Below are 57671 nucleotides of genomic sequence, written 5' to 3'. Positions count from 1 at the left end.
ATCCGGTGACTGGTTGAAAATTGGCGGGGTAGTTTTAGCGGGAGGTTTGATTACTTTGGCTATTGTGAAAACCCGTAGAAAAAGAAAAGATAAAAAAACAGAAGAGGCATTAGTTGTTCTTGAAAGAGAAGGATTGCTCACGGCAGAGATTGAGAGGAAGCTCAAAGATGATTCGAAGTCATCATTTTGGCCAAGTATCAGCCAACGTCTTCTTATTTTAGGGCTTGCTTTTGCCAAAGAAAAATTCCTTCCCAACCTATTTGCTGCTCAGCCAGATGATGCCGAAATCGAAGAAGAGAGTAAGTAAGATTTTAAATGAATTCCATTCCACTGGGAGAAAAGGTTTAGCTTGGCTGATTGATCCAGATAAATTTAAAAACGCCCATACGTTCGAAGAAAAGAATGCCTGGGTTAAGAATTCCGGTCTTGATTTAATTTTTGTAGGAGGAAGCCAACTCAGTAGGGATAACTTTAAGGAAGTTGTCATTTCTGTCAAAAAAATTGCCGGAAATATCCCCGTAGTGATTTTCCCAGGCTCTCAAATGCAGCTTGCTGAGCAAGCAGATGCCATTTTATTTTTATCACTCATTTCTGGAAGAAATCCCGAATACCTCATCGGTCAGCAGGTACTGGCTGCACCCATTGTCAAAAAAATGAAATTGGAGGCTCTGCCAACTGCTTACATGTTGGTAAATGAAGGAGAAATCACTAGTGTTCAGTATGTCAGCCAAACGCTTCCCTTACCAAATTCTAAGCCTAACCTAGCTAAGGCAACAGCACTTGCTGGAATGTATCTGGGCATGAAATTCTTCTATCTCGACGCTGGAAGTGGAGCCAAGTCTCCGGTCTCAGGTGAGGTGATCAAATCCGTAAAGTCTGTCACGAACAATCCGATCATAGTCGGGGGAGGGCTTGATTCCTTGCAAAAAGTAAAAAATGCTTTTGAAAGTGGAGCAGATTTGCTTGTGATTGGCAATGCCATAGAAAAAGACCCCAGCTTTTTGCCTGAGGTCTTGGATTATAAAGTGTTATTGAATCTTTCTTTAAACGTTAATTAGAGATTCTCGTCTTCTCATTTTTCCGGCAGGAACTCCATACATCATTTTAAATCTACGGCAGAAATAGGCGGTGTCTTTGTATCCGACTTCTTTTCCAATATCCCGAATCGACTTTTTAGTAGTTCTTAATAATTCTACTGCAGCTTCCATACGCTGATATTCTATGTAATCTTGAGGATTGATGCCAGTAAGCATTTTGAAATACTGTCCCACATAATCTTCCGATACGTTAGCAACTTTAGCCAAGATCTTATTAGATAAGTCGCCGCCAAGGTTTGTTTTAATATAATTAAACAAATCTATAAGACGGGGATCTTTGAAATAAGTAGCATTGGTAGAAAGCTCTTCTAAAAACAATCTATTTTTAAGTATGTGACGGAGAAGCTCAATCACGAGCAGTTCGGTGTGCGACTTTAAGGCTCTTTCTTTTCCCACATTACTCACTTCCACTTCCTTCATCAGGTCCTCAATGATCGTGGCAAGACGGTCATTGAAACGGATGATGAAAGGAGGGATATCAAGTGAATTAAAAAAGTTAACTACATCAAATACTTTGGATTCAAAGCCTAAAATAGAAATGCAATCATCCTCTGTACTCTTAATATCTCTGAAACTAATACTCTGAAGGTACTTTTTCTTATTTTCTTGGAACTGTTCTTTGGATAACTCACCTTTTTTAGCGCTACTTCCTATCGTGAGTTTAGTTTTCTGATCTGCAGGCAAAAAGAGTACTTCTCCTTCATTTAAAAGCTCTTGATCTTCTCCAAACTTAAGGGTTCCATGGTGAAGTAAAATCAGTGTATTATCTGATTCAGTATAATCGTTTACCGACAACGGCTTTTCTACTCGGAAATTATTTCCACGAATAAACCTAACATTGACTGATTCTATAACCTTGTTGTAATATTCCATGAATAAGTATTAAAAAAGCTGAATTACAAAAATATAATTTTTCTATCGAATATTCATAGAAATTGTATAAATGGTAGTAAAAAAGAAAAAAGGTATAGTTAAATAAAACTATACCTTTTAAGGACAAAATAGTTGTTAATTCAGGATGCCTCTAGATATTACTATTTTTTGAATCTCAGATGTTCCTTCATAAATCTGAGTGATTTTAGCGTCTCGCATCAAGCGTTCTACGTGATATTCTCTTACATATCCATAGCCACCATGTATCTGAACAGCTTCAATACTTACATCCATAGCCACTTGGGAAGCGTAAAGTTTTGCCATTGCAGAAGCATGAGAGTAATCTTCTCCTTGATCTTTAAGCCAAGCTGCTTTATATACTAAAAGGCGAGCTGCCTCAATGGTGGTAGCCATATCAGCAAGCTTAAATTGTATAGCCTGATGCTGACTGATTGGTTTGCCAAATGTCTTGCGTTCTTTGGAATAAGCTAATGCAAACTCATACGCACCAGCAGCAATTCCAAGTGCCTGAGCGGCGATTCCGATTCTGCCGCCATTTAGCGTTTCCATGGCGTATTTGAAACCAAATCCTTCCTCGCCAATTCTGTTCTCTACGGGTACCTTCACATCCGTAAACATGAGTGAAGTAGTGTCGGAAGCTCTGATTCCAAGTTTGTCCTCTTTATGGCCTGGGGTGAATCCTTTCCAACCTTTTTCTACAATGAATACCGAAATCCCTTTGTGGCCTTTACTCTGATCAGTTTGCGCAAAAACTAGATAGGTATCAGCTTTTGATCCGTTTGTAATCCAGTTTTTAGTGCCGTTTAAAATGTAATGATCTCCTTCTAGGTAGGCTTCGGTTTTTTGCGAAGTAGCATCTGACCCAGCTTCTGGTTCGGATAAAGCAAAAGCGCCTAGTTTTTGTCCTGAAGCAAGGGGCTTAAGATATTTTTCCTTCTGTGCTTCAGACGCATATTTTTCAATGCCCCAGCAAACCAGTGAATTATTCACCGACATGGCTACGGATGCAGAGGCGTCGATTTTAGACAATTCTTCCATCGCAATCACGTAGGAAACTGTGTCCATTCCTCCCCCATTATACTTAGGATTGATCATCATTCCCATGAACCCAAGTTCTCCCATCTTTTTGATTTCTTCAACTGGAAATCTTGATTCTATGTCTCGTTGGATTACCCCAGGGAGCAGCTCATTTTTTGCAAAATCTCTGGCCGCTTCCTGCACTGCCTGATGCTCTTCTGTTAATTCAAAATGCATAATTATCTCTTTGGGTTTAGCTATCTGCATTGAATATATGGCAAAAAAAAAAGAGGGACAATCTTTGCCCCTCTTCCAAAATTTTATTTGATCTGTATCAATCCCGACCGCCAAAGAACATCATGATGTAATAAGCAAGCGTAGTCAATGCTGCCATAGCGGCAACTACATAAGTCATTGCAGCCCATTTTAGTGCATCTTTTGACATCGCATATTCATCCGGCGTTACAATATTCCGTGTTTTTATCCAAGCCAAAGCCCTGTTGCTTGCATCAAACTCTACGGGTAGGGTGACAACAGAAAATAGGGTGATAATACTATAAGCTCCGACTACAATATAACCAATGATTAAATATGGCATTTGAATTAGAAAGCTTCCCAAAATTGATGCGATTAAGACGATATTGAGAATTTTTCCAGCACTGTTTTGAAGAGGAACCAGGGTAGATCTTAAATTCAACCAAGTGTAAGAAGTAGCATGCTGAACGGCGTGGCCACATTCGTGGGAAGCTACAGCTGCTGCTGCTGCATTTCGTCCATAATATACATCTGGACTTAAGTTAACAGTTTTATTAGCAGGATTATAATGATCGGAAAGCTGTCCTTCCACTGATAATACCTGCACATCTGTGATGTTATTGTCGGCCAACATGAGCTTGGCGATCTCTGCTCCCGAAAGATTTGCCTGAAGAGGCGTTTGAGAATATTTCTTGAATTTGCTTTTCAGTTTACTACTGACCACAAATCCTGCAATTGCGAATACTATAAGAATAATGAAGAACATAATTTATTTGGTTTGCAGGGATGAATACGTTTTAAGCTTCTTTGGGTTCGGTATGAGATGGTAATTTCATCATTATTAACCAGCTTACAATGCCAGCAACTAATATGAGAATCACCTGAGTTCCATGAATAATTGCTGCGAAGATTTTCCCATCTACTTCCGATATTCCCAATTGTAACAAAATGAAGGCCACTAGTGCATGAAAGGTTCCTATGCCACCTTGAACTGGGGCAACCATGCCAATACTGCCCATTACCATGACTAAAAGCACTTCTCCAGAAGACAGATTGGCAGTACTGGTGATGCCCAAGGAGATGGTATACATAGTCATAAAGTAAATAACCCACAGTAAAACGGAACTAAGCCAGAATGCAGTTGGGGTTGATAATTTGCCAATTCTCTTCAGTCCAGAAATGATTTCTCTGAAGAAATGTTGGAGTTTATTTATGATTCCATGATCTCGAAATCGTCTGAAGAGAAATAATACCAGAAGTATAAAAGTGGCAATTGCTCCGAGCACAAGAGGAAGGTTGGAGATTAGTATTTTGCCAAGCGACTCGAGGTCAACTAATTGGTTTGAAAGACTTACGAAAAGGTCTTTTTCTACGATAAATGCTAAGAAAATAGTAGCTATAAGGCATAGTAAATCTATACTTCGCTCTACAATTACCGTCCCAAAAAGATAGCCTACTGAAATGCCATTTGTGCGTGTAAGTACTCCGCAACGTGCCACTTCACCGGCTCGGGGTATCAGCATATTCACCAAGTTGCCGATCATCACAGCATGATAAGAGCGGGTTACTGTAACTTCCTCGCCTTCTCCGGATTCTATTAGTAACGTCCAACGCCAGCTTCTCACTAGGTACCCGAGCATTGAAATGGATAAGGATACGAGAATCCAAGCCCAGCTACTTGACTTGATTTGGTCAATAAGGGATTCTAGTGCAATGTCTTTGTACAAAAACCAAAAAATCCAGATCGCAATTCCTAATGAAACTGCGACCTGGATAAATTGCTTAATGTTTTTATTAACCATTAGATGAGTTTGTTTTGCTCATCAGGGAATATCAAAACAGGCTTGAATTTTTTTGCTTCTTCTACTTCCATTCCAGCATAAGAAATGATGATTACAATGTCTCCTACTTGAGCTTTTCTAGCAGCAGGACCATTGAGGCAAACTTGTCCAGAGCCTCGCTCACCTGTGATTACGTATGTTTCCAAACGCTCGCCATTGTTGACATTGACGATTTGGACTTTCTCATTTTCTATAAGGTTTGCTGCATCCATTAGATCTTCATCGATGGTGATTGAGCCTACATAGTGCAGTTCCGCTTGGGTTATCTTTACCCGGTGGATCTTTGATTTCAGTACCTGAATTTGCATTGGTTTAATTTTGCCGCAAAATTAAGGAATTATTGGAAGGTTGTCTATTAATCTAATTTTTCCGAGATAGGCTGCCACGCAAATAGATGATTTTTGACTAGCGTCAAAATCTTTATAGGTAGTAAATCGTTCAGGGTGAATTAGTTCGAAGTATTCTAAACTTGCCAAGGTCATTTCCTCAAAATCACTTTTGATTTGATTCTGCACCTCAAACCAAGGCATACCATCTAAAAGTTCCTGCTTTGCTTTGGCCAAACTGTTAATTAAAATCAATGCCTGACTCCTTTCGGCAGGAGAAAGGCGTACATTCCTTGAAGACATCGCGAGTCCATCGTCCTCCCGACGTGTAGGTACTATTACAAGTTGAAGATCAATCGATAGGTCTTTGACAAGTCTTTTGATCACACTACTTTGTTGTAGGTCTTTTTGTCCAAAAAAGGCCATGTGCGGTTTGATGATATTAAAAAGTTTCGAAACTATGATTCCTACTCCGTTGAAATGGCCAGGGCGAAAAGCACCTTCTAATACCGTTTCTAGCGCGCCGAAATTAATGCTTAATTCAGGTTTTTCAGGATAAATAGTTTCTGTATTTGGCATGAAAACAAAGTCTACATATTCATTCCTAAGTTTATCCAAATCTTCGTTTATCGTAGTTGGATAATTGTCAAAGTCTTCCTGATTATTGAATTGTGTAGGGTTGACAAAGATAGAAACTACCACAATATCAGATTTAGACTTAGCTTTTCTTACCAAGTCTAAATGGCCTTCATGAAGTGCTCCCATCGTCGGGACCAAACCTATAGATTTATCGCTTTTAAGGGATTCAAGCCAGTATTTTTTCCAATCGGCTCCAGTATAGACTACTTGCACTGGGGAAGGGTTTAGGATGGGTAAATAGGGGCAAATGTATATTATTATTCAACAAAACAAGGCTATTAAGGCTTTTTTTATTACCTTTGTGCAGTTGTTTTTTCACCTTCAACTTAAAATCCAATAAGCATGTCCAAATTACGTATCCTCTACGTTGCCAGTGAAATCAACCCTTTTCTCCAAACATCAGAAGTCGCCAATTTCTTAAGATCCTTACCGCAAGCTATGCAAGAGCGTGGTATGGAGATTAGAATTTTGGTACCAAGATTCGGTCTGATCAACGAGAGAAAAAATAGACTTCACGAGGTAGTGAGATTGTCAGGAATTAATATCGCGGTAGGAGAAGAGGAGAAACCTTTGGTAATTAAAGTTGCTTCGATCCCGAATGCAAAGCTTCAGGTATACTTCATTGATAATGAAGATTATTTCCAGAGAAAACATGTATTCCATGACAAGCAGCAAAAGTTCTATGAAGACAATGACGAGCGTGCGATTTTCTTCTGTAAAGGAGTGATCGAAACTGTCAAGAAGCTAGGTTGGGCTCCAGACATCGTGCATTGCAACGACTGGATGACGAGCTTAATCCCGATGTATTTGAAGACTACTTACAAGAGTGAGCCTTTATTTAAAGACACGAAGTCTGTATTTGCGATCTACAACAACGGATTTTCCCATACCTTTGGCGATGATTTGTTAAACAAGGTTAAGATGGTGGATATAGATGACGCTATTTTAGCACCTTTGAAGAGCAAAGACTTTACAGGATTTATCAAAATGGGCATGGAGTACGCCGATTTGGTAGTCAAAGGCGGTGAAGTTTCCGCAGAATTAAACCAACTAATCGAGGATTTCTCAAAAGACAAGAAGTTTGACATCAGCATTGAAGCAGAATCAGAAGCACAAGCTCACGAAGAGCTGTTCGATATTTACACGAATCTGGCCGGTTAATCTGGCCTTTGGCGCTATTGCGTCCCTATTTCTAATTAGTTCATGTAGTGACCCTGCCACAGTAGGCATTGAGCTTGCTCCCGGAAACAACCAAATCGGTGTTTTTTTCGAGGAGTTCGTGCTTCCTGCGGAAGTAGTGTTGTTAGACTCCTTTAATACCACCAATCAAACTATAATGATTGTAGGTGAAGAGGAAGATGATTTCTTTGGAAAAACATCTGGAACTGGATACTCTAGGCTTTCATTTGACCCAGATGTGGCGCTTCCTGAGCCCGACGCACTATTGGACTCGATCTTCTTCAACTTGAATGTCAGGACCATTAGTGGAACTGATCTGGATGAACCTAAGTACTATTCTATCCATAGGCTAGAAGAGCAAATTCTTGATACGCTTTATTATAACTTCGATGAGCTATCGTATGATCAAACTCCTTTGGCTTCTGGCGAAGTAGTTTTTGGGGAAAAAGCTGATACGCTATTGAAACTTCAGGTTACTCCTGAGTTTGCGCAAGAGTTGTTTACTAATTTGAAGGAAGGTCTATATTTTAAGGACATATTCCAGTTTAGAGATTACTTTCCAGGTATTGTCATCAAAGCTAGAGAAGGAGATAATACTTCAATAGGTGTAGGATTGGGAACCAACACTGGCTTTACTACCTATTTCCATTCAGAAGGAGACACTGTCTCAAAAGCCTACACTATCTCAGCTAGTGCGAAGCTTTCAGGAAGTCAAAACGTTGCAGCTGCCAGAAGTTTTAGTGGGATTAAGAGTGATAGAAGCGGTACCCCGACTAGTCAAATCACCGAAACTAAGAAGGCATATGATGTCGGTCCTCTTGTTGGAATGAAGGCAGGGTTAGGGATGACTATAAGGTTGGATACTAGTCCATTTGATGCCTTTCTGGATACGCTATCTGGGATTACATTTAACCAGGTAGTTTTGGAAATGGGCGCAGTGGAACCACAGGATTCTACCCAAAAAGTCCCAAGTAGCATTATAGCTTATTTCACCAATCTCTCCAATGATATATTGACCACTTCAACAGGAATTAAATTAAGTGTTCAGTCTGATGGGTTTCCTCAGGTATATACGGATGAAAATGGAGACGAAGTTCCAAGTACAACTGCTCCTGCTGTATTTGGCTATGATCCAGATGCTAGAATTTATTCTCAGCTAATCACCTCTCATATCAATGCATTGTTTAGAGATAAATTGACAAGAAAAGATTGGTTACTATATGTTGATTCTCCTACTACAGCAGGAGATGATTTTGCAAGATCCTTACGTCAGTTTGCCGTGGATAAAAACAAAATCAAGGTGAAAGTCATCTACTCGAAATCCAGGTAATACAATCAGTTTGATATAAGTGCCACTAATCCACTTCCTAAATTTCAGGAAGTGGATTATTTTTTTTGGCATGAATACTGTTCCTTTGCAGAAGTTCAAATTAACAGCAAGAATTTTTCAATATGTGTGGAATTGTAGCATATGTGGGTCAGCAAGAAGCTTTACCCATTATCATCAAAGGCCTTAGAAGATTAGAATACCGTGGATACGATAGTGCTGGTGTTGCCTTATTAGACAACTCTGGCTTATCTATCTACAAAAAGAAGGGCAAAGTATCAGAATTAGAGAAGCATCTTGAATCCTCGGCAGACTTAAATGCTCACATTGGAATTGGTCATACACGCTGGGCTACTCATGGAGAGCCAAATGATGTGAATGCCCATCCTCACTACTCATCATCTGAGAAATTAGCAATGATTCACAATGGGATTATTGAAAATTACGAGGTTCTGAAGATGGATCTTCAAAAGAAAGGATACACGTTTCAATCAGACACCGATACTGAGGTTTTCATCAAGTTCATTGAAGATATCCAACTGAATAACCACTGCAGTTTAGAAGAAGCCCTAAGACTTGCACTTCATAAAGTTGTCGGTGCTTACGCAATTGTATTGATCAATAAGGAAGAGCCGGATACCCTAATCGCTGCAAGAAAGGGTTCTCCACTGGTGATAGGTGTAGGTGAGGATGAATATTTCTTGGCATCAGATGCTACTCCTATTATCGAATACACTAATAAAGTGGTCTATTTGGATGATTTTGAAATAGCAGTTATCCGTAATAATCGCCTTCAGATTAAAACAATTGAGAATGTAGAGACCAATCCATATATCAATCAATTGGAGATGGAACTGGAAGCAATTGAAAAAGGTGGCTACGAGCATTTCATGCTAAAAGAAATCTATGAGCAACCAAAATCAATTGCTGATTGCTTAAGAGGACGTTTGGATGCAAAGTCTGGGCGGTTAGTTCTCGGTGGATTGAGGGATTACATGAATAAATTCCAAAATGCTGAGCGAATCATTATCACAGCTTGTGGTACTTCTTGGCATGCTGGATTAGTCGCAGAATATCTTTTTGAAGAATTTGCCCGAGTACCCGTGGAAGTAGAATACGCTTCTGAATTTAGGTACAGGAATCCCGTGGTTGGTGAAAAGGACTTTATAATAGCTATTTCTCAATCTGGAGAGACCGCAGACACCTTGGCAGCGATCGAGCTAGCCAAATCAAAAGGAGCTACCATTTTTGGTGTATGTAACGTGGTTGGATCATCCATTCCACGAGCTACCCACGCAGGATCGTATACCCACGCAGGACCAGAAATTGGTGTTGCTTCTACCAAGGCATTTACAGCTCAGATCTCCGTATTAGCGATGATGGCGCTGAAACTTGGTTACCAGCGTGGCACTTTACCAGAAGGTAAATACGTGCAGCTTCTACATGAATTGGAAGCAATTCCTAGCAAGGTAGAAAAAGCCTTGAAGTCCAACGATGCAATTAAGTATATCGCTGAAGAATATAAAGATGTAAGAAATGCACTCTATTTAGGACGTGGATACAATTTCCCGGTTGCACTAGAAGGAGCTTTAAAACTTAAAGAAATTTCTTATATCCATGCAGAAGGATATCCAGCTGCAGAAATGAAACACGGCCCTATCGCCTTGATAGATGAGGAAATGCCTGTTTTCTTTATAGCTACCAAAGATAGTTCTTACGAGAAAGTGGTAAGTAATATTCAGGAGGTAAAAGCTAGAAAAGGCAAAGTGATCGCGGTAGTTACAGAAGGAGACACCCAAGTAAAAGCGATTGCAGATCATGTGATCGAAATTCCTGAAACTCATGAAGCATTTGCTCCACTGGTAGCTGTAGTTCCATTGCAATTACTTTCCTATCATATAGCTGTCTTGCGAGGCTGCAATGTAGATCAGCCAAGGAATTTGGCAAAATCAGTTACTGTAGAATAATCAGTTTGAGACCGTCAATTTTGACGGTCTTTTTTATTTATATGCTTCTTCAGGGCAGGAAGTAGGCACTTCCATATCGGCAGCACAGGCATTCCCATACGTTTTGCCATCGCAATCACAAACTGGAGCATAATCCATTGTACAAGCCCACTCTCTGATCCTTTCTTTGTCAATACATTCTTCTAAAGGCTCTTCCTTTTCACAAGCTGCTGTGAAAGGGAAATCAAACAAATGAGTAAAAGTATAGCCTGCTTTATGTCTAAAGGATGAAATAAACATCAAAATGCTACCTCCCAAGCGAATTTTTAAGTTAGGCTGTATATTCTGCCTCCCGATAAATTTGCCTACTTTTGCGCAGCGATTAAAACACTATGCTGGATAAATTACAATCAATAAAAGAACGTTTTGAAGAAGTAGGTCAATTGATCATTATGCCGGAATCTATGGCAGATATGAGTAAATACGCCAAGCTGACAAAGGAATATAAAGACCTAGAGAAAATTGTAACTGTTTACGATGAGTACAGCTTAGTCTTGCAAAATATTGTCAGTTCAAAAGAGGTCCTTGATAAGGAAAAAGATGCGGATTTCAGGGAGATGGCGAAAGCAGAGCTGGAAGAGCTAAGACCTCGAAAGGAAGAGCTTGAAAATGAACTGAAGCAGCTTCTGATACCAAAAGATCCCAATGATGCTAAAGATTGTATTCTGGAAATCAGGGGGGGCGCAGGAGGCGATGAAGCATCTATTTTTGCGGGGGATTTATTCAGAATGTATCAACGATTCTGTGAGCGTGAGAATTTGAAGCTTACTGTATTGGATTTGACTTTTGGATCTGCTGGCGGATATAAAGAGATTATTTCTACGATTTCAGGTGGCGATGATGTATACGGTAGGATGAAATACGAGTCAGGGGTTCACCGTGTACAGCGAGTACCTGCTACAGAATCCCAAGGGCGAGTTCATACCTCCGCGGCCTCAGTGGCAGTTTTGCCAGAGATGGATGAGGTGGAGGTTAACATCGATATGAATGACGTACGAAAAGACACTTATTGCTCTTCTGGTCCAGGAGGTCAATCTGTAAACACAACTTATTCAGCAGTTCGATTGACTCATGAGCCTTCAGGATTGATTGTAACTTGTCAGGATGAAAAATCGCAGATCAAAAACTTTGAGAAGGCACTGAAAGTATTGCGATCCAGGCTTTATGAAATTGAGCTTGCAAAGCACAATGATGCAGTAGGAGCTCAGCGTAAATCAATGGTGGGATCAGGGGATCGATCGGACAAAATCCGTACATATAATTATCCGCAGTCTCGTGTGACCGATCATAGAATCAATAAAACTGTGTATAACCTCCCCGAGGTAATGGATGGGCATATTGAGGATTTTATATCCGCTTTGAGATTTGCTGAAAATCTTGATAGGATGAATAACAGTGGATTAGAGGATTAGGCTGATCATTTGCATAAAATCCATCAGAATTTTATTGATTCTGCGATTAGCCTATTATCTTGAAGAATTAACCATCAGACTTTTATGATTATTACAGGAGAAAGAGAAATACGTCTAGTGACTTGGAATGAGGCTCATTTCCATCAACTGTATCCTCTTGCTAATAATCCGAAAATTGCGATGAATCTGAAGGATAGTTATCCTCAGCCGTATACCATCCACGATGCCCGTCATTGGATAGAGCATAATCAGAAATATAATCCGCCTCAAAACTTCGCTATAGAGTTTGAAGGAAGATTGGCTGGTTCGGTGGGTTCTGACAGAGGGAAGGATGAGCTCAGGACGAATATGGAGCTAGGTTTTTGGATAGGAGAGCCTTTTTGGGGAAAAGGAATAGCAACTGAAGCAGTTAAGCTTTACACCAAATATATTTTTGAGAAATTTGACATCGAACGAATTTTTGCCCAAGTCTATGATTTCAACGGGCACTCCATGAATGTCTTGGAAAAAGCAGGGTATTTTCCTGAAGCTATTTTGAAGAAAGCATTTGTGAAAAATGCCACTGTGGGCGATATTTTCCAGTACGTCAATATTCGTGGAGAGCAACAATAGTCTGTAGCTTTGTCTATTACTTTACTATTACCTTTCTGATCAACAGGTTCGATTCAGTTTGAAGTTGGATTAAATTCATGCCTTTAGGAAGATGTTCCAGCGTGATTTCTTTGGTTTCATTTGATAAGTCTAGTGATTGGACGACTTGCCCAAAAGCATTGATTACGTGAAGTTTTTTATAATTCCCAGAGCCTAAATGTATGGTCACAGTTCCAGAGGACGGATTTGGGAAAAGACGAATGTTTAAGTCTTCCTGCTCAGGTAAAGCTGTAATTACATCCACATTTACATTCAATATTCTGGCTTCTCCCTCATTGCATTCATTTTCCGGAGTGACACTAAGCTGATAATCACCTTCTTTTTCCCAAAACACTGTTACTTTTTCAGTTCCTTGCCCCTGAATTATGGTACCACCTTGATTTGAGATTTGCCAATTGAAATTCACGTTTTCTTGGACTGATACCTCATATTCTGCTTCCCATAAACCTACTTGAGTATCTCCAGTTATTTCTCCTGGTTGATCTGGAGGCATATTCACTACTATTGGCTTGACTACAGGCGCTGCTTTTCCGCAGTAATTTTCCTGCATTACGCGTAATTCTTGAGTTCCAGCGACATTCCATTTTACTTGTATTTCTGATGTTCCTTGCCCAGCTAGTACCTCACCGCTAGAAGTTTCCCATGTATAGGTCACTCCTTCTAGATTCGGAAGCGAGTAGGTAGCTTCTTCATTCATGCAGACAGAACCATTCCCTGTTATTGTCATTTCTGCAGGAGGAAGGCCCGAAACAAGCACTTCCATTGACGAGGTTTTTCCATTCCCACAGAAGTTTTCCATGCTAACGAATATGCCATTTCTGCCTGGTGTTTTCCATAAGACTTCTACCTGATTTGTTCCTTGTCCTGAGATCACTTCCCCACCATCTACTCTCCAAACTAATTGTGCCCCCGGAATACCTGCATCCATTATTGAATAGTTTACCGAGCTTAAGCATACTTGATTCTCTCCTGAGATTTCGCTGAGTCCAGTGGGTTGAATGCATTCATATCTTAGGATGGTGCCATCTTCGCCTACGGCAAAGGCTATCGTGGGGGTTCCTACACTTATACCTGTAAGATTTCGTATCGTACCACTTGGAATCTTGATCCAAGATTCTCCTCCATCTTTTGTCTGAAGTACCAGTCCGTTGTCACCAGAAATAAATCCTAGGTATTCATCCCAAAAGTCTACTGAGTTAAAATTCTCCACGAAAGGAACCTCAATTTTCCTCCAAGACTTTGCCATGTCTTCAGACTTTAGAATTACCCCTTTATCACCTACAATCACAGCAGTACTAGAGTCTAACTTTGACAAGGAGTTTAGATTTTCCGAAGTTAATTTTGGGAGGTTTTCCCAGGTATTTCCTCCGTTCGACCAGCTGATTTGACCATTGTCGCCCATTGCAAATCCCACTTGGTAATCAAAAAAGGTGATATCTCTTAGGTTTTCACTGGTATTCGTTTGAATTCCAGTAGTATTCCAAGTTCCACCGGAGTCGAAAGATCTGGCGATGTACCCGTGGGTTCCGGTGATATAGATTACCGATGGGGCAAAAAGGAAAAAGCCTGTTATTGTTTCTGAAGTTTGCGCTGGGACAGGCACCCAAGAGGAACCACTATTACCAGTTCTGTAGATTTTTCCTGCTGCCGCTCCAACATAACCGAAGGATGTATTCCAGAAATCCATTCCTACTATATCAATTTCCTCTGGAAGAGGTCGATAAACCAAAGAAGTTGCTCCGTTGCCGGTGGCATAATCTGCACCACGTTGACCTGTGATATGTCCAGCTCGATCAGTTTTAAAATCAATTCCAGAAAAATCGTTTCTAATTCCGGCAAGACGCTGGGTATAACTGCTTCCTGCATTAGTGGAGGATAGTATGTAGCCATCTTGACCAATTGCGTAGACAAGGTTGCTTAATGGCTTGAAAGATAATCCGTTAAGATTTCGAGTATTTGTGACGCCTAAATTGGCTTTGCCAAAAGTAGTACCTGAATTGGTAGACCTAAGTGCTGTGGCTAAATCACCTACAATGGTGACAATCCGAATATCTACTGTACTTACTTCGACTTTCTTAAGGGCAGTAGTCACTGGTGAAACTTGTGCAAGCCAAGTTTCACCGCCATCAAGGGTTTTGATGATATTTCCTTCATCACCTACTGCATAGCCTATTAGGGTTGTAGAAAAAGCAATGCCATTTAGATTTGTACTGAGTCCGGAATTCAAAGGAACCCATTTGTTTCCTCCATCATAAGTCCTCAAGATTATGCCTTGGTTTCCTACTGAATAGGCTGTGTCCGAATTAACAAAGGTGACGTCGTTTAGCGGCTTTGTCGTTCCAGAAGTGAGCTTGAGCCAACTTTCACCTTTATCAGTGGATACTAAAATTTCACCGCCATCTGAGGTAGCGAACACTTTATTAGATGGGGAGATAGCTAGGCTTTTCAAATTCCGGGTTGATCCTGATGAAATCTGATTCCAAGTATTTCCAGCATCTTCAGTTCTTAGAATTAATCCTTTTTCCCCGACTACAATACCTGTTTGCTTATCCCAAAAGGCTACATCTAATAATTTCCCCTCAAAACTAACAGGGAGTTCTTCCCAAGAAATTCCTCCATCGCTGGTTTTTATAATGAGGTTTTCACCAACAGTAAATCCCAAATTTTCATCTATCCAAGTAATAGATTCCAAGTCTAATCCCCAGCTCTGCATTCTGATCCAGGTTTGGGAAAAAAGTTCAGTACTCAGAAACATCCCAATTAAAAATAGACCAATAGTTTTTTGCATGTGCATAGTTTAATAGTCAAAAATAAGTTATTTCATGCTAATAATTTTTGTCCAAGCCCCGTGCATCTCAGTTGATAATTTGACTCTTCACTTACAATGTCACAAGGTTAAATTTCAAATTTTCTTTAGGACTTGGCAAATATAAATGTTTGTGAGGGCGCTTATTGAAATAAAGAATTTCGCCGAATATAAACTATGATGTGTAGTTTTATCTTGTCTACAATTTAATAACCTCATGAAGCAAATACCATATATTCTAGTTCTATCATTGTTGCTTTTCGCATGTGGCCCACGAGAACGCGTTTCGAAGACTGTTTTTGATGAAGTAAATAGCTCAATGGAAGCCAAAAAACTCTCTGATGCCCAAATCACGGAGGAAGCACTAGTCTGGGGCGACTCAATTTCCACTGAAGCTCAAGCGCAATTCATGGAAAGTCTTCAAAATGCTGTTCAACAAGGAGGATTTGAAGGAGCTTTAGCTTTTTGTAACCTGAATTCCGCTCCAATTACGGAGGAGTTAAATTCCAAGCATGGCGTAACAATTCGGAGGACTTCTAACCGTGCCAGAAATATGAAGAATCTGCCAACTGAAGAGGAGCTGCAAATTCTTGAAGCGTATGAATATAACATGGAGAATAGCATAGAAAATGAACCAAATATTCAAAGAATTGAGGGGGGAGAAGTTTTGCTTTATACCAAAGCAATTGTCATTTCTTCAGAATTTTGTTTGGCTTGTCATGGCGAACCGGAAAAGGATATAAATGCACATGTTTTAAACAAGATAGATTCTCTTTATCAAGGAGATTTGGCAAGGAATTTTGAAGTCGGAGATTTGAGAGGAATGTGGTCGTTAAGGCTTCCGAAAAAATCTGTTGTAAATAGATTATAGCAATCGATTGAATAGCATTTGAAGGGCGTTTTTCTTCTTTTTTTAATTTTTGTCCATTCAAAAAATTCATGTTATTGTACATTTTTTATTGATATAATACAATTATGATCGCTTAATTGTCTAGTTACGTTACTTTTCAGTCAACATTCAGTCAATTATTGGCAATAAACAGTTTGGTTTTACAAAAGCATAGGGGGACATTAGATTGTTAAATTTTATTAATTAATAATAAACCCCTATGCCAATGAGAAACTTTACTCATTTAAAGCTATTCAGCATGACATTAATTTTTTGTCTTGGACTGATTAGTTCAGCATTCGCCCAGACCCAGGAGGTGTCTGGTGTGATTATTTCAGGAGAGGATAATTTGCCTCTGCCTGGTGCCTCTGTTCTCGTCAAAGGCACGACAAATGGTACCGTCACTGATATGGACGGTAAATTTACACTTAACGTTTCAGGTCCAACCGATGTCTTGGTGATATCATTTATAGGTTTCACTCCTATGGAAGTGGAAGTCGGATCCAAGACGGTTTTTGATCTTACCTTATTACCTGATACCAAATCTTTGGAAGAAGTGATCGTAGTAGGTTATGGTGAGCAGAAAAAAGAGACGATTACTGGTTCGGTAGCTACTGTAAAAGGTAAGGAACTGACGAAATCTCCAGCGATGAACCTTTCCAACTCCATCGCAGGTCGTATGGCTGGCGTGGTAGCAGTAACCAGAGGTGGAGAACCGGGCTATGATGGCGCTGGAATCCGTATCCGTGGTTCTAATACATTGGGAAACAATGATGCTTTGATTGTTATTGATGGTATCCCAGCGAGAGCAGGTGGTTTGGATCGATTGAATCCAAATGACATTGAAAGTATCTCCGTATTGAAGGATGCATCTGCAGCGATCTATGGTTCGAGGGCTGCCAACGGAGTAATTCTTGTGACTACTAAAAGAGGTGGTACCGGAGCACCAGAGTTGACATTCCAAGTGAATCAGGGATGGGCTCAGCCTGCCTTGCTACCACAATTGGCAAACGCTGCCGAGTATGCGAATGCGCTGAATGAATTAAACATCTATGAACTCCCTACAGAAGAATGGGCAGCAGCTAACGAAGCTTACAAGCAGAATGGAGAATATACTAGACCGGGTGGTCAAGTACGTAGTGCACCATATACACCTGAGGAGATTGAGTTGTATAGAAATGGTTCGGATCCTTGGAACTACCCTGATACTGACTGGTATGGTGAAACGCTTAAAAACTGGTCTCCTCAAAGCAGATATAACTTACAATTAGTAGGTGGTAGCGAAAATGTCAAGTACTTGACTTCTTTGGGATATCAAAATCAAGATGGTTACTATAAAAATTCTGCGACTGGATACAAGCAGTATGACTTTCGTATCAACCTAGATGCAAATGTCAATAAATATATAAAAGTTGGGCTAGGAATTATGGCAAGAGAGGAATATAGATTCTTCCCTACAAGAGGTGCAGGAGCGATCTTCCGTATGCAAATGAGAGGAAAGCCGAATCAGCCGGCTTACTGGCCAAACGGAAAGCCTGGGCCTGATATTGAAAATGGTGAAAATCCTGTGGTAATTACTACAGATCAGACAGGTTACAATAGAGATAAAAGAGACTATATCCAGACCACAGGTAACTTGGAGATCAAAATACCAGGAGTAGAAGGATTGAAATTTACTGGTACTGCAGCTATTGATAAATATATCCGCTATACAAAAAACTGGCAAATTCCATGGACCTTATATGAAAAAGGGAATGGCTTCGAGGCAGATGGAGTTACTCCAGTATTAGTGCCTAGTAAAAGAGGGCCAGCTGAGCCAAATTTGAGTGAATATACAAGCCAGCAGTTGAATGTGCTGCTTGGTGGGGTATTGAACTATGACAAAACGTTCAATGATATTCATACAATCAACGTAGTCGCTGGTGTAAACCGTGAGACTATTGACGGCAACGACTTCGGTGCGTATAGGAGATTCTTTATATCTACTGCTATTGACCAGTTATTTGCGGGTGGTGATCTTCAGAAAGATAATTGGAGTGGTGCAGAAACATTTAATAGAGCTCGTTTGAACTACTTCGGTAGAGTTGCTTACAATTACAAAGAGAAGTATTTGGCAGAGTTCCTTTGGAGATATGATGGCTCTTACATCTTCCCTGAAGATACTAGATTTGGCTTCTTCCCAGGTATCATGCTAGGATGGGTTGTTTCTGAAGAAAACTTCTGGAAAAATTCCCTTGGGAAATCTTTTGATTTCTTTAAAATCAGAGGTTCTTGGGGTCAGCTAGGTAATGATCAGATCGGTGAATATCAATACCTATCTACTTACGGATTCAGCTCCTATATTATTGGAGAATCACAAACTAAGACGCTTTACGAAACAAGAATTCCTAATAAAGCTATTACCTGGGAGATTGCAAATAATTCGAACATAGGTTTTGAGGGACAATTCTTACAAGGGAAAATATTCTTCGAGTTTGATATGTTCTACAATAAGCGTACAAATATTCTTTGGCAGAGAAATGCTTCTGTACCTCAAACCACTGGACTTTCTTTGCCTGCAGAAAACATAGGAGAAGTGGAAAACAAAGGTTTTGACTTGAATGTTGGTATAAGAGGTGGCAAAGGTGAATTCCAATGGTCGGCTAGCGTAAACGGTGGTTATGCTAAGAATAGCATATTGTTCTGGGATGAATCACCAGGGGCGCCTGCGTGGCAGATGTCAACCGGCAGACCTATGAATACAGGTTTGGTTTATCAATATGATGGTGTATTCCCTGACCAGCAGTCTATTGATGCTGAAACTATTGATTATTCATCTATTACCAATACACTTCGTCCTGGTGATATGAAATACAAAGACATTGGAGGTCGAGATGAGAATGGCAATCTAGTGATGGTTCCAGACGGAAAGATAACACCAGATGATAGAGTTCGTTTGGATGCAAACACTGTCCCTACTTTCCAAGGTGGGATCAACTTAGCTGCAAACTGGAAAGGGTTTGACTTGTCGATCTTGCTACAAGGTGCAGCGGGTGCTCGTCAATATATAAGTGCAGGTGAGTCTGGAAATATTGGTAACTACCTATCAGATATCTATGATAGCAGATGGACTATAGACAATCCTAATAGCACTGATCCAAGAATTGCTAATAGAAATGACCAGTATTGGTCAAGCGGAAACGATTATTGGTTTAGAAGCAATGATTACTTGAGATTGAAAAACGTAGAGATTGGTTATAACATACCGGCACATCTTACCGAGAAAATCGGAATCAAAAATGCAAGATTCTATGTAAATGGTTTGAACTTGATCACTTGGAGTAAAACGAAAGTTTATGATCCCGAGTCAGATGCAGCTACTGGACAATATTATCCTCAGGCTAGGGTAATCAACACTGGTCTTTCTGTTTCATTCTAAATAATCCGAAAAAATGAAAAGAAATATAAAATACTTAATTACGCTATTTGCAGCGAGTTTAACAATCGCTAGCTGTAATAGTGATTTCCTAAATACAGAGCCACTTGGTGAAATATCTGAAGCTGCCGTATGGACAGATCCAGCATTGGCAGAAGCATTTGTAACTGGTATTTACCAAGGTTTTGGAAATGGAGGCTTTAACGAAGAAATGGTTGCTTCTTTAACAGATGAGGCAATTTTCACCCATCCCGGCCGTGGTCTTAACACTGTCACAGAAGCAAGAGTAAACGCTGCTGATGTTGGATGGAATAATGCAGGTAATAGAACTTGGAACTGGCAAAGACTGTACAGCTATATTCGTCGCGCTAACCTTGCAATAAGTGAACTTTCAGAACCCCAGTTTGAAAATGATGGAGGAATTGTGGATCGCTTACTAGGTGAAGCTAAATTCATGAGAGCTTACTATTATCACGATTTAGCAAGATATTTTGGAGGTGTGCCTTTGGTGGATCGTCCTTATGAGTTGGGTGAAGAAACCTACGAGGTTCCAAGATCGAGTTGGGAAGAAACAATTAATTTTATTCTTGCTGATTTAGATGATGCAGCTCAATTACTGGAAGGAAAAAGTATGGCTTCTGGCCGCACAAGTGAATTGGCGGCTTTAGCCCTGAAGTCGAGAGTTCTTCTTTATGCAGCAAGTGATCTTCATGATGGTCCTACTGCAACTGGAAACTCTACAACTTTGGCAAGCTTTGGCGATATCGGGTTGCTTGCTTATACTGGAGGGAATCAAACTGAAAGATGGCAAAAAGCTCAGGCTGCAGCGAAAGCAGTTCTTGATAAAGCTTCTGGTAATCTATATGGTCTTTCTGAGCCAGTTTCTCATGAAGAAGGTATCCAAAATTATATCAATAATTCCATGGCCAGAAATGGTGGTGAAAAGGAGATTATTTTAGCTAGATACTTTATCAATGCAAACCAAGAGAACGGTGGCCGTCAAGGACTATATAACGGACCAAATGGCTACAACAACTGGGCTGGAAATAGCCCTATTCAATTGTTGGTAGATGATTACGAAATGATGGATGGTACTGAGTTTGACTGGTCAAACCCAGCCCAAGCTGCTGCTCCATATGAAAACAGAGATGCTCGTTTCTACGCTTCTATCTTGTATGATGGAGCACAGTGGAAGCCAAGATCTACAGCTAATCAGCCAAAAGATCCTTTGGGACAGATCCAAACTGGTACTTATGAAGTAACTGATGCATCAGGAGCTAAAGTGCCACACTTTGGTTTGGATACTAGAAACAGTTCTATTGAGGATTGGAATGGTAGTTACACTGGGTATTATGTGCGCAAGTTTGTTGATGCTGATCCATCAATTGTAGATCAAAATACTTGGCAAGAAGTTCCATGGCCAACTATCAGATATACAGAAATAGTTCTGAACTATGTAGAAGCATCTATCGAATTAGGTCAAGAAGATGAAGCCCGTAACTGGCTGAATCAAATCAGATATCGAGTAGGACAGCCAGCTATTACAGATACTGGAGATGATTTGGTTGATGCTTATCGCAACGAAAGGCGCATTGAAATGGCGTATGAAGAACAGAGATTTCATGATGTGCGTAGATGGATGATAGCCGAGGAGACTATCGGCCGCCAGGCTAATATTATAAATATTACTGGTACACTAAAGCCAGGAAAGACTCTCTCAACGTATCGTTACGATACTGATTTATACAATTATGTATATAAAGTTCAACCTATTGATCCAGGAAAGGAAAATAGACTCTGGCTGGATAAAATGTATTTCTTCCCTATTCATAGAGATGAGATAAATAGAAATTCAGTCCTAATCCAAAACCCTGGATTCGAGTAATCAGAACTCTTCTTAATTTTTAATCTAAGCCATTCCGTTTGGGATGGCTTAGATTATTTTAGATTATGACAAAACGAAATTACCTTTCAGTTTTGGTGATCAGTATTTTGATGATGTCTTGCTCAGAAAATGACAAGTCAAACCAAGCTGATATTCCCCCAATTTCCAATACCCCTTCACTCTTTACGTTATTGTCTCCCGAGCAGACCGGGATCACTTTTTCCAATAAAATTGAAGAGAGCCTTAATCTCAATGTGCTTATGTACGAGTACCTCTACAATGGTGGAGGTGTTGCCGTGGGAGATTTGAATGGAGATGGATTGGATGACATTTATTTTTCTGCCAACGTAAGTGGCAACCAACTTTACCTGAATCAGGGAGATCTCAAATTCAAAGAAACAGCTCAAGCTTCCGGTGCTACGGGAAGATCTGGTCCTTGGAAGACCGGAGTTGTATTCGTCGATATCAACGGCGACAATAAACTAGATATTTATCAATGTTACTCTGGAAATCTTCCTACAGAGAAACGGACGAATGAACTTTTTGTCAATCAGGGAAATGATGACAATGGAATTCCAATTTTTAAAGAAATGGCTGAGGAGTATGGTATTGCTTCAAACTCCCCAAGTACAAGTGCCAGCTTTTTCGATTTTGACCTTGACGGGGATCTGGATCTTTTCCTCCTGAATCACAATACCAAATCCATCCAAAATCAGGATGTAAATTTGACAAAAGTACTAATGCAGGAGAAGCATGAAGCAGGATCTCAACTTTTCGAAAATAGAGAAGGCAAGTTTGTGGAGGTCACTCAGAATGCAGGGATTTCTAGTTCGAGTCTTTCTTATGGTTTGGGATTGGCTGTTTCGGATATTAATCAGGATGGATGGCCAGATATCTATATTGGTAATGATTATTCAATGCCAGATTATCTCTATATCAATCAAAAAAACGGAACTTTTAAAGATGAGATTCTAGAGCGTCTGGGGCATACTTCGCATTTTTCCATGGGAAATGACATCGCCGACTTCAACAACGACGGTCTTCAGGATATTTTCACCTTGGACATGCTTCCTGAAGGAAACGAAAGGCAAAAACTTCTCCTTGCACCAGATAATTTTGAATTGTTTGAGCTGAACGTGAACAAGGGCTTTCATCACCAATACATGCGGAATATGCTGCATGTCAATTCTGGAGATGGTACTTTTCAGGAAATAGGACAACTGGCAGGAATGTCGAATACAGATTGGAGCTGGTCATCTCTTTTTGCGGATTTTGATAACGACGGTTGGAAAGACCTTTTTGTCACCAATGGCTATTTGAGAGATTACAACAACCAAGACTTTCTCAAATACATGGATAATTACGTACGGACTTCTGGAGGAAAGCTAAAGCGTGAGGACTTGCTGAACATGGTCAAGAACATGCCATCTTCTAATCTGACCAATTATATTTTTCAAAATAACGGAAACTTAACCTTCCAAAATCAAACTTCGGCCTGGGGAGTCAACCAAACGGCAAATAGTAGCGGTGCAGCTTACAGCGACCTAGACAATGATGGTGATCTGGATCTTATTGTCAACAACATTAACAGTCCTGCTTTTATTTTTGAGAATCAAGCAACTCAGCAGAAGGGTGGGAGTTTTTTGAATATTAAGCTGGCTGGATCAGAGATGAATTCCTCTGCTCTTGGTGCCAAAGTAAGTGTTTTCACAGGTAATGATATTCAAATAGTAGAGCAAAACCCCTATCGCGGCTACCAGTCTTCCGTGTCGACTACACTTCATTTTGGCTTGGGAGATATTTCCACAATAGACTCGCTACTTGTGGTTTGGCCTGGCGGCAAAGTCACGAAAGAAGTTGACATCGCTACAAATCAAACTCTCGAATTAAAGCAGTCTGAGGCAAAAAGTACTTCCAGCTTTCAAGCCGAAAAAACTACCGTTTTTCTTACTGCGAAATTTGAATTGAACACCGAAAAAGGAAGATCATTCAACGATTATAAAAGACAACCCCTATTAATTAATCCGGTTTCTGGCAATGGAAAGGCAATGGTTTATGCTGATTTCAACGGGGATGGACGGGACGATTTAATTGTTGGAGCTGGCTCTAATGCAGCAGCATCATTTTATTTGCAGTCCTCGGTTGGATCTTTTGTGAAGCAGAATACCAAGGTTTTTGCTGCTTATGCTGGATCTGAGGATTCGGATGCATTGGCCTTTGATGCCAATGGAGATGGTTTTCTTGATCTGTATGTTGCTAGTGGAGGTATTTATGACTTCAATGTTGGCGATGATGTCTTGCGCGATCGTCTGTATTTGAATGACGGGAGAGGCAATTTTACATTAGGGTCTGAGTCTCTACCCACAGAGGCTTTTCCCACGGGTACAGTTCAAGTCGGAGATTTTAATTTTGATGGAACACCCGATTTATTTGTGGGTGCTAGAATCAATCCAGGCCAATTTCCAACTTCACTTGGAGCGAGGATCTGGGTAAATGATGGCAAAGGAACCTTCTCAGATCAGACCAAAGCGCTTGCACCTACTTTTGTGAATTTGGGAATGCTGACTGATTCGGGATTGACTGATTTGGACGATGATGGGAAGCCAGAATTAATTGTATTAGGAGAAGCCATGCCAATTCAGATTTTTTCTTTCCAAGAAAATCAATGGAAGGAAACCACCTTGGATTACTTCGAAAAGCATGAATTTGGTTTCTGGAATGACTTGACGCTTGCCGATTGGGATGGGGATGGCAAGGTGGAGGTCCTAGCCGGAAATCTAGGGACGAACTCACAAATCAAAGCAAGCAGTACTCAGCCGGCTGAAATCCTCTATAAGGATTTTGATGGAAATGGATCAGTGGATGCATTCTTAGGATATTATATTCAAGGTGAAAAATATCCAGCTGCTAGCCGGGATGAGATTTTGGGTCAGGTTCTTTACCTAAAAAAGAGATATTTAGACTTTAAGTCTTTTGCCAATGTGAAAATGAATGAGCTATTCACTCCTCAGGAAAGAGAAGGAACAAATTCAATTTTTATCAATAGTCTGGAGACAACTTATTTCGTAAGAAATTCTTCTGGAAAATTTGAACCAAAAGTGCTTCCAATACAGTCTCAATTTTCACCAGTATTTGCATCAGCTGCCGTAGATGTGGATGGAGATGGTAACTTAGATATGGTGCTTGGAGGCAATACAGACTATGGAAAATTGTATTTCGGAAAATACGATGCGAGTCAAGGTGTCGTTTTGCTCGGTGATGGCAAAGGTCGATTTACCAATGCAACGAAAGCACAAAGCGGATTGAATCTTAAAGGAAACGTCAGGAGAATTATTGCTGGCAAGGATCTGATGCTAATTTATTTGGATGAATCCGCGGTGAGCATTTATTCTATCCATCCATCACAAACGGACTAAATTCCAAACCCTATACTCTTATATTTATTGATTAAGTTTTTGTTTTAACATGTTTAAAAAGAACCCTAAATACCTAGTGATCGGCACGTTGATGCTGATGAGTTTTGATGTTAATGATTCCAATTTTGAATCTTACACCCAGAAAATCCCTGGCACTGAAGTTACTTTCCAAATGACGCCAATTCCTGAAGGGACTTTTTTGATGGGTTCGGATAGATCCGATGATGAAAAGCCTACACACGAAGTGAGTATCGCTCCTTTTTGGATGGGAACTCATGAAGTGACTTGGGATGCATTTGAACTTTTTCTAGACAAAAACTATGAAGTTGCTATTTCAGAAGGCCCAATTGGTGAGCTAGTGGATGGATTGTCCCGGCCAAGTATGCCTTATTTGGATATGACTTTTAATATGGGAAAAGAAGGCAAGCCAGCCATCGGAATGACCCAGTACGGAGCTATCCAATATTGCCACTGGCTTTATCTGAAAACTGGTATCTTCTACCGTCTTCCTACAGAAGCAGAGTGGGAATATGCTGCAAAAGCTGGATCAAAGACCCGGTTCTTTTTTGGCGATGACCCTTCTCAATTAGGAGATTATGCATGGGTTAAAGAGAATTCTGAAGAGATAACTCATCCCATTGGAGAGAAAAAACCTAACCCGTGGGGACTCTACGATATTTATGGAAATGTGCTTGAATGGACCTCAGATCAATACGAGCCTGACTTCTATGCTCAATCGCCATCTGAGAACCCTGCTAACCCATCTACAGAGCTCTATCCTAGAGTAGTTCGTGGAGGTTCATATGATACAGAAACTGCTGAAATAAGCTCTACTAAACGATTTGTGAGTTCTCCGGATTGGAAGAGAATTGATCCTCAGATCCCTAAAAGTCAATGGTGGTTTCCCGAAGCACCCTTCCTAGGATTGAGACTGGTAAGGCCGCAAGTCCCACCTAGTCCGGAAGAAATTATGGCTTACTATCAAGCCGCTCCTATAACTGATTATTAACCCTTAATACCTATACTTATGAAAATCGAAAATTCACGTAGGGATTTCATCAAAACTTCTGCTTTGGTAACTGGCGGATTGATGACTACTCCTTTTGTTTTGCCAGGAGCCTATGCTGCTCCTGTGAATGAATTGAAAGTTGCTTTAATTGGCTGCGGTGGGCGAGGTACCGGCGCTACTTTTCAAGCTTTAGCCACTGGACACAACATCAAAGTAGTCGCTATGGCAGATGCCTTCAGAGATCGCTTGGATAATGCATACAAAGCACTGAGCGAAAAATATGCGGACAAACTTGCAGTAACTGAAGAAACGAAATTTGTCGGTTTTGACGCATATAAAGATGCGATGGCGCTCGCAGATGTAGTGATTCTTGCTACTCCTCCAGGTTTCCGTCCTATGCATTTCGAAGAGGCTGTGAAGCAAGGTAAGCAAATCTTCATGGAGAAGCCTGTAGCTGTAGATGCTGCCGGAATCCGTAAAGTTTTAAAAGCCGCGGAAGAAGCAAAAGCAAAAAAACTAAATGTGGTGGTTGGTCTTCAGAGACACTATCAGGCAAATTACATAGAGACTATCAAACGTATCCATAATGGTGACATTGGTGATATCATTAATGGCCAAGTGTATTGGAATGATGGTGGTGTTTGGGTGAGAGAGCGCCAGCCAGGCCAAACTGAGATGGAATACCAAATGAGAAACTGGTATTATTTCAACTGGCTTTGCGGAGATCATATCAATGAGCAACACGTGCACAACATCGATGTGGCCAACTGGGTGAAGCAAGGTCCACCGGTGAAAGCTGAAGGTACGGGAGGAAGATTGATTCGTACAGGTAAGGAAAACGGGGAAATCTTTGATCACCACGTGTTGACTTATACCTATGCAGATGGATCTGTGATTCACAGTGAGTGCCGTCACTTCCCAGGGGCTCAAAACCGTGTGGATGAAAGCTTCCAAGGTACCAAAGGAACTGCTTATCTAAGTGCTGGAAACTATGGTACGCTAAAAGACTGGAAAGGCAATGTGCTATACGAACATGATCGAAAAAATCAGCCAAACCCTTATCAAGTAGAGCACGACCAGCTTTGGGCAGCTTTATTTAATGGGGAATATAAATTTGCAGATGCTCAAAATGCTGCGAATAGTACGATGACAGCTATTATGGGAAGATATGCTACCTATTCTGGTAAGCCATTGACTTTTGATGAGGCAATTAATGGAACTGTAGATTTGATGCCTGAGACCTTAGCGTGGGATGCTATGCCTAAACTAGTGCCTGGTCCAGACGGATATTACCCACATGCTATTCCTGGTAAAACAAAAGTAGTTTAATCATGGAAAGAAGAGGATTTATTAAGAAAGTAGGCTTAGGAAGCACCCTTTTGGGTGTTTCGGGCGCTATGAGTGTGCCTTCCTTTGCGGCTAGTAAAGCTGAGCCTACCTTTAATATGGATTTCGCTCCGCACTTTGGGATGTTTAGAAATTCTGCCCCAGGTGGGATTGTCGATGAATTGAAATTCATGGCCGATCAAGGATTTAGGTCCCTTGAAGACAATGGAATGCTAGGCAGATCCGTAGAGGATCAAGCGCTTATCGGCAAAACTCTCGAATCTCTGGGTATGAGAATGGGTGTGTTTGTGATTGATGGGGGCGAAAATTGGAAGACTTCTTTGACAACTGGCAAGAAAGAACACGAGGATTTATTTGTGGATACTTGCAAGAAATCTGTAGAAGTAGCCAAGCGTGTTGGGGCAAAATGGATGACCGTAGTTCCTGGATATTTCGAAAGAAATCTCCCTATGGGAGTACAGACAGGAAATGTCATTGAAGCTTATAAGCGCGGTGCTGAAGTATTGGAAAAAGAGGGATTGGTGATGGTAATGGAGCCATTGAGTGATAATCCTGATCTTTTCCTTCGTCATGCAGACCAATCCTATATGATTTGCAAGGCTGTAGATAGCCCTGCTTGTAAGATTCTTTATGACATTTATCACATGCAACGCAATGAAGGAAACCTAATTGCGACCATGCAGAAGACTTGGGATGAAATCGCTTACATACAAATAGGAGATAATCCGGGAAGAAAGGAACCAGGAACAGGGGAAATCAATTATAGCAATGTATTCAAATTCATCCATGAAAAAGGGTTCAAGGGTGTAATGGGAATGGAGCATGGAAATGCTTCTCCAGGAGTAGAAGGAGAAAAAGCATTGATCCAAGCCTATAGAAAAGTTGATATAATGTGATATTAATTAGTATATGATCAAATGTAAATTACTGGCGCTATCATTATTGGTAGCGCTTTTTTCCTGCAAAAAATCTGAGGAGAATCTAGCAGACAAACCTACTGGATGGAATATCCTTGAGACTCCAGTAGAGGCCTCCCTAAGAGGTCTTTCCCCGCTCACAGGTGAGATAGCGTGGGCGAGTGGTAGTAATGGTGTCTGGCTTAGGACAATTGACGGAGGGCAAACTTGGGATCATGGTATAGTGGCAGGCTTGGACACGGTTGATTTCAGATCTATTCATGCATTTGATGCGTTGACAGCGATTGTTGTTTCAGCAGGACAGCCAGCAGTAATTTATAAAACCATAGACGGAGGAAAATCTTGGAAGCTGAAACGCCAGGAGAATGAGTTTGCGTTTCTCGATGGCATAAGTTTTTCTTCCTCCACTCGAGGATTTGTGATTGGAGATCCTAGTGAAGGAAAATGGACAATCCTACAAACAGCCAACCAAGGAAATACTTGGTATCCTTTAGACTCACTTCCTGGCGCAGCTGAAGGAGAAGCAGCTTTTGCTGCAAGTGCTACATCATTACTTGCAGAAGGGAATGAGCTTTGGTTGGGGACTGGGGGTACAGAATCAAACCTTCACTATTCAAAAGATATGGGTGCGAGCTGGGAAAAGTTCACTGCACCAGTTATTCAAGGAGAATCTTCGCAGGGGATTTTTTCTTTGACCAGTATGGGAAATGGGGAAATAGTCTCTGTAGGTGGAGATTATTTGAATGAGAAAATGAAAGAAGGGATTTCCGGTATTTTCATTTCAAGTAAAAAAGAATGGATGGCACCTCAGCAAGGATTAGGAGGCTATCGATCAGGGGTTGTGTATTTCCCAAAACAAAAATGGCTCATTGCTGTTGGTCCAAGTGGTTCTGATTTCTCCAAAGATGCTGGAATTAACTGGGAGCCGATTTCAGCTGAAGGTTTTCATGCTGTAAAAATGGGACATGCTGATGGCTCTGTCTGGGCTTCTGGTGCCAAAGGAAAAATAGCTAAATTAAGCTTCTGATAAATCAAGAGTTATTGGATTGTGATTTTCCTTGGGAGAAAATCATATTCAATACTTACAAAAGATTTGCATATTGGTGAAGATTTCAAGAAATACCGTGTTGTATCTTTATCTTGATTCTTATCTATCGACAAAAACCTGAAATTATTAACTGATGTTTGAAATTGTTCCTTCCATATGGCTAATTAATGGAAAATGTGTGCGACTGAAAAGAGGCGATTTTTCAACAGAGGAAGTTATTTCTTCCAATCCTCTGGGAATTGCGCAAGCTTTTGAATCCATTGGAATAAAAAGAATTCATCTGGTGGACTTAGATGGCGCACGAAGAGGTGAACCAAAAAATTATCATATCCTGGAAGCGATATCTGGGTATACCGATTTGAAAGTTGATTTTACCGGTGGTATTACCACGGATGGCGATGTGATCAAATGTTTTGAATTCGGTGCAAGTACCATCACGGTGAGTTCAGCTGCGGCAAATCATCCCGAGCGTTTCGCTCAATTTATCCTTTCTTATGGTCGCGAGAAAATTAATCTCGCTGCTGATGTCAATCCTTCGGATAATAAAATAAAAATCAGAGGTTGGTTAAAAAAGACCGAAATTGATCTTTTTGATCATATTGACTTTTTTTATGAAAGAGGTTTGAAATATTTGAAATGTTCCGATGTACTACGAGATGGAGTCATGGAAGGACCAAATTTTGCACTTTTTCAAACTATCAGAGAAAAGTATCCTAAAATTAATCTTGCAGCAAGTGGTGGAGTGAGAGGTATTGACGATTTCAGGAGACTCAGAGATATGGGCGTATCTGCTTCAGTTTTCGGAAGAGCTTATTATGAAGGGATGATTAGTCTGGAAGATTTGGAAAAGTTTCTCTCGGAAGATTAAGCAAATACAGCATAAAAAAAGGGGACGTTTGTACATCCCCTTTTTTTATGTCTATAGTTTTTCCTTTTAATCGGCTTTGAACTTGTCTACGATGTAAAGAAAAATGTTAAATGTTAGCGTAGACGCAGCCGGATCAGGCTTTTTGCCTTCTCCACTTAAATTTGTTTCTTTTTTTGGAAGGGGGGGCTTTACCGTAGAGACCGTTGTAGTATTAGAGTTCACAGGAGTCGGATTATCCCGTAATTGCATGTCAAAGCGATCTGAATTGTTTTCTACCAGCGGCTTTTCTAATGGTTTTTCATTTTCTACCTCTGACTTTTCACGCTCACTTTGAGCCATAGTATTTCCCGCCCAAAAGCATAATCCCAGCATAACAATGCTGAAAACAGTTAATTTTTTAAAAGGGAATTCTATATTTGAAATCATAGTTGGGGTGTATAACCTTTGTTACTTACTCATTGTTTGGCAAAAGGTTCATAAAATTAGGAAAAATATTCGCTATGCAAACGATTGAGTATAAAGATTTCAACAAAATAGAATTGTGTATTGGCACTATTTTAAGAGTTGAACCATTTGAAAAAGCCAGAAATCCTTCCTATAAAATTTGGGTTGATTTGGGGGAAGATCTAGGGGTTAAGAAGTCCTCGGCCCAAGTTACAGTACATTACCAGCCTCAAGACCTAGTTGGAAAGCAAGTTCTTTGTGTTTGCAATTTGGCTCCGAGGCAGATTGCAGATTTCATGTCTGAAATTTTGATCACCGGTTTTAGTGATGAAAAGGGTGATATAGTACTTACTTCAGTGGAGCGACCTGTGCCCAACGGGGCACGATTGCATTAAGTTTCTAAGGAATATGGGAAATCTAAGGGATTTGGAAAATCAAATTCAAATCCTGTAGTACGGATTTTATCACCAGAGATTAGGCGGTCTTTGCTGTCAGAGCTATTTTGGTAGCTTTTGGGAGGTTCAAGTCCTAGCTCATGTGCATTTTTCCCGTATACATCTTTTCGCAGCGAATGAATAGGAGCTACGCCATTGTAGGTTTCATTCCAGAGATTTTTTTCGATAATCCACGCGAGCATTTTACCTGCGTCAGTTCTGTAGATGAAATTCACGCGTGTGTGTCCTGGAATATTTTCTTTGCCAGCCACATATTTTCCAGGGATTCTATCGTCACCTATTAGCCCTCCGAACCTAACGATGGTGAGCTCAAAATTTCTATTCTCAGAAACCAATAATTCACTTTTATAGATAGTCAGATTACCTGAATTTGTTTTATCTATAGCCTCTATTTCTGTGTATGCTTCTTCTCTATTTTCTTTGGGATATACACCCGTGCTTGATACGAAAATGACTTTCTTGATAGCTGACTGATCTATCATACTTCTCAGAAACTTGATTTGCTCAAGATAAAAATCTCCAGAAACTGAACGTGAGCGTGGTGGAATATTGATCACCAATATTTCGCAGGTGAATAATTCCTGGAATGCTCTTCCTTGCGGAAATGGTGCCAATTCAAATTGGATGGCATTTACCCCCTCTTCTTTGAGTCGAACTAGTTTTTCAGAAGAAGTTGTACTGCCAATCACCGCATGACCTTCTTTTTGCAAAAGCTTTGCTAAGGGTAAACCTATCCAGCCAAGGCCTATTATCGAAATTTTTGTCATAGATCTTAAAGAAAAAAACCTCCCTAAGTTGGGAGGTTTAAATGAGTTAATCCTTCTTTGGAACAGTACCTAGGATATAATCCCATAAGGGTGTACTCACCCCAAAAGCAACATCCGGATCTTTGTAATGATGAATCGCATGGTGTACCCAAAGTACTTTCATAAAGTTCTTTGGAGGCTGTATGGCATGTACCAAATAGTGGATTCCTAAGTAAAGGGCATATCCAAGCAAAAAACCTGGCAGGAAATAATAAGCTAAATCTCCCATGGTCAATTTGAATATGAGATAAAGAATAGCTGCATAGGCACCACTTACGAAAGGAGGCATTGCCAATCTATCTTTGTCTTTCGGGTAATCGTGGTGAATTCCGTGAACAGTGTACTGCAATTTGTCTTTGACAGGAGTATTTGGCTCCATATGGAAAAAATGCTTGTGCATCATATATTCCACCAGAGTAAATCCAATATATCCCACTACAAACAAAAGAATAGCTGTGCCAACCCCTACCGATGTTTCCTGAATTCCGAAATAAATAGAAATTAATCCAAGAATGATAAACATGCTAATAGGTACTAATATATTCGTCCTTGAAATTTTCTCCAGAATTGGGTTAGAGAAAATTTGGGCTGTGCCAAAGTTATCTGGCTTATCCAATCTTCCAATTTTTTTCATACGCTACTAAATAAAACGATACTTATTCCCCAACGCTTGATTGGGATTTATTCCACAAAGATAATTCAAAACTGCAGTTTATCCCTGTGATTTACCTGACAAATATCAGTTGTAAATCAAATTTCTGCCATGGTGGACTCGATTGTCCGCTGATAATAAGCCACATAATGTGGCAAAATCATAGAGATATCAAATTCCTTTGCTCTAGCAAGAGCATTTTTTTTGAAGGTAGGTAGATTGGCATCATCCAGTATAAAGAGTGCTTTTTCCTTCATGTATTGGATGTCCCCAATATTGGAAACATACCCTGTGACGCCATCTATGTTCAATTCTGGAATCCCTCCGGCGTTAGACGTAAGGATTGGAACTTCGCAAGCCATTGCTTCTAGAGCTGCTAAACCAAAGCTTTCTTTCTCCGAAGGCATGAGAAAAAGATCTGCTACAGAAAGCACTTCTTCTACTGCGTCTAGTTTTCCTAAAAAGCGAACATCATCACAGGTTCCCAATTCACGACACAGTCGCTCCATTTTATCCCGCTCTGGGCCATCCCCTACCAAAAGTAATTTGGCTGGAATCTCTTTTCTAACTTCATAGAACACCTTAATGACATCCTCTACCCGCTTTACTTTTCTGAAATTTGAAGTGTGAACGAGAAGCTTTTCTCCGTTCGGGCAAATTGCTAATTTGAAATGTTCCTTTTTCTGACGCTTAAATCTATCCAAATCAATAAAATTTGGAATCACTTCTATTTCCCGTTGAATGTCAAAGAAAGCATAGGTTTCCTTTCTAAGATCTTCAGAAACAGCTGTCACTCCATCAGATTGATTGATGCTAAAGGTGACAACGGGCTCATAACTAGGGTCTTTTCCGACCAAAGTAATGTCCGTACCGTGAAGAGTTGTGACGACTGGAATTTGGATGCCTTGTGTTTTCAAGATCTGTTTTGCCATATAAGCTGCCGAGGCGTGCGGAATAGCATAGTGAACATGGAGTAAATCAAGCTTTTCGTATTTCACGACACTGACCATTTTGCTTGCCAGTGCCAGCTCATAGGGTGCGTGCTCAAAAAGTGGATAGCTCTTGATGTCAACTTCGTGGTAGTATAAATTTTCACTAAAAAAGTCTAAGCGTGAAGGTTGTTTATAGGTAATGAAGTGAACTTCATGCCCGATTTTCGCTAATCCCTTACCAAGTTCTGTTGCTACAACTCCACTACCACCAAAAGTTGGGTAGCAAACAATGCCTATTTTCATATTATGTTTGGCTAGTTTATTAACCTGACTTTAAACACGAATTGAACCATGTTTTGTTCAATTCCCAAGTTAATTATCCAATTATTAAAAAATAAAAGATCCAAAACAACTGAATGTCAATTGCTCACGTGCTTTTTTTAACCCAAGAGAAGTGGTATATAAGTGGTTTTTAGAAGTAAAATCTTGATAATTCTAGTTATCCAGTTTTAGCCAAATTGATTTATCTCCTTCTTCTCTAAGTGAGCCACCACTTAATTGTTTGAACATTAATTCCACTCCAAACTGATCATTTTTCTCAATTTTGATTTTATCCCCTTTGATTTTATAAGATGTTCGGGATATAATATCTCCACCATATAAGACATCGGCAACTCCACCCGCAGATAATGTAATCAGTCTACTACACCAAAACTCTTGATTTTCGGATGAATCACAATAATCCGGAGTATTTACATAGCTTCCCAATATGTCTGGTTCATCAAGCTTCTCGCAGGAAGAAAAAACAAGGAAGACAAATAAGATAGATAATAAGTTTTTCATGGTTTAAAAAGTATAAAGGGGATACGTGAAATTTGTCTAAATGGGCTACAATAATGTGATTGATGCTTTTTGTTGAACTCTTGGAAATATTTGGGCATGAGCTTCAATCTATTGTTTTTCCCATAATGCTCCATCACGCTCATTTTTAAGTGTGGAGTTATCTATATATCGAAAAACGAATTGGTCTATCACCTCATCCGCTTTGGCAACAATAATTTTTTCTCCTCTAATTTTAAAAGTGGTTCTAAATATGATGTCTCCACTCGGAAGGATGTCTGCAACTCCATCAGGAGAAAGTGTCAGGGTGCTAGCGCAACCTAATTCAGGATTATCGGCTGGATTACATCCTTCAGGAATGTAGGTATAGGTTCCTAGGATCTCCGGCTCGTCTATTTTTTCACAGGAAAAGAAAATTAATCCTAAAAGAGAAAGTAGTAGTAAGTTTTTCATAAAAAAGCAGTTAGGTATATTATTCATACGGAACAGACAGCTCGCCCGCTACAATCGGCCTAACTTTTTTAAAAATTCCTAGTTTAGGGTTTGAATAGAGTTTCATGACCAAGAAAGCAATAATCATAGGTTCAGGAATAGCTGGCATCGCAGCTTCAATAAGATTAGCGATAAAAGGCTACCACGTTGAAGTATTTGAAGCTAACGCTTATCCTGGCGGAAAGCTTTCTGAAATTGAAATAGAAGGCTATCGATTCGATGCCGGACCCTCACTTTTCACACTTACTGAGCAAGTGGATGAGCTTTTTCGATTGGCAGGCAAAAGTCCTGAGGATTACTTTGCCTATGAAAAATTGGATGTGACCTGCCAATACTTTTGGGAAGATGGAACAAACCTGAAAGCTTACGCTAATCTGGATCAATTTGCTGAGGAAGTGCAAACCAAGCTTGGCGAGCCAGCATCAAGTATTCGTGATGCACTCAGACAATCGGCCTTTATTTACGACAGATTAGCTCCACTATTTATGAATCGCTCGCTTCATAAGTTGGATACCTGGACAAATCCCCAAGCATTGAAATCCTATATGAAGATGGGAAAGTTGGGAATTTTCTCTACTATGAATGAGGCGAATAGAAAGCAATTTTCACATCCGAAATTGGTGCAGCTTTTCAATCGTTATGCTACTTACAACGGGTCGAATCCTTTTGAAACCCCGGCGACGCTGAATATTATTCCTCATCTGGAATTTAATATTGGCGCCTTTTTTCCGAAAAAAGGCATGCATGACATCACGCAAAGTCTTTATAAGCTTTCATTAGAACTTGGAGTGACATATCATTTTGGCGATAAAGTGGAAAAGGTCTTAGTAGAAAATGGAGAGGCAAAAGGAATTAGAGTAAATGGGGAAGGTTTCCATGCAGACCTTGTTGTAAATAATATGGATATGGTCAATGCATATAAAACCATTCTGAAAGAGGAAAAGCAACCTAGACTTTTACTCAAGCAACCGAAATCTAGTTCTGCTCTTATTTTCTATTGGGGAATTAAGCGGGATTTTCCTGAGTTGGATCTCCACAATATTTTCTTTTCGGATAATTACCCATTGGAATTTGAACATATTTTCAAGCGCGGGACGATCTATGATGATCCTACGATCTATGTGAACATCACCTCTACACATAAATCTGACGATGCTCCGGAGGGATGCATGAATTGGTTTACCATGATCAATGTCCCCAATAACCAAGGACAGGATTGGGATAAAATGATTGCAGAGGCCAAAAGGAATATCATCCACAAGCTCAATCGCATCTTAAAGACAGATGTCGAGTCTTTGATCGAAGTGGAGGAAATCCTTGATCCAAGGACAATTGAATCGAAAACATCCTCAGCTCAAGGTGCGCTTTATGGCAATAGCTCCAATAACAAGTTTGCAGCTTTCCTTCGCCACGCGAATTATTCTTCTTCGATAAAAAATCTATACTTCTGTGGAGGATCTGTGCATCCCGGTGGTGGGATCCCGCTTTGTTTACTTTCTGCAAAGATTATGAGTGGGATGATTTAGAGTCCGCAGACCACCGTCCATGGTCAACAGCTGTCCTGAATCATTAACGATATATTTTAGAAATTTGGCGGCGGTGGACAGTGGTCAGTCATCAGTCGACTTATTTAAACTCACTGCGACTGATCACTGATCAACCCCTCAATCGCTTCCTTCACCAAATCCATTTCAAAACCCTTGCTCATCAAATACTGGGTGACTTTGAATTTCTTTTTGTAGGTCTCGGGTTCTCGTGTGGTTTCCCACTTTTTTTCTGCCTGGGATAAAAGTGTGTCGTAATATTCTTCAGGATCGATTTCAGTCATGCCTTTTCGGATAAGGTCTTCTGAGATTTCGCGCATTTTCAACTCCATACGAATTCGGTTCCTGCCCCATTTTTTCAGCCTGAATTTGCCACGTGCAAAAGATCTCGCATAACGCTCCTCATTCAAAAATTCTTCTGCTATCAATTCCGAAATTATTTTCTCCGCAGGTTCATCTTTGATACCTTTTTCATAAAGTTTCCGCCGAACCTCCCATGGACAACGCTCCTGATAGGCACAGAAAGTTGTTAGCTTTTCAAAAGCTTCTTCCTGCGACCAGGAGTTTTTTCCTGACTCATTTGGCTTATATTTTCCCCAACTGGACATTTTCCGTAATTTTAAACCAAATTATAGCGAATCCCTTTTTTATCAAACCTTATTAAATTTTCAAAACTCATTATGCGTAAGAAAATCGTAGCCGGCAACTGGAAAATGAACATGACCTTCGAAGAAGGTCAGACCCTTACTTCCGAAATATTAAACATGATGAAGGACGAGCATTCCGGCGAAGCTATCGCTGTGCTTAACCCTCCTTTTCCACATATTTTCCCAGTCAAAAAACTTATAGGCCAAGCAAAAGGTGTTTTTATCGGAGCTCAGAACTGTTCTGATAAAGAAGCTGGAGCATTCACAGGTGAAGTTTCTGCAAAGATCCTGGCTTCTTTTGGAGCACAATATGTGATCATCGGTCATAGCGAGCGCCGTGAATATTTCAAAGAAAGCAATGAGATTCTTGCTACCAAAGTAAAGCTTGCTCTTGCCAATGGCTTGACTCCAATCTTCTGCTGTGGAGAATCTCTTGAAATCAGAACTGCAGGTACCCATGAGCCAAATGTGAAATTTCAGTTGACAGAAGGTCTTTTTGACTTGAGCCCTGAGGATTTCTCCAAGATCGTGATTGCTTATGAGCCGATCTGGGCAATTGGTACGGGCAAAACAGCAAGCTCTGAGGAAGCTCAGGACATGCATGCGGCCTTGAGAAGACACATCGCTTCTAAATACGGAAAAGACATCGCTGATAACACTTCAATCCTTTATGGAGGTAGCTGTAATCCAAAGAATGCTCAGGAGCTTTTTGCAAAGCCTGACGTAGATGGCGGATTGATCGGTGGAGCATCGTTGAAGTCCCGTGACTTCGTAGATATTATTAAATCATTCTAAGAAAAAATGGATTACCTGGAGTTTAAAATCAAGTGCCTGGAGCAATTCCGGGAAATCCTTATCGCCGAACTATCCATGATAGGCTTTGATTCCTTCCTCGAAACTGAGGAGGGAATCGATGCTTATACACTAGAGTCAGATTTTGATCGTGCAGCTTTCGATGAAGTGATAGCTCAATATAAAGTTGATGCTGAAATCACTTTGGAAGAAGGAGTAATGCCGAAAGTCAATTGGAATGAGGAATGGGAAAAAAATTATGATCCCATTGCTGTTGACGATCTGGTTTACGTGAGAGCGTCTTTTCACCCAAGCAAGTCTGAGTTCAAACACGAGATTGTAATCAATCCCAAAATGTCTTTTGGGACAGGTCATCATGCGACTACTTTCCAGATGCTTCGTCATCAAGGTCAGATAGATCACCAAGGGAAGCGTGTTTTGGATGTAGGTTCCGGTACAGGAATTCTTGCTGTAATGGCACATTTGCTTGGGGCAACTCAAATCGAGGCTTTTGATATCGATGATTGGTGTGTGGATAATGGAAATGAAAATTTCGATTTAAATGGTCTGGAGACAAGAATGGAATTGGGTACAATCAGAGAAGTAAATCCTCAGGGTGAATTCGATATCGTTTTGGCCAATATCAATAAGAATGTGTTGCTAGACGAGATGAACATTTATGCTGGTTTGTTGAAGTCAGAAGGGTTTTTGTTACTCAGTGGGTTTTACACAGAGGATATTGATGATTTGGATGCTTGCGCAAATCCACTTGGTCTGGAGTTGGTTTCTCAGCAAAGCAAGGATAATTGGGCCGCGTTGATTTTACAGAAGAACGCTTGAAGACAGCACACCGAAGTGGGAAGTAAAAAAAGTAAGTTGTAACATTTGTGAGTTGTATGGTTTAGATTATCCCATTCTTCAACTCTGCTTTGCCGCCGTAAATCGTAAATCAAAAATCTTAAATAAAGGGTAAAAGTCTTAATTAACCTTAGTATTTGACACACTTTACCACTTTAAAACTTTACAACCCTTTTCCCCAAATGACCGAACTGATTATTTACGCCGTCGTTTTTGTCTTGCTGATTGGGCATTGTTTTTTTGCAGGAAAAATGTATCGCGCTGTGCATGAGGACTCCAGCCTGACATTGTCTGAGAAAAATGATTGGAAACTCAAAGCACTTATTTTCCCGGCCTATTTTTGGGGGAAATACAAAAAGGCAAAAAGCTAGATTTTTTGCTTCCGAGTAAACTTTTAGGCTACTATAGCCGATTATAGAACCAATACTTTTAATTATAAAATCACAAGAAACTTAGTTTACTAAATTAGCTTCATGGAGTACCTCTGGAAACAAAAGCCCAAAACCTCTCAAACAGCGATAGATCAGCTGAGCAAGGAGATCAATGTCAATCCGACGTTGGCCAATATGCTGATAAACCGAGGGGTGGAGAGTTTTGAGCAGGCGAAGAGTTACTTCCGCCCTTCCTTAGTGATGCTTCACGATCCTTTTCTAATGAAGGATATGACGGAGGCTGTCGATAGAATTCAGGAAGCCATTGCTAAGGAGCAAAAGATTATGGTCTATGGTGACTATGATGTAGATGGCACGACTGCAGTTGCGCTGATGTATGGATTTTTAAAAACCTTCTATCCTGATGTGGTATTTTATATTCCAGATCGCTACAAAGAGGGCTACGGTATTTCTGAGAAAGGCGTTCGTTTCGCTGCCGATAATGATATTAAGTTGATTATCGCGCTCGATTGCGGGATCAAGGCAATAGAAAAGGTGGCTTTGGCTACTAAATTAGGTGTTGATTTTATTATCTGTGATCACCATACGCCTGGCGAGGAGCTTCCAGCTGCTATTGCAGTTTTGGATGCCAAGCGTAAGGATTGCGATTACCCATATAAGGAATTAAGTGGTGCAGGTGTTGGATTCAAACTGATTCAGGCGATTGCCATAAAGCGCGGGATGGAAAGTTCCCAGTTGGACGCTTATTTGGATTTGGTTGCGGTGAGTATCGCTGCCGATATAGTTCCGATTACAGGAGAAAACAGAATTCTTGCCTATTACGGCCTGGATCGATTGAATAATACCCCACGTCCAGGATTGAAGGCATTAATGCTAAGTAGCAATCTCGAAAAGGACATTGGGATTTCTGATGTGGTTTTCAAAATCGGTCCGAGAATTAACGCGTCCGGACGACTCGAGCATGCAAAAGCTTCGGTGGAATTACTCATTTCTTCAGACTTAGAAGGCGCCATGGAGCGAGCCAAAGTCGTGGATGAAGTGAACGCAACCCGAAGGAATTTTGACGAAAATATTACTAAGGAAGCTTTTGAAATGATTGCTTCCCGGGAGGAATTAGTAGAGTGGAATTCCACAGTCCTCTTCAAGGAAGATTGGCATAAAGGAGTCATTGGAATTGTAGCTAGTCGTTGCATTGAGAAATATTACAGACCGACCATTATTTTGACCGAGTCAAATGGAAAGGCAACTGGAAGCGCGAGATCGGTTGTGGACTTTAATATTTACGAAGCAATCGAGGAATGTTCGGATTTACTTGACCAATTTGGCGGGCACATGTATGCGGCTGGTTTGACGCTTCCCGTGGAGAATGTTGTTGCATTTCAGGAGAAATTTGAAGCGGTGGTGAAGAGTAGAATCGAGGAAGTTCATCGCAAGCCAGTGATAGAGGTTGACGATGAATTGCTTTTAGATCAGATTAATTACAAGTTTTATAATATCTTGAAGCAAATGGCGCCATTTGGTCCAGGAAATACAGAGCCGATTTTCCGAATCTCAAATGTTTACGCGGAAGATGTGACAGTCTTAAAGGATAAGCATCTGAGGTTCAAAATAGTACAGGATGGGCAGGTGACTACACCGGTTTGTCTGGGATTTGGAATGGCAGATCGGACCAAAGATCCTGACTTGACCACCGTAAATATGCTTCGCGGAAAAATGCGATTTGATATAGTTGCTGAAATGAGAGAAAATGTATTTCGCGATAAAAGCAGTTTGCAACTCTACGTGAAAGACATCAAATTTGATTGATATGATTCTTCGAGCCGAACATTTAGTAAAAATCTACAAAGGTCGCCGGGTGGTGAATGACATCTCTGTGGAGGTAAGCCAAGGTGAAATTGTAGGACTTTTAGGCCCTAATGGAGCTGGGAAAACCACTTCATTTTACATGATTGTAGGTTTGATTCAGCCAAATGAGGGTAAAATTTTTCTCGAAAATGATGATATCACCAGTCTTCCTATGTACCGCAGAGCAAAGCAGGGAATAGGATATTTAGCTCAGGAAGCATCGGTTTTTCGTAAACTTTCGGTAGAAGAAAATATCATGGCTGTCTTGGAAATGACCAAAATGCCAAAGCAACAACGCAAAGAAAAAGTAGAGAGCCTTCTGGAGGAATTCAGCTTAACTCACGTACGCAAAAATTTGGGAATGGTACTTTCCGGAGGTGAAAGAAGAAGAACTGAGATCGCTAGAGCATTGGCTGTTGACCCGAAATTTGTGCTGTTGGATGAGCCTTTTGCAGGTGTGGATCCCATTGCTGTGGAGGAAATCCAGACTATCGTTGCAAAGCTAAAAACCAAAAATATTGGTATTTTGATCACTGATCACAATGTGAATGAGACTTTGTCCATCACTGATAGAGCATACTTAATGTTTGAAGGTAAGTTGCTAAAGGCTGGAACGGCGGAAGAACTTGCCGCCGATGAGCAAGTGAGAAAAGTGTATTTAGGATCTAATTTCGAGTTGAAACGAAAAGTTTTTAATTAATGGCGGTTCTGAATTCCTTTATGACCTGGATTTTTAGGAGTCGTCTTGGTCAAATCGAAAATTTCAAGCACAATCCAATTGCTGTTCAGGAGGCAATTTTTAAGGAGCTTTTGGAAGCTGGAAAAAATACAGATTTTGGAGTTGAGCATCGATTTTCGGAGATAAAGTCCTATGCAGATTTTGCACGCAGAGTACCTATAAGAAACTACGATAGCTTCAAGCCATTCATCGATAAGACGATGGAAGGAAAGGATAATGTGATATGGAATCGGGAAATAGAATGGTTTGCTAAGTCATCAGGAACAACTGCAAGTCGTAGCAAGTACATTCCAGTGACACATGAAAGCCTGGAAGAATGTCATTATAAAGGAGGAAAGGACATGGTGGCGCTTTACATGGCCAATTATCCTGACTCCAGAATGTTTGCCGGAAAGACATTAACCATAGGTGGAACTCTTGATAACAACCCACTGAATCCTCAAGGAACTGCAAGAGCTGGAGACATCTCTGCGGTGATCATGGAGAACCTACCATTTTGGTCGTATTTTGTCCGAACTCCATCCAAGGAAACTGCTTTGATGGGAGAATGGGAAGCCAAAATTGAAAAAATGGCTCGCGAAACCATGGATGAAGATGTGACGTGCATGGCTGGAGTTCCTACTTGGACTATTGTTCTTTTGCAAAAAGTCTTGGAGCTCAAGAAAGCCAAGAACATTACAGAAGTTTGGCCAAATCTTGAGATTTTCTTCCACGGTGCGGTTGCTTTTGGGCCATATAGAAGTCTTTTCAAGGAGCTTATTCCTTCAGAAAAGATGCGTTATATGGAAACCTATAATGCTTCGGAAGGATTTTTTGGGATTCAGGATCAGAAAGATTCTGATGAGTTATTACTGTTGTTGGATTATGGGATTTTCTATGAATTTATTTCCATGGAAGAGTGGGATAATGAAAATCCAGAAGTGATTCCTTTGTCTCAAGTAGAAGTTGGTAAGAATTATGCTTTAGTGATAACTACTAACGGTGGACTTTGGCGATATAAAATTGGTGATACGGTGAAATTCACTTCCACTTCACCTTATAGATTCAGGATTTCCGGGCGGACACGACATTTTATCAATGCTTTCGGAGAGGAAGTGATTGTAGAAAATGCTGAAAAAGCGATCCAATTTGCAGCTGAGCAGACCGACGCTATGATTTCTAATTTTACAGCTGCCCCGGTGTATTTTGATGGCACTGGATCCAAAGGTGCCCATGAATGGATCGTAGAGTTCCAAAAGAGCCCCTCGGATCCAGAAAAGTTCAATAGACTTTTAGATGAGCATTTGCGGGAAATCAATTCAGATTACGATGCAAAGCGTCACAAGGGACTAGCATTGATAGAACCTATAATCCATCATGCTCCGCTTGGATTATTTGAAAATTGGATGCGGAAAAGAGGAAAGCTAGGAGGACAACACAAAGTGCCACGACTTTCCAATTCAAGAGAATATTTGGATGAGATATTAGGAATGCTTCAGGAAGTTTAACTTAGTAGTATAAACTAACAGAGCCCAGTGAATTATCACTGGGCTCTGTTATTCTTCTAGCTTAGTCTTTTTGAGTTCAGAATTAAGATTTCCGATTTCAAACTTCCAATCCCTTATCCCGCATCTTTTTGAACTCGTCAAATCTTCTATAGATCGCTACCGAAAATCCAACAAGCATGATGATTGTTCCAATCCAAAGTATGTTGATATAAGGCTTCACGATAGCCTTCATCACCACGTAATCTTTTTGGTACTGGTTCACTTTGAAAACAAACTTGTTTTCTTCAGGTAGGATGTTTTCCAGACTAATTTTGATTCCTAGCTCATTATCTATCACTGGAAGCTTGCCGACTTGATTGTTTCGAATAATGAAGGTTGGCTGCAGTAGTTTTTCCACATCGTAATCCAAAATTCTAAGATTAGCTCTTACAGCCACATCACCTTCTTGAAGCACATATCCGTCAAGTTCTTCGAGCACATCTGCACCATCGAAATAGGTGACGTAATCTGCCACATGGAACTGTTCCCCTGGAGCGACTTCATACATCTCATCCTCTTTCCAATCCGGATCCTCAGAATCATTCATGGCGGCTACATATGTATATAGATCCTTGTCGATAAAGATCCTGGACGCTGGTGAAGAAATCAATCCACCCATGCCTTCATTGAACTGAGACATAGGGCTAAGTGAAAACTTCAATACTTCATTTTGATAATATTCGATCTGGAAATAGTCATTTTCCTCCAAGACGATGTCTACTTTATCGCCTTTCTTGAAATGATCTTTATAGTCCTCCAAAGCGAGGGCTTCATTTACTTTTCCTGTTGGTTCCAAAATCTTGGCAGGAACATATTCTGAGATACCTTTTACCTTCTTCTGACGACCACGGTAAATCACCGTATAGTCCTTCATCTGAGTTGGTTTATTGATCCAAAGCAACACATGCTCCTTGTTCAGTTCATCTTCCCAGCTATTGCTATAAGTGAGGCCAGACATGTTGATGGAAATGGTATCTGAATACCCAGAGCTAAACATGATACCTATTAGAATCATACCCAAACCAATATGTGCCAAAGAACCACCTGCTAGTTTGAAAGTTGATTTCTTTAGGATTTTGGCTAAAATCACTGAGTTGGCAGTGATGGTGAAAGTGCCTGCAAGAACTATAATGATGTACTGCCAGTCATAAACTTTGGCCAGGACAATAATAGCTGCCGAAAGCAGGACTGAAATAATATAAGGAGTCAAGAGCGCCTCTTTCAACGCTTTCTTATCCATTTTTTGCCACCAGAAGAATTGTCCAACAGCCGTGAGCATAGCCAGCGCTACTGCAAACCAAAGCTGGAATTTGGTGTAAAACTCAATCTGATCGGCTGGAGGAGCCATATTGGATATGCCTCCGAAACTTTCCACCATTGCATTCCAGGCTGGAATAGAAGTAGGAAGTATCACTTGAAATGCCATCAAAGCAAGGGTAGTCGCTCCGATAAACACCCAGAATTCACGGGAGTAAACAGAAGCTTCCTTCTCAGAAGTTGGAATGTGTTTCCAATTTATTACGCAAAGAACTACAGCTACCACAAGGAAGAATAGCATGTAGATCAGCAATTGACCGGAAAGTCCAAGGTCAGTGAATGAGTGAACTGAAGCATCGCCCAATACGCCAGATCTTACCAAGAATGTAGCGTAAAGAACCAGAATAAAGGTCATGATTACTAAGACAATCGAGGTTTTCAATGCAGTAGCACTTTTCTTGAAAGTGATCATGCAGTGAATAGCAGCAACCAAAATCAGCCATGGTACATACACGGCATTTTCCACAGGATCCCAATTCCAATATCCTCCAAAGTTCAGCGTCACATAGGCCCAGTAAGCCCCCATGATGATTCCCATTCCAAGTATCATAGCGGAGAAAATGGCCCAAGGCAACGCTGGACGAATCCATTCAGAGTATTTTTTGGTAACCAATCCACCCATCAGGAATGCAAAAGGAACCAAAGTGGATGCATAACCCAAGAATAGTGTTGGAGGGTGAATTACCATCCAGATGTTTTGCAAAAGCGGATTTAACCCTGTTCCATCTTCCGGTACAAAGTCAGGATTCATCTGAAAAATTGGCGCCTGAGTAGCATCTCTCAACAAAATGAATGGAGAACTACCGATTTTCAAATCACCAATCACCACGCCCAAAATCATGGAAACCAAGAATGCCTGAACTAGCGCAAATACAATCATTACAGGAGCTTCCCAGAATTTATTTGTGAAAATCAGGATGGTCCCTAGCACTACATTCCAGAATATCCAAAGGATGAAAGCTCCTTCTTGACCTTCCCAGAAGCTGGAAATCATGTAATGAACCGGAAGAGCTTCTGAACTGTGCGAATAAGCGTAGAAATACTCGAAACGGTGATTGTAGATAATTTCAAAAAGTGACACAGCGATCATCACTGCGGAAATGCCATGAACTGCGAAACTGATTCTACTGAATCTTTTCCAGCTGGCTTTCTCTAGTTCGTTTGCGCGGAAATACTGAATGTAAGCGTATGCGGTAGTCAGAGCACTGACAAAGGCCACTATGGTCATGAAGTGGCCAAGATTACCGATAAAGGTATTGATCATGGATTTTTTATTCTAACTGAGCTTAAACTCACATTCCTGCCGCCTGCACTTCAGTTTCCTGATATTTAGAAGGACATTTCATCAGTATCTTATCCGCAATGAAAATTTCATCATTTTTATAAGAACCGATTACTACTACAGATTCTGAGCGGGTGAAATCTGCTGGTACTGGCTCATTGTAAAATACTTCCTGCTCCACTCCTTCATTGTCAACCAACATGAAGGTAAAAGAAACTTTATCTTCCCGTACGTTCAGACCAGTTACTTCTCCAGTAGCGTCTTTTTTCAGCTGTCCGACTACGTGGATTGCTTTGTCGTTTCCGTCCTGCTTCATTTCTTTGGCAGTGGTGAAGCTTTCGTAGCTACTTGCATCACCGATGGAAGTCATAATGATTACAATGGCTACCGCAATAATTCCTAAACCTATTATATGTCCTGTTTTCATATGGTTATAATTGTTTTTTCAATGGTCATATGGAATCTCGCTAGGTGAATACTCTTCCCTTAGTGTGTGACTATTCAGTCATGCTCGATTTCATTTACTTATAATTTTAGGAATGAAGATTTTTTTCAAGTTGGCTTATCTTACGATCTGTACTGATAAGGTACACCGTGATTCCAGCGAATATGATCACGATTACTCCTACCAACACGTAGATTTTACCATTGGATCGCATGACGTCTGCCATTTCCACTGAATTATTTGAGTAGTCAGCTTCTGTCACAGGAATTTTCTCTTGTGCCAAAGCAGAAAGACTGAAAACCAAAAGAGCTATTGTTAGTAATTTTTTCATGAACTAGGAATTAATCATTCTGTCTTCAATTGTCCTCTCCACCCTACGCATTCTGACGCGTACAGTTGCGATCCAGCTACCTAAAAGTGTCCATCCAATAATAGCGGGATAGAAAACTGCACGAAGCTTGGAGTCCAGGTCGTAGGCGTTGAAGCCGGGGTTTCCACCATTTCCTGGGTGCAAACTGTCTGTTAATCTTGGCAATACGAAGATAAGGGGAATAAAAGCAGCGAATGCGAAAATGTTATAGATGGCTCCGATTCTAGCTCTCTGCTGAGAATCAGAAAGAGAATTTCTTAACACTAAATATGCGAAATACATTAGTATCCCAATGGCCGCAGCATTTTGCTTGGGATCACTACTCCAGTAATCTCCCCAGGTAAACTTGGCCCAGAGCATCCCGGTAACTATTCCTAATACACCGAATAAAATGGCTGAGTTGGTGAACTCAATAGCCATATCATCATGTCTGATGTCGTTGGTGCGAAGGTATTTGATGCTGTAATAGACTGCGGCTACCAGCATCAAGATCATTCCAAACCACATGGTCACGTGAAAGTGAAGAGCACGGATTGTTTCGTTGAGGATAGGAAGTCGAGGTGCTTCCATCAGCAAGCCTGCGATTAGCGTGTACAGCAGCAGGGCGATTGCAAGAATTTTCCACCAGGATTGGCGCATAGGGCATTTTTGCTAATTCAAGTGCAAAAATAAGTCATAAGTTCCTGAAAACGGTGCTTTTTGTGAAGTCTTTTGAGGGGATTTAGGATATTAGATTTACGAGATCTACAGAACTTCAAGCATTCTTATTTATCTCAGACTTTCTCTGGAAAGAATTAATGCTTGACAGTAAAATTATTTTTATGTGTATATTTAGTGAAATCGTACACATTATGAGAACGAATATTGAAATAGATGAAAAGTTAATGGATGAGGCCATGAAGGCTTCTGGTTTGACTACAAAAAAGGCCACTGTAGAAGAAGGTTTGCGGTTAATTCTTAGGTTGAAAAAGCAGAAACGAATCAAAGAGTTTCGCGGTAAAATGGAATGGGAAGGTGATTTGGATAAAATGAGAATCGATTCATGATTTTGGTGGATTCTTCTGTTTGGATAGATTACTTCAACGGGCAAGAGAATGTGCAAACAGATTTTTTAGATAGGTCACTAGGAACAGAATTTATATGCACAGGTGATTTGATTATGACGGAAGTCCTTCAGGGTTTCTCCGCTGACAAAAACTTTAGGGAAGCAAAAGCCTTTTTTGAAGATTTACATTTCTTCAATTTAGGAGGAAAAGAAATAGCGATTGCAAGCGCTGAGAATTTTAGGCTATTGAGGAAAAGAGGAGTTACAATCCGCAAAACAATCGATTCTGTCATTGCTGCTTTTTGCATCAAATCTGAAATTGAACTCTTACACAACGACAAAGATTTTGAACCTTTTGTGGATCATCTCGGGTTGAGGTCGATTTTTTGAAATTTTAAATAATGAATGATGAATTTCGAATGGCGAAGACTACGATCTCCACAAATAAGGAAACAGAATATATCCTGTCACGGCAACTATCGCATTGATCGCTAAAAGTGTAAAAAGATAATCCATACTTACACTCCAATCTAATCCGTCCATCGCATTTTTGGAAATGCGGATGGCCATAAGCAAAATCGGGATAATTACTGGAAAACTAAGAATCGCCATTAGCGTTGCATTATTCCCTGCTTTGGAAGCAATTCCACTAACCATCGTCAAACTTGCTGAAAAGCCTAAAGCACCCAAAACTAAATTCAGGATAAATAAGCCTTGGTCCTGAACTGGATTTCCCAAGATCACTGAAAAAACTCCATAGCCCAGAAGTGCTAGTATGAGAGTTAGACCGGTATTATAGATTATTTTAGAAAGGATGATTGATTCAGGAGAAGCAATCATATAATAATAGAGTTGACGACCTTGATGTTCTTGGACAAAGCTTTTGGCAACTGCATTCACAGCAGAAAACAGAATAATGATCCAATACAAGGCATTCCAAGTGGGTTCTGAAATATTCCCCTCTCTAGCTCCTACACTTAAATACGTGATAAAAACTGCCGAAACCACATAAAGCAAAATCCCATTCAGCGCGAATTTCTGTCGCCACTCTAAGGTGACTTCCTTGCTAATCAGAACTGAGATTTCTTTCCACATCGCCCAAAGGTAAGTCAGAAGTATGAAGTGAGAAATCTAAAATCGTGAAATTTCAGATTTTTCACTTTTGATTTCTGACTTTCGTTTCTGCCAAATTGACATCAATTCTCCTTTGGAACAACAGTTGCAATTCTGTGCCCGACAAACATTGTGTTTAACTAAACTAATTTATAGCCATGCAGGAAAAAGGCACGATCTCGATCCATACCGAGAACATTTTCCCAATTATCAAGAAGTTTCTCTATTCTGATAACGAGATTTTTCTAAGAGAACTCGTTTCTAACGCAGTCGATGCGACTCAAAAAATTAAGCGTTTAGCGACATTAGGTCAGTACACAGGCGAACTTGGTGACACTACGGTGGATGTAAGTTTCGATGAGAAAAAGAAAACCATTACCATATCTGACCATGGTCTTGGGATGACTGCTGAGGAGATTAAAAAGTATATCAACCAGGTGGCATTCTCCGGAGCAGAGGAATTTGTCGAGAAATTCAAAGACGCTAAAGATGCCAATGAGATCATCGGTAAGTTTGGTTTAGGTTTCTATTCGGCATTCATGGTCGCTGATACTGTAGAAATTGATACACTTTCATACCAAGAAGGAGCAGAAGCTGCTAAGTGGACTTGTGATGGTTCTACCTCTTTCGAAATTTCCAAAGGAAAGAGAAAAGAGCGCGGGACGACTATTACCCTTCATATCAATAAAGATTCTGAGGAATTCCTGGACAAATGGAAGCTTCAGGGAATTTTGGACAAGTACGCGAAGTTCCTTCCTGTTCCGATCAAATTTGGTACTAAAACCGAATCTGTAGAAGATGGAGTGGATGACAAAGGCGAGAAGAAATGGAAGTCAGTAGAAGTTGACAACTTTATTAATACTACTGCTCCGATCTGGACTAAGTCTCCAAGTGATCTGACTGATGAGGATTACCTGAAATTCTACAAGGAGCTATATCCAATGTCTGAGGATCCACTTTTCTGGATTCATTTGAATGTGGATTATCCATTCAACTTGACGGGGGTGTTGTATTTCCCGAAAGTGAAAAATGAATTTGAACTTCAGCGAAACAAGATCAAATTATTCAGCCGTCAAGTGTTTATCACAGACGAAGTGAAAGACATCGTTCCTGAGTTCCTGATGTTGCTTCATGGGGTGATTGACTCTCCGGATATTCCACTGAACGTATCCCGAAGCTTCTTGCAGGCGGATAGCAACGTGAAAAAAATCAACTCGTACATCACGAAGAAAGTAGCGGATAAGCTTGCTGAGCTTTATAAAAAAGATAGAACGGCTTACGAGCAAAAATGGGGGGATATCGGACTTTTCGTGAAATACGGAATGATCTCTGAGGAGAAATTTTACGAGAAAGGGAAAGACTTCGCATTACTTAAAAATACAAATGGCGAATTCTTCACGATCGAAGAATACCAGTCTAAAGTAAAGCCAATTCAAACGGATAAGAATGAGCAAACGGTCATTTTGTATGCTACTGATTTGGAAAAGCAGGATGGTTTTATTCAATCTGCCAACAAGAAAGATTACGATGTCTTGGTGATGGATTCTCCGATTGACAGTCACTTTATCCAAAACTTGGAATCTAAGCTTGAGAAAACGCAGCTGAAGCGTGTTGATGCAGATGTGGCTGAGAAACTGATTCAGAAAGATGAGACTTACGCCAACTTGCTCACTGAAGATCAGAGCAAAGAAGTGAAGGAAATCTTCGACAAAGCGATCAACAACAAGACGTACACAGTAGAAGTGGAAGGCTTGAGTCCTGAGGAGCTTCCGGTGACGATCACCATGGAGGAATTCATGCGCAGAATGAAGGAAATGGCAGCAACTGGCGGCGGAGGAATGGGCTTCTACGGATCGCTTCCTGACGCTTACAAAGTAGCGGTCAACGGAAATCACCCTGCGGTGGACAAAGTCTTGAAAGCTGAAACTGAAGAGGAGAAGATCAAGATTGCTAAGCAGTCATTCGATCTAGCTCTTTTATCGCAAGGCTTGCTAACCGGTAAAGACCTAACTGCTTTTGTGAAGAGAAGTGTGGAATTGCTTTAATTTCCTTAACCTATGAGGTCTTTTCGACCTCGGAGGTTTTGTTACCCTGAAAAACCAGTCTTTCGAAGGGTTTCAACATTTTATCCAAAACCAAAATCCCCAGCCTTGCAGTTGGGGATTTTTAATTTTAGTTCATTCAAATTTAGTTTTACGTTGTGTGATAACATGTTTTTGCTTTTCCGTAAATAAATGAATAATAAGGTGTTATAAATTGTATTTAAGCCTGAACTAAATTAAACGTATTGATTGTCAGTTATTTAACTAAAATCAATATAAATTTTTAAACTAAAATTTGGATTTAATAATAGGGGGGTAAATTTAGTTTTATAGCTAAAGATTCACTTTTTAAATAAAAATCTGTTTTTTACTTATTTCCCCTCTGCAATGAAATTTCTTCTTATTCCTTTGTTGCTTTCCCTCGTATTTTCTGCATTTGGTCAAGAAATCTTCGGAACGCCCGTAAACTCTGTTCCTCAGCATTTTGAAGACAGTAATGATTAGCGGATATCTTATCTTAGAAGGACTTGTAAACAGAAAATCGATTGTAGTATATCGAAAGTGAAAAAAGGCAGGTATGTATTAAAAAATCATGCTTAAGAGTGATGAAGAGGAAACGCATCATATTATTATAGACTAAAAATCCAAACTTATGAAATATATAATTATAGTTTTGGCTCTCTTACTTCCTTTTGCTGGATGTAGCGATGTTGGTGTACCGCAAGGAGTTGATTCAGTCCAAGGCACATGGCAACTGATTGAATCCTATGGAAGCGATGGAGGAGCTGGTAATTGGGTTTCCATAGAAAATGGATATACCTATTCTTTTGGGGAGGATAATATTCTCCTTTCAAATAGATTTTCTTGCAACGGTACATATTTTGAAACAGCTGATAGTTTGACCATTGATTTTAATTGCACGGATGTTCAATTTCAACTAGTTTATGGTGTTTCTTTTGAAGATAACAGATTGGTACTTACTCCAGATCCGGCGAACTGTGATGAAGGATGCGCCGAGAAGTTCAAGAGAGTCCAGTAGTGATTGAAATTGGGAAGTATTCTAATTTGTTTTGTAATTTCCTTGAGTAGGTGTACTGATAAAATACCAATTTAAGGGCTTGACCGCATATGTAAAGCGAAGTGTGGAATTGCTTTAATTAGGAGCGATTCATTGTAAATATTAAAACGGGTATGGATTCATACCCGTTTTTTTTGTGATATTTATAAAAGCCTAGTTCCACGCTAGGGTATTGGCATAAATAGCTTATTTTTGTATATGCTTTCTAAAAAGACCAAATACGCCCTACATGCCCTGACTTATCTTGGAAGACATAAGGATGAGAAAACCGTGTTGATCCAAGAGATCGCCGAAGAGCATGGGATTTCTCTGTAAGTGATTAGAGATTTGACTTGGCGTTTCTTTCCCAAGGTTTGCTAATAGGTAAAGAGCTGACTGCATTTGTAAAGAGAAGTGTGGAAATGATTTAACACACATTGGCCTTTATTGGCAAAATACTCGGAATTAATGGTTTTTTGTTTTTTAAAATGAGTTTTGGATTTAATGTTTAAGTTTATAGATTTTTTCATCGATTTTGACGTTCCCACCATCATGTAGAAATGCAAACAGAAATCCTTCAGAGCTTCCCCAAGGAATACCCTCTGAATAGGGTGTATAGGATAGGGCTTGTATAGGTTTTTTCTTTTTGGTTTCTAAGTTTATTTCAAATATTGAAGAAGTCCAGTATGTCAAGAATAAACTGTTCCCTTGGATAGTTAGTTTAGGAGTAGTGTTTGCCCAATAGCTGGTAGCTATTAACTCGGCTTGTTCTCCTAATTTGAGCCTATATATTTCATTTTCGGAGCTACCAATCATGTAATATATGTATTCGTCTTTCACAACCAATTGATAATTTGAATACCTCAATATTTCTGGGTTCTTATATTGACTCTCACTCCACGTCATACTTTGCGGATCAAAAACATAGAAGTTTTCATAGGCAGGCAGTCCCACCATTATCTTACCCATATATTCAAAAGATCGATATGCCCTACTATCCTCCATTGGAAATTGCGGTAAATTTTCCCACTTTCCTGTGTTTAGATCCAGCCTGCTGAAATCTTTGTGATTAGTGACATTTCCAAAGTTACCAGAAGTTCCCAGTCCATAGTATAAATACCTACCTTGGGCAGCAGCCGTTACTACTGACCCTTTTTCAATCGTGTTATTTGGCTTAGGATCAATTTTTTGTACATAGTCAGCTTTAAGATCATAAATGTAAGTTTCTTGAAAATCCCCGTAACCTTCTTTCCAATAAATAAGCTTGTCACCGACTATAAATGTCCTGTAATTTAAAAGGTCTGCAGGAATCTTGGTGCTGTTTTTATAAACTTCCCAGCTGCTTAGTACCTCAAGTTGATCAGGATATTCGAATATGAACTCATTATTGGTAAGGGTAATGGGGTATTTGCCAGGCGGTAGATTGTCAATTAGTAAAACATATTCATCATTACTAATTGGCTCGATTGGGTATACAGCTGATGGATAAGCTCCATAATTTAAATATAGGTAGGTATTTTCTAAGTATGTCTTAGCGTTAAATTTAACCTTGATTTCATCTCCAACATAGCCAACTAATGGGGAGATTGACTCTATAGACGGATAGCCTATCGAAAAATAATCTGTTAATACGATAGTTTTTCCTCCACTAGTAAGCCTGAGACTGTATTTTCTTTCTGAAAAAGGGAAGGCAAGATAGGTTCGTTTCAATTTGAATTTTATCTCAGATCTAGTTACGCTTGACAATTCTATTTTGAAGTAGTCCTCAAGGCCCGGTATTTCGATCTGGTTATTTTCTAGTCTGGAATTGAAATAATCACCTGTTATAGTGAGTTCTGTTGATCCCATCAATATGGAATCAGAAACAGCCTTGATTTCTGGCGCTTTGATTCCTTTGCTATTAAATAACAAGGATTCACCATATACCGTAACGTTTCCTGCATTTACAAAAGGCTTCGCTATATATTCTTTACCTACAATCAGGTCGTAATCTATCCTTATAGTTTCTATTTCGCTGGAAGGTATACCAGTTTTTTCAATGATGGATATTGGATTGGTATTGTTTCCCGTTTGAAATTCAGATGATTCAAAATATTCCACACCATAACTTGTGATTGCTATTTTGCCCTCATCTAAAACCTCAAAATCCACGCTCGCTCCAGTACCATCAATAGTGTGGGTTCCGAGGCTGATTACAAAGGGGTAGTTTCTCGAAGTGACCATTTCCTCCTGCTGGCAGGAAACAAAAATCATGAAGCAAATCCAGATAAGATGAGTTGTGTTTTTCATATCTAGTTAAAATTTATAGCCAATAAATGCACTAGTTGAGCTTAAATTTCCAGCTGCTCGATCTTTCACATGAGTGCTTCTCATTCCTAACACGATTCCTTTATCTTTTTCAAAATATTTGATTAGACCGATTCCAAATTCATAACCATGGAGCTGGTCAGGTAGAGTGAAATCTTTTTGAGTTGTAGTAATTGTACCTTCGTCTTTTTGCGCTTCATAAATCCCTAGTTTTTTATAGTCACTTAAAGAAAAAACGTACCCAGCTTCTATGTATGCTCTCCATTTGTTTGGGCTGATATCGATGTAGTATTTGATCAAAGCTGGTACCTGAATAAATGAATACTCCATGTAAATATCCGACTCATATTGAAAGTTAGCATAGCTGTATTCGCGGAATTCTTGATTATTGAAACTATTCCAGTTAGGGCTAAGACTGAGAGATATATTTCTTTTGAAGTTTAAGAATAGTTCAATATTAAATCCCAGCGTCATCCCTACACCAGTTACCGTAGCTTCATAGCGACTGGCTGGAAGCACGAATTTATTTTCCACAAAACTCACTCCTCCATAAGGTGTAAAGCTAAGCAGTCTAGTATAGGTCCTAGGAGTCTTATACCTTTTTGCATTAGCCAGCAGATAAGTTAAGTCAAACCATTGGAGCTTGGTGATATCTAACAGAGGGCCTAATTCAGGGTTCGATAACTGCTCGCTTAAAATTTCCGCATAAGATTCGTTTAGGTGAATCAACTCTCCTTCTTTTTCAATAAAGTATTGAGGATTATCTTGGTTTAAACTCCAAAGTTTCAATTCTTCAACCTCCTGCGGAATCAATTCTAAATAAACCTCCTTTACACTGGTTCCAATGTTGATCTGTTTCTTGAAGAATTTTCTCTGATTCACCATAAATTCATCCACTTCATCGATGGTGTACTTTTTAAATTCCTCCTTGGAAACGCGTCTGAAATAAACTGAAGTGTTGCTGTCGGAAGGTAGATCTTTCACTTTACCTTCGGTGAATGTCGTTTCTCGAATAACGATGTAATCATTCCTCTGAGCAAGAGAGGAATGTTGAATTAGTATAAAGGCAACAATACAGCATAGTAATACTCTAGTAAATGCTGAACTGCTGAAAATTTGGGGCTTAATCAAGAGCAGAAGAATTAGTATTCAAATAATTCTAGTGAAATAAGAGCATTTTAAAGGAATTTGAAAGCCTTTTAACCTAAAAATTATTTCATAAATCTCTGAGTAGAATAAGATTATTTTCTCCTTTGTATTTTCGTCTAGATTAGGTCTGAATAGCAGGTTTTTTGCAGAAATATGAAAATGTTACCAATTCTCTAATTTGATTACAGTTAGTGTATTTCATATTTATAAAAGCCTAGTACCACGCTAGGGTATTACCCGAAATATCTTATTTTTGTCAATGCTTTCGAAAAAGACCAAATACGCCCTTCATGCTCTGACTTATCTTGGAAGACACAAAGATGAGAAGACCGTTCTGATCCAAGAGATTGCTGAAGAGCATGGGATTTCCCATAAGTTTTTGGAGAATATCCTTTTGGAGCTCAAAAAAGCGGGGATGCTGGGGAGTAAAAAAGGAAAAGGCGGAGGATACTACCTGATCAAGGAACCAAAAGATATCCCGCTTTCCCGAGTGATTCGCTTGCTGGATGGACCTATTGCCTTGCTTCCATGTGTGAGTTTAAACTACTACGAACCCTGTGATGAGTGTAAAAATGAAGCTGTTTGCGGGATAAATCGGGTGATGATCCAAGTTCGTGACGAAACACTCAAAATACTGGAAAACAAGACCTTAGAAGATATATTGAAAGAAGAATAAAATTTTTTTATCATAAACCCTATATATTTTATAGGGTTTATATACTTTTGTGCTTTACTCTCGTAATAAACCTGTATGATTTTAGACCAGCCACTCAAAAAGCTATTCACTAGCAAGTCCGGAAGGGACAGCAACGCCAAGAGCTTGCTTAAGTCTATCTCTTGGAGAATTGTCGGGACCATTGATACCATGATCATTTCCTACTTCGTGACAGGCGAACTGGTAATGGCTATATCAATTGGGTCTGTTGAAGTTTTCTCCAAGATCATCCTGTATTATTTCCACGAGAGAGCATGGGAAAGCACTCCAAAAGCAGAAATCAATGACACAAAGAAAGAATTTGCATGAGTTAGAAGCTCAGTTGGAGCAACTGAGTGCACAGGAGGGATTGGCGCTAATCGCGGATTTATTTCCTGGGAAAGTAACTTTTTCCACTTCTTTGGGTCAGGAAGATCAGGTGATCACACAGTTGATCGCCAATGGAAATATTCCAATCCAAATCTTTTCTTTGGATACGGGACGTTTGTTTCCAGAGACCCTAGACTTGCTTGCCAGAACAGAAGCCAAATACAAGCAAAATATAAAAGTGTACTATCCAAATACTTCTTCTGTGGAGAATTTGGTAAGTGAAATAGGGATCAACGGGTTTTATGATTCGGTAGAAAATAGAAAGTCTTGCTGTTTTGTTCGCAAGGTGGAGCCGCTGAGAAGGGCGTTGGCAGGAAATGAAGTTTGGGTAACTGGACTTCGAGCTGAGCAGTCTGCCAATCGCAGCGATATGAAGCGCATCGAATGGGATGAAGCCAATCAGATCATTAAGTACAATCCTTTATTGGATTGGACTTTTGATCAGATGATCACTTATATAGACGAAAAGAATGTTCCATATAATCCACTGCATGATAAAGGCTTTATCAGCATTGGCTGTGCTCCTTGTACTCGCGCGATTATGGAAGGTGAAGACGCCCGAGCAGGCCGCTGGTGGTGGGAAGACTCGAAAAAAGAGTGTGGCTTGCATGCTAAGTAAGACTCAAGATTTTAGATACAAGACATTAGAACTTCAGCATTCATAATTCAGCGTTTTTCATTCGACATTAAAAGATAAATTAAGAATGGTGAACATCGAATAGCGAATAATGAAGTCAATCAGAAGACATAAATAGTAAGGAAATGAACAACCTATTAATACCTAATCCAAAGGAAGCAGAATCGATCCACATCATCCGTGAGGTGGCGGCTCAGTTTGAGCGTCCGGTTTTACTTTTTTCCGGAGGAAAAGACTCTATTACGCTAGTGAGACTGGCCCAAAAGGCATTTTATCCTGCGAAAATCCCTTTTCCTTTATTGCACGTGGATACGGGGCACAATTTTCCTGAGACCATAGAATTCCGGGATAGATTGGTGGAAGAACTTGGTTTGGAGCTGATTGTCAGAAATGTGCAGGATGCTATCGATCAGGGGAAAGTTCGTGAAGAGCGTGGCAGATATTCCAGTAGAAATTCACTTCAGACTACCACGCTTTTGGATGCCATCGAGGAATTCAAGTTTGATGCTTGCATTGGTGGAGCGAGAAGAGATGAGGAAAAAGCAAGAGCAAAAGAAAGAGTATTCTCAGTAAGAGATGACTTTGGTCAGTGGGATGAGAAAAATCAACGTCCGG

General features: G+C 40.1%; 54 protein-coding genes and 1 pseudogene (2 of these 55 running past the window's edge). 33 read left to right on the top strand and 22 right to left on the bottom strand.

Annotated features, from left to right (window positions below):
- Positions 1-307, top strand: partial view of a hypothetical protein gene (locus AACZ87_RS10070; RefSeq protein ID WP_339866853.1) — the 3' portion only. 77 nt of this gene lie to the left of the window's left edge; only the last 307 of its 384 coding nucleotides appear in the window; its start codon lies off the left edge, out of view; its stop codon occupies positions 305-307.
- Positions 276-1058, top strand: a complete 783-nt coding sequence (locus AACZ87_RS10065; protein WP_339866851.1) for a geranylgeranylglyceryl/heptaprenylglyceryl phosphate synthase — start codon at positions 276-278, stop codon at positions 1056-1058. Before AACZ87_RS10070 ends, AACZ87_RS10065 begins: the two co-directional genes overlap by 32 nt.
- On the opposite strand, the gene AACZ87_RS10060 is transcribed toward AACZ87_RS10065, so the two are convergent.
- The 6 genes from AACZ87_RS10060 to panC all read right to left on the bottom strand — a co-directional run bounded on the left by AACZ87_RS10060 (position 1044) and on the right by panC (position 6282).
- Positions 1044-1970, bottom strand: coding sequence for an AraC family transcriptional regulator (locus AACZ87_RS10060; RefSeq protein WP_339866849.1), 927 nt, complete (start codon positions 1968-1970; stop codon positions 1044-1046). The genes AACZ87_RS10065 and AACZ87_RS10060 overlap by 15 nt on opposite strands.
- A 135-nt stretch (positions 1971-2105) precedes the next feature.
- Positions 2106-3245 (bottom strand): acyl-CoA dehydrogenase, encoded by a 1140-nt coding sequence (locus AACZ87_RS10055; protein ID WP_339866847.1) that lies wholly within the window; start codon positions 3243-3245, stop codon positions 2106-2108.
- Between the two features lie 97 nt (positions 3246-3342).
- A complete protein-coding gene (locus tag AACZ87_RS10050; protein WP_339866845.1) occupies positions 3343-4029 on the bottom strand; it encodes a zinc metallopeptidase in 687 nt (228 codons plus the stop codon).
- 31 nt (positions 4030-4060) lie between these two features.
- Entirely contained in the window at positions 4061-5065 is a 1005-nt protein-coding gene (locus AACZ87_RS10045) for a lysylphosphatidylglycerol synthase transmembrane domain-containing protein (RefSeq protein ID WP_339866844.1), read from the bottom strand.
- On the bottom strand, positions 5065-5412 hold the full coding sequence (gene panD, locus AACZ87_RS10040; RefSeq protein WP_339866842.1) for an aspartate 1-decarboxylase: 348 nt from the start codon (positions 5410-5412) through the stop codon (positions 5065-5067). The genes AACZ87_RS10045 and panD overlap by 1 nt, the downstream gene beginning before the upstream one ends.
- 21 nt (positions 5413-5433) lie before the next feature.
- The gene (gene panC, locus AACZ87_RS10035; protein WP_339866840.1) at positions 5434-6282 is read right to left on the bottom strand and encodes a pantoate--beta-alanine ligase; all 849 of its coding nucleotides are present in this window, start codon (positions 6280-6282) and stop codon (positions 5434-5436) included.
- A gap of 129 nt (positions 6283-6411) precedes the next feature.
- Here panC and AACZ87_RS10030 point away from each other — a divergent pair, with 129 nt between their 5' ends.
- The 3 genes from AACZ87_RS10030 (at position 6412) to glmS (ending at position 10542) form a co-directional block, all read left to right on the top strand.
- Positions 6412-7230, top strand: a complete 819-nt coding sequence (locus AACZ87_RS10030; protein ID WP_111609750.1) for a glycogen/starch synthase — start codon at positions 6412-6414, stop codon at positions 7228-7230.
- Positions 7151-8578: a DUF4270 family protein gene (locus AACZ87_RS10025; protein WP_339866837.1), complete on the top strand. Its 1428-nt coding sequence runs from the start codon at positions 7151-7153 to the stop codon at positions 8576-8578. The genes AACZ87_RS10030 and AACZ87_RS10025 overlap by 80 nt, the downstream gene beginning before the upstream one ends.
- A gap of 122 nt (positions 8579-8700) precedes the next feature.
- The gene (gene glmS / locus AACZ87_RS10020; RefSeq protein WP_339866835.1) at positions 8701-10542 is read left to right on the top strand and encodes a glutamine--fructose-6-phosphate transaminase (isomerizing); all 1842 of its coding nucleotides are present in this window, start codon (positions 8701-8703) and stop codon (positions 10540-10542) included.
- 33 nt (positions 10543-10575) lie between these two features.
- Here the strand turns inward: glmS and AACZ87_RS10015 are convergent, their stop codons facing one another.
- Positions 10576-10839: a hypothetical protein gene (locus AACZ87_RS10015; RefSeq protein WP_339866834.1), complete on the bottom strand. Its 264-nt coding sequence runs from the start codon at positions 10837-10839 to the stop codon at positions 10576-10578.
- A gap of 74 nt (positions 10840-10913) precedes the next feature.
- Between AACZ87_RS10015 and prfA the strand changes: the two genes are divergently transcribed.
- Complete coding sequence (prfA, locus tag AACZ87_RS10010; RefSeq protein WP_339866833.1) at positions 10914-11993, top strand: peptide chain release factor 1; 1080 nt, start codon at positions 10914-10916, stop codon at positions 11991-11993.
- Between the two features lie 84 nt (positions 11994-12077).
- Positions 12078-12605: a GNAT family N-acetyltransferase gene (locus AACZ87_RS10005; protein ID WP_339866831.1), complete on the top strand. Its 528-nt coding sequence runs from the start codon at positions 12078-12080 to the stop codon at positions 12603-12605.
- A 16-nt stretch (positions 12606-12621) separates the two neighbouring features.
- On the opposite strand, the gene AACZ87_RS10000 is transcribed toward AACZ87_RS10005, so the two are convergent.
- A complete protein-coding gene (locus AACZ87_RS10000; RefSeq protein ID WP_339866830.1) occupies positions 12622-15432 on the bottom strand; it encodes a YCF48-related protein in 2811 nt (936 codons plus the stop codon).
- Between the two features lie 235 nt (positions 15433-15667).
- Here AACZ87_RS10000 and AACZ87_RS09995 point away from each other — a divergent pair, with 235 nt between their 5' ends.
- The 9 genes from AACZ87_RS09995 to AACZ87_RS09955 all read left to right on the top strand — a co-directional run bounded on the left by AACZ87_RS09995 (position 15668) and on the right by AACZ87_RS09955 (position 30244).
- On the top strand, positions 15668-16321 hold the full coding sequence (locus AACZ87_RS09995) for a DUF3365 domain-containing protein (RefSeq protein ID WP_339866828.1): 654 nt from the start codon (positions 15668-15670) through the stop codon (positions 16319-16321).
- Positions 16322-16598: 277 nt separating this feature from the next.
- Positions 16599-19757, top strand: coding sequence for a TonB-dependent receptor (locus AACZ87_RS09990; RefSeq protein WP_339866826.1), 3159 nt, complete (start codon positions 16599-16601; stop codon positions 19755-19757).
- Positions 19758-19770: 13 nt separating this feature from the next.
- Entirely contained in the window at positions 19771-21639 is a 1869-nt protein-coding gene (locus tag AACZ87_RS09985; protein WP_339866825.1) for a RagB/SusD family nutrient uptake outer membrane protein, read from the top strand.
- A gap of 65 nt (positions 21640-21704) precedes the next feature.
- A complete protein-coding gene (locus AACZ87_RS09980; RefSeq protein ID WP_339866824.1) occupies positions 21705-25055 on the top strand; it encodes an FG-GAP-like repeat-containing protein in 3351 nt (1116 codons plus the stop codon).
- 91 nt (positions 25056-25146) lie between these two features.
- Positions 25147-26064: an SUMF1/EgtB/PvdO family nonheme iron enzyme gene (locus tag AACZ87_RS09975; RefSeq protein WP_339866993.1), complete on the top strand. Its 918-nt coding sequence runs from the start codon at positions 25147-25149 to the stop codon at positions 26062-26064.
- Positions 26065-26082: 18 nt separating this feature from the next.
- Entirely contained in the window at positions 26083-27393 is a 1311-nt protein-coding gene (locus AACZ87_RS09970; protein WP_339866823.1) for a Gfo/Idh/MocA family oxidoreductase, read from the top strand.
- A 2-nt stretch (positions 27394-27395) separates the two neighbouring features.
- Positions 27396-28307 carry a TIM barrel protein gene (locus tag AACZ87_RS09965; RefSeq protein ID WP_339866821.1) on the top strand — a complete coding sequence of 304 codons (912 nt, stop codon included), beginning with the start codon at positions 27396-27398 and terminating at the stop codon, positions 28305-28307.
- A 13-nt stretch (positions 28308-28320) separates the two neighbouring features.
- Positions 28321-29355 carry a YCF48-related protein gene (locus AACZ87_RS09960; protein ID WP_339866820.1) on the top strand — a complete coding sequence of 345 codons (1035 nt, stop codon included), beginning with the start codon at positions 28321-28323 and terminating at the stop codon, positions 29353-29355.
- Between the two features lie 154 nt (positions 29356-29509).
- Positions 29510-30244 (top strand): 1-(5-phosphoribosyl)-5-[(5-phosphoribosylamino)methylideneamino] imidazole-4-carboxamide isomerase, encoded by a 735-nt coding sequence (locus AACZ87_RS09955; RefSeq protein ID WP_339866819.1) that lies wholly within the window; start codon positions 29510-29512, stop codon positions 30242-30244.
- A 66-nt stretch (positions 30245-30310) separates the two neighbouring features.
- On the opposite strand, the gene AACZ87_RS09950 is transcribed toward AACZ87_RS09955, so the two are convergent.
- Positions 30311-30670, bottom strand: coding sequence for a hypothetical protein (locus tag AACZ87_RS09950; protein WP_339866818.1), 360 nt, complete (start codon positions 30668-30670; stop codon positions 30311-30313).
- Between the two features lie 74 nt (positions 30671-30744).
- Between AACZ87_RS09950 and AACZ87_RS09945 the strand changes: the two genes are divergently transcribed.
- Positions 30745-31083 (top strand): tRNA-binding protein, encoded by a 339-nt coding sequence (locus tag AACZ87_RS09945; RefSeq protein WP_339866817.1) that lies wholly within the window; start codon positions 30745-30747, stop codon positions 31081-31083.
- Here the strand turns inward: AACZ87_RS09945 and AACZ87_RS09940 are convergent.
- The 5 genes from AACZ87_RS09940 to AACZ87_RS09920 all read right to left on the bottom strand — a co-directional run bounded on the left by AACZ87_RS09940 (position 31080) and on the right by AACZ87_RS09920 (position 34826).
- Positions 31080-31910, bottom strand: a complete 831-nt coding sequence (locus AACZ87_RS09940) for an NAD(P)H-binding protein (RefSeq protein WP_339866815.1) — start codon at positions 31908-31910, stop codon at positions 31080-31082. The two genes, AACZ87_RS09945 and AACZ87_RS09940, sit on opposite strands and share 4 nt — an antisense overlap.
- 46 nt (positions 31911-31956) lie before the next feature.
- Positions 31957-32583 (bottom strand): sterol desaturase family protein, encoded by a 627-nt coding sequence (locus AACZ87_RS09935; RefSeq protein WP_339866813.1) that lies wholly within the window; start codon positions 32581-32583, stop codon positions 31957-31959.
- 116 nt (positions 32584-32699) lie between these two features.
- Complete coding sequence (gene bshA / locus AACZ87_RS09930) at positions 32700-33836, bottom strand: N-acetyl-alpha-D-glucosaminyl L-malate synthase BshA (RefSeq protein WP_339866812.1); 1137 nt, start codon at positions 33834-33836, stop codon at positions 32700-32702.
- A 192-nt stretch (positions 33837-34028) separates the two neighbouring features.
- Positions 34029-34376 (bottom strand): hypothetical protein, encoded by a 348-nt coding sequence (locus tag AACZ87_RS09925; RefSeq protein WP_339866811.1) that lies wholly within the window; start codon positions 34374-34376, stop codon positions 34029-34031.
- A 108-nt stretch (positions 34377-34484) separates the two neighbouring features.
- Positions 34485-34826: a hypothetical protein gene (locus tag AACZ87_RS09920; RefSeq protein ID WP_339866810.1), complete on the bottom strand. Its 342-nt coding sequence runs from the start codon at positions 34824-34826 to the stop codon at positions 34485-34487.
- Positions 34827-34930: 104 nt separating this feature from the next.
- On the opposite strand from AACZ87_RS09920, the gene crtD reads away from it, so the two are divergent.
- A complete protein-coding gene (crtD, locus tag AACZ87_RS09915; RefSeq protein WP_339866808.1) occupies positions 34931-36391 on the top strand; it encodes a 1-hydroxycarotenoid 3,4-desaturase CrtD in 1461 nt (486 codons plus the stop codon).
- A gap of 110 nt (positions 36392-36501) precedes the next feature.
- Here crtD and AACZ87_RS09910 read toward each other — a convergent pair whose 3' ends face one another.
- Positions 36502-37017, bottom strand: a complete 516-nt coding sequence (locus tag AACZ87_RS09910; protein WP_339866807.1) for a regulatory protein RecX — start codon at positions 37015-37017, stop codon at positions 36502-36504.
- A 72-nt stretch (positions 37018-37089) separates the two neighbouring features.
- On the opposite strand from AACZ87_RS09910, the gene tpiA reads away from it, so the two are divergent.
- The 6 genes from tpiA to AACZ87_RS09880 all read left to right on the top strand — a co-directional run bounded on the left by tpiA (position 37090) and on the right by AACZ87_RS09880 (position 43169).
- Complete coding sequence (tpiA, locus tag AACZ87_RS09905; protein ID WP_339866805.1) at positions 37090-37851, top strand: triose-phosphate isomerase; 762 nt, start codon at positions 37090-37092, stop codon at positions 37849-37851.
- 6 nt (positions 37852-37857) lie between these two features.
- On the top strand, positions 37858-38688 hold the full coding sequence (gene prmA / locus AACZ87_RS09900; protein WP_339866803.1) for a 50S ribosomal protein L11 methyltransferase: 831 nt from the start codon (positions 37858-37860) through the stop codon (positions 38686-38688).
- 200 nt (positions 38689-38888) lie between these two features.
- Positions 38889-39077, top strand: a complete 189-nt coding sequence (locus tag AACZ87_RS09895) for a hypothetical protein (RefSeq protein WP_339866801.1) — start codon at positions 38889-38891, stop codon at positions 39075-39077.
- A gap of 102 nt (positions 39078-39179) precedes the next feature.
- Positions 39180-40904, top strand: a complete 1725-nt coding sequence (gene recJ / locus AACZ87_RS09890) for a single-stranded-DNA-specific exonuclease RecJ (protein WP_339866800.1) — start codon at positions 39180-39182, stop codon at positions 40902-40904.
- Position 40905: 1 nt separating this feature from the next.
- The gene (lptB, locus tag AACZ87_RS09885) at positions 40906-41643 is read left to right on the top strand and encodes an LPS export ABC transporter ATP-binding protein (RefSeq protein ID WP_283412189.1); all 738 of its coding nucleotides are present in this window, start codon (positions 40906-40908) and stop codon (positions 41641-41643) included.
- Entirely contained in the window at positions 41643-43169 is a 1527-nt protein-coding gene (locus AACZ87_RS09880) for a GH3 auxin-responsive promoter family protein (protein ID WP_339866798.1), read from the top strand. The genes lptB and AACZ87_RS09880 overlap by 1 nt, the downstream gene beginning before the upstream one ends.
- 97 nt (positions 43170-43266) lie before the next feature.
- On the opposite strand, the gene ccsA (AACZ87_RS09875) is transcribed toward AACZ87_RS09880, so the two are convergent.
- The 4 genes from ccsA (AACZ87_RS09875) to ccsA (AACZ87_RS09860) all read right to left on the bottom strand — a co-directional run bounded on the left by ccsA (AACZ87_RS09875) (position 43267) and on the right by ccsA (AACZ87_RS09860) (position 47261).
- Positions 43267-45789: a cytochrome c biogenesis protein CcsA gene (gene ccsA, locus AACZ87_RS09875; RefSeq protein WP_339866796.1), complete on the bottom strand. Its 2523-nt coding sequence runs from the start codon at positions 45787-45789 to the stop codon at positions 43267-43269.
- Between the two features lie 28 nt (positions 45790-45817).
- Positions 45818-46234: a cytochrome c maturation protein CcmE gene (locus tag AACZ87_RS09870; RefSeq protein ID WP_339866794.1), complete on the bottom strand. Its 417-nt coding sequence runs from the start codon at positions 46232-46234 to the stop codon at positions 45818-45820.
- Between the two features lie 106 nt (positions 46235-46340).
- Positions 46341-46583 carry a CcmD family protein gene (locus AACZ87_RS09865; protein WP_339866793.1) on the bottom strand — a complete coding sequence of 81 codons (243 nt, stop codon included), beginning with the start codon at positions 46581-46583 and terminating at the stop codon, positions 46341-46343.
- 3 nt (positions 46584-46586) lie between these two features.
- Positions 46587-47261 (bottom strand): cytochrome c biogenesis protein CcsA, encoded by a 675-nt coding sequence (ccsA, locus tag AACZ87_RS09860; RefSeq protein WP_339866792.1) that lies wholly within the window; start codon positions 47259-47261, stop codon positions 46587-46589.
- Between the two features lie 212 nt (positions 47262-47473).
- Here ccsA (AACZ87_RS09860) and AACZ87_RS09855 point away from each other — a divergent pair, with 212 nt between their 5' ends.
- A complete protein-coding gene (locus AACZ87_RS09855; RefSeq protein ID WP_339866790.1) occupies positions 47474-47668 on the top strand; it encodes a type II toxin-antitoxin system VapB family antitoxin in 195 nt (64 codons plus the stop codon).
- On the top strand, positions 47665-48057 hold the full coding sequence (locus AACZ87_RS09850; RefSeq protein WP_339866789.1) for a PIN domain nuclease: 393 nt from the start codon (positions 47665-47667) through the stop codon (positions 48055-48057). Before AACZ87_RS09855 ends, AACZ87_RS09850 begins: the two co-directional genes overlap by 4 nt.
- Positions 48058-48096: 39 nt before the next feature.
- On the opposite strand, the gene AACZ87_RS09845 is transcribed toward AACZ87_RS09850, so the two are convergent.
- A complete protein-coding gene (locus AACZ87_RS09845) occupies positions 48097-48762 on the bottom strand; it encodes a heme exporter protein CcmB (protein WP_283412197.1) in 666 nt (221 codons plus the stop codon).
- Between the two features lie 176 nt (positions 48763-48938).
- Here AACZ87_RS09845 and htpG point away from each other — a divergent pair, with 176 nt between their 5' ends.
- From htpG to AACZ87_RS09830, 3 genes and pseudogenes are all read left to right on the top strand, one after another.
- On the top strand, positions 48939-50825 hold the full coding sequence (gene htpG, locus AACZ87_RS09840) for a molecular chaperone HtpG (RefSeq protein ID WP_339866787.1): 1887 nt from the start codon (positions 48939-48941) through the stop codon (positions 50823-50825).
- 649 nt (positions 50826-51474) lie between these two features.
- Positions 51475-51861, top strand: a complete 387-nt coding sequence (locus AACZ87_RS09835) for a hypothetical protein (protein WP_339866785.1) — start codon at positions 51475-51477, stop codon at positions 51859-51861.
- A 237-nt stretch (positions 51862-52098) separates the two neighbouring features.
- Positions 52099-52209: pseudogene (locus tag AACZ87_RS09830) on the top strand (Rrf2 family transcriptional regulator); the annotation flags it as partial.
- Between the two features lie 171 nt (positions 52210-52380).
- Here the strand turns inward: AACZ87_RS09830 and AACZ87_RS09825 are convergent.
- Both AACZ87_RS09825 and AACZ87_RS09820 read right to left on the bottom strand, forming a co-directional pair.
- Complete coding sequence (locus AACZ87_RS09825; RefSeq protein ID WP_339866783.1) at positions 52381-54168, bottom strand: hypothetical protein; 1788 nt, start codon at positions 54166-54168, stop codon at positions 52381-52383.
- Between the two features lie 6 nt (positions 54169-54174).
- Positions 54175-55317, bottom strand: coding sequence for a hypothetical protein (locus AACZ87_RS09820; protein ID WP_339866781.1), 1143 nt, complete (start codon positions 55315-55317; stop codon positions 54175-54177).
- A 277-nt stretch (positions 55318-55594) separates the two neighbouring features.
- Between AACZ87_RS09820 and AACZ87_RS09815 the strand changes: the two genes are divergently transcribed.
- From AACZ87_RS09815 to cysD, 4 genes are all read left to right on the top strand, one after another.
- Positions 55595-56011, top strand: a complete 417-nt coding sequence (locus AACZ87_RS09815) for an Rrf2 family transcriptional regulator (RefSeq protein WP_091692533.1) — start codon at positions 55595-55597, stop codon at positions 56009-56011.
- Between the two features lie 75 nt (positions 56012-56086).
- Entirely contained in the window at positions 56087-56359 is a 273-nt protein-coding gene (locus AACZ87_RS09810; protein WP_339866779.1) for a DUF2061 domain-containing protein, read from the top strand.
- Positions 56334-57038, top strand: coding sequence for a phosphoadenylyl-sulfate reductase (locus AACZ87_RS09805; RefSeq protein WP_339866778.1), 705 nt, complete (start codon positions 56334-56336; stop codon positions 57036-57038). Before AACZ87_RS09810 ends, AACZ87_RS09805 begins: the two co-directional genes overlap by 26 nt.
- Before the next feature lie 143 nt (positions 57039-57181).
- On the top strand, positions 57182-57671 hold the 5' portion of the coding sequence (gene cysD / locus AACZ87_RS09800) for a sulfate adenylyltransferase subunit CysD (protein ID WP_283412203.1). Its footprint extends 410 nt past the window's final position; only the first 490 of its 900 coding nucleotides appear in the window; it begins with the start codon at positions 57182-57184; the stop codon falls past the right edge of the window.

The organism is uncultured Algoriphagus sp. (genome assembly GCF_963974365.1).
In the GTDB taxonomy this organism is placed as follows: Bacteria; Bacteroidota; Bacteroidia; order Cytophagales; family Cyclobacteriaceae; genus Algoriphagus.
This window is presented reverse-complemented; position numbering and strand designations above follow the sequence as displayed.

Excerpts from the sequence above, each read along its gene's own strand:
- AACZ87_RS10065 (WP_339866851.1), top strand. The coding sequence starts at position 276 with ATGATGCCGAAATCGAAGAAGAGAGTAAGTAAGATTTTAAATGAATTC.
- AACZ87_RS10060 (WP_339866849.1), bottom strand. The coding sequence starts at position 1,970 with ATGGAATATTACAACAAGGTTATAGAATCAGTCAATGTTAGGTTTATT.
- AACZ87_RS10055 (WP_339866847.1), bottom strand. The coding sequence starts at position 3,245 with ATGCATTTTGAATTAACAGAAGAGCATCAGGCAGTGCAGGAAGCGGCC.
- AACZ87_RS10050 (WP_339866845.1), bottom strand. The coding sequence starts at position 4,029 with ATGTTCTTCATTATTCTTATAGTATTCGCAATTGCAGGATTTGTGGTC.
- AACZ87_RS10045 (WP_339866844.1), bottom strand. The coding sequence starts at position 5,065 with ATGGTTAATAAAAACATTAAGCAATTTATCCAGGTCGCAGTTTCATTA.
- panD (WP_339866842.1), bottom strand. The coding sequence starts at position 5,412 with ATGCAAATTCAGGTACTGAAATCAAAGATCCACCGGGTAAAGATAACC.
- AACZ87_RS10030 (WP_111609750.1), top strand. The coding sequence starts at position 6,412 with ATGTCCAAATTACGTATCCTCTACGTTGCCAGTGAAATCAACCCTTTT.
- glmS (WP_339866835.1), top strand. The coding sequence starts at position 8,701 with ATGTGTGGAATTGTAGCATATGTGGGTCAGCAAGAAGCTTTACCCATT.
- prfA (WP_339866833.1), top strand. The coding sequence starts at position 10,914 with ATGCTGGATAAATTACAATCAATAAAAGAACGTTTTGAAGAAGTAGGT.
- AACZ87_RS10005 (WP_339866831.1), top strand. The coding sequence starts at position 12,078 with ATGATTATTACAGGAGAAAGAGAAATACGTCTAGTGACTTGGAATGAG.
- AACZ87_RS10000 (WP_339866830.1), bottom strand. The coding sequence starts at position 15,432 with ATGCAAAAAACTATTGGTCTATTTTTAATTGGGATGTTTCTGAGTACT.
- AACZ87_RS09995 (WP_339866828.1), top strand. The coding sequence starts at position 15,668 with ATGAAGCAAATACCATATATTCTAGTTCTATCATTGTTGCTTTTCGCA.
- AACZ87_RS09990 (WP_339866826.1), top strand. The coding sequence starts at position 16,599 with ATGACATTAATTTTTTGTCTTGGACTGATTAGTTCAGCATTCGCCCAG.
- AACZ87_RS09985 (WP_339866825.1), top strand. The coding sequence starts at position 19,771 with ATGAAAAGAAATATAAAATACTTAATTACGCTATTTGCAGCGAGTTTA.
- AACZ87_RS09980 (WP_339866824.1), top strand. The coding sequence starts at position 21,705 with ATGACAAAACGAAATTACCTTTCAGTTTTGGTGATCAGTATTTTGATG.
- AACZ87_RS09975 (WP_339866993.1), top strand. The coding sequence starts at position 25,147 with ATGCTGATGAGTTTTGATGTTAATGATTCCAATTTTGAATCTTACACC.
- AACZ87_RS09970 (WP_339866823.1), top strand. The coding sequence starts at position 26,083 with ATGAAAATCGAAAATTCACGTAGGGATTTCATCAAAACTTCTGCTTTG.
- AACZ87_RS09965 (WP_339866821.1), top strand. The coding sequence starts at position 27,396 with ATGGAAAGAAGAGGATTTATTAAGAAAGTAGGCTTAGGAAGCACCCTT.
- AACZ87_RS09960 (WP_339866820.1), top strand. The coding sequence starts at position 28,321 with ATGATCAAATGTAAATTACTGGCGCTATCATTATTGGTAGCGCTTTTT.
- AACZ87_RS09955 (WP_339866819.1), top strand. The coding sequence starts at position 29,510 with ATGTTTGAAATTGTTCCTTCCATATGGCTAATTAATGGAAAATGTGTG.
- AACZ87_RS09950 (WP_339866818.1), bottom strand. The coding sequence starts at position 30,670 with ATGATTTCAAATATAGAATTCCCTTTTAAAAAATTAACTGTTTTCAGC.
- AACZ87_RS09945 (WP_339866817.1), top strand. The coding sequence starts at position 30,745 with ATGCAAACGATTGAGTATAAAGATTTCAACAAAATAGAATTGTGTATT.
- AACZ87_RS09940 (WP_339866815.1), bottom strand. The coding sequence starts at position 31,910 with ATGACAAAAATTTCGATAATAGGCCTTGGCTGGATAGGTTTACCCTTA.
- AACZ87_RS09935 (WP_339866813.1), bottom strand. The coding sequence starts at position 32,583 with ATGAAAAAAATTGGAAGATTGGATAAGCCAGATAACTTTGGCACAGCC.
- bshA (WP_339866812.1), bottom strand. The coding sequence starts at position 33,836 with ATGAAAATAGGCATTGTTTGCTACCCAACTTTTGGTGGTAGTGGAGTT.
- AACZ87_RS09925 (WP_339866811.1), bottom strand. The coding sequence starts at position 34,376 with ATGAAAAACTTATTATCTATCTTATTTGTCTTCCTTGTTTTTTCTTCC.
- AACZ87_RS09920 (WP_339866810.1), bottom strand. The coding sequence starts at position 34,826 with ATGAAAAACTTACTACTACTTTCTCTTTTAGGATTAATTTTCTTTTCC.
- crtD (WP_339866808.1), top strand. The coding sequence starts at position 34,931 with ATGACCAAGAAAGCAATAATCATAGGTTCAGGAATAGCTGGCATCGCA.
- AACZ87_RS09910 (WP_339866807.1), bottom strand. The coding sequence starts at position 37,017 with ATGTCCAGTTGGGGAAAATATAAGCCAAATGAGTCAGGAAAAAACTCC.
- tpiA (WP_339866805.1), top strand. The coding sequence starts at position 37,090 with ATGCGTAAGAAAATCGTAGCCGGCAACTGGAAAATGAACATGACCTTC.
- prmA (WP_339866803.1), top strand. The coding sequence starts at position 37,858 with ATGGATTACCTGGAGTTTAAAATCAAGTGCCTGGAGCAATTCCGGGAA.
- AACZ87_RS09895 (WP_339866801.1), top strand. The coding sequence starts at position 38,889 with ATGACCGAACTGATTATTTACGCCGTCGTTTTTGTCTTGCTGATTGGG.
- recJ (WP_339866800.1), top strand. The coding sequence starts at position 39,180 with ATGGAGTACCTCTGGAAACAAAAGCCCAAAACCTCTCAAACAGCGATA.
- lptB (WP_283412189.1), top strand. The coding sequence starts at position 40,906 with ATGATTCTTCGAGCCGAACATTTAGTAAAAATCTACAAAGGTCGCCGG.
- AACZ87_RS09880 (WP_339866798.1), top strand. The coding sequence starts at position 41,643 with ATGGCGGTTCTGAATTCCTTTATGACCTGGATTTTTAGGAGTCGTCTT.
- ccsA (WP_339866796.1), bottom strand. The coding sequence starts at position 45,789 with ATGATCAATACCTTTATCGGTAATCTTGGCCACTTCATGACCATAGTG.
- AACZ87_RS09870 (WP_339866794.1), bottom strand. The coding sequence starts at position 46,234 with ATGAAAACAGGACATATAATAGGTTTAGGAATTATTGCGGTAGCCATT.
- AACZ87_RS09865 (WP_339866793.1), bottom strand. The coding sequence starts at position 46,583 with ATGAAAAAATTACTAACAATAGCTCTTTTGGTTTTCAGTCTTTCTGCT.
- ccsA (WP_339866792.1), bottom strand. The coding sequence starts at position 47,261 with ATGCGCCAATCCTGGTGGAAAATTCTTGCAATCGCCCTGCTGCTGTAC.
- AACZ87_RS09855 (WP_339866790.1), top strand. The coding sequence starts at position 47,474 with ATGAGAACGAATATTGAAATAGATGAAAAGTTAATGGATGAGGCCATG.
- AACZ87_RS09850 (WP_339866789.1), top strand. The coding sequence starts at position 47,665 with ATGATTTTGGTGGATTCTTCTGTTTGGATAGATTACTTCAACGGGCAA.
- AACZ87_RS09845 (WP_283412197.1), bottom strand. The coding sequence starts at position 48,762 with ATGTGGAAAGAAATCTCAGTTCTGATTAGCAAGGAAGTCACCTTAGAG.
- htpG (WP_339866787.1), top strand. The coding sequence starts at position 48,939 with ATGCAGGAAAAAGGCACGATCTCGATCCATACCGAGAACATTTTCCCA.
- AACZ87_RS09835 (WP_339866785.1), top strand. The coding sequence starts at position 51,475 with ATGAAATATATAATTATAGTTTTGGCTCTCTTACTTCCTTTTGCTGGA.
- AACZ87_RS09825 (WP_339866783.1), bottom strand. The coding sequence starts at position 54,168 with ATGAAAAACACAACTCATCTTATCTGGATTTGCTTCATGATTTTTGTT.
- AACZ87_RS09815 (WP_091692533.1), top strand. The coding sequence starts at position 55,595 with ATGCTTTCGAAAAAGACCAAATACGCCCTTCATGCTCTGACTTATCTT.
- AACZ87_RS09810 (WP_339866779.1), top strand. The coding sequence starts at position 56,087 with ATGATTTTAGACCAGCCACTCAAAAAGCTATTCACTAGCAAGTCCGGA.
- AACZ87_RS09805 (WP_339866778.1), top strand. The coding sequence starts at position 56,334 with ATGACACAAAGAAAGAATTTGCATGAGTTAGAAGCTCAGTTGGAGCAA.